This window comes from Nocardia sp. NPDC102475 (assembly GCF_055584605.1).
Map to the genome: position 1 here is coordinate 55,910 of NZ_JBVJLS010000029.1, position 56,365 is coordinate 112,274.

A 56,365-nucleotide genomic window follows, 5' to 3' on the forward strand; every position below is an offset into this window, starting at 1 on the left:
CTGTCATAGCGCCGCATTGCTGAGCGGGCAGCCGTAGACCTACGCGGCTGTTTCGCTCACAATATTGTCGATGTCGGGAAGCGGCTCGCGGCAGATGTCCTTGGCCTCTTCGGGGGAGATGCCGAACATCCGCAGTAGATCTTCGGTGACCTGATCACTGGCTGCGGCATCGTCTCGATCGGGTTGATTGTGCAGCAACTGCCCAAGGGACAACGCGGCACCCGCGACGATGGCGAGGGTGAGCGCCGGATCGCGGATGGCGGTGAAACGCCCTGCGCGCATGCCGTTCTCGATATCGCGCAGTGCTCGCGGCGCGAGCCCACGATCCGAACTGGCCAGGGTGAGCCCATTGTTCAACAACACTTTGCTCAGCTCGGGGTTGAGCCGATGCAGTCGACCGGTGAGCCGGAAGCTCTGCGCGAAAATGTGTGCGGGATCCTCGAGCCCGTCCGTCAGCCGATCGAGAGCGGCGCCGTGTAGATCCAATGCCTCCGCGACGGCGGTGGCGAAAAGATCGTCTCGGCTCTGGAAATGGTTGTAGAACGAGCCCATGCCGACATCGGCGGCTTGGGTGATCTCCAGAATCGGCGCGTGCAGCTTGCCCTCGGCGATGAATGATTGGGCGGCCCGCACCAGCGCTGACCGCGTCTTCGCTTTGCGTCGCTCCAAGCGACTCGGCTTCGGCGCTGCGTCAGCCTCGTCCACCACGTGTTCCCACACCTTCCGATCTGGTCAGCCGAGCATAGTCGCTCGAATATTCACTACTGACGAATGTATCAAAGATGTGCTGAATGGGGTGACTGTCGACTCGCAGTCGGACGGTGCGCAATGTCGGTCCACTCCTGCGGCTCGATACACCTCGCGCGCCCGGAGGAACGAAGCCCTCCGGGCGGCCCCAGTCCGGGCGATGCCGGATCGATTATCGCGAGATGGTGCCGGATGCTTCGGTTCGTCGCAGCGGCGCGCCGATCGTCAGACTTGCCGGCGCCGTCCGGTGGGCGCCTTGCTGTTCGCCTTATGCGCCGGGACGACGCGATCGGCGGCCGGAATCAATCCGGCGGCCTGCGATTGTACGGATGTCCGATCCGTGGTCGCAATGGCCCCGATATAGCCGTCGGGTCGGATGAGCAGCAGCGTCGGGCCGGTCAGACCGTAGGTAGCCGCGAATGATCCGGCCCCGTCCGCGAGCGCTAGGTCGGCAGCGACCTGTTCGCCGCTGTCTACGACGATGCGCTTCAGCCTGGCGCCGAACGGTGGCCACGACAGTGCGGCCAGATCGGCGGCGGCCTCGCGTCGGTACGCGATCGCGGTGAAATGTGGTCCCGCGAGCGCGTCGAAAAGTCGCTGCGGTCCCCCCGCCGCGTTCAGCAATTTCGCGTCCGGCGCACGATCGCCGACCACGAGCGTGGCTGTTTTTCCCGTCGCGCCCGGTGTCAGCGGTCCGTCGCGGTAGTTCAGCCCCAGTTGCCGTTCGTCATCGCCGCGTTTGATCGATGAGGGATCGAGTTTGGCCAGGCCGTCATACTTCTTGGTGGAAAGCCCCAATACCCGAGCGGCGATCGGTCGTCGCTCGGCCTCGTAGCTGTCGAGCAGGGTGTCGGGAGCACCGGCGAGGACCTGCCCGAGCTTCCAGCCTAGGTTGTACGCGTCCTGTAGACCGGTGTTGAGCCCCTGCGCACCCGCGGGGGTGTGCACGTGCGCGGCGTCGCCCGCCAGGAATACCCGCCCGGAGCGGTAGCGCTCGGCCAAGCGAATGTTGGGCCGGAACACCGTCTTCCACCCGATCCGGGACAGTCGGATGCGCTTATCGCCGGTGTGGGCGCGAATACGCGCGTTCAGGCTGTCCTCGTCGAGTGCGGGCTCCTCGTCCGGTCCGAGCCGGATCATCCACTGGAACATCTCCGAATGCGGCAGCGGGCAGGCGCCGATGAAGCGGCCACTTGGCCGCGGCCACAGATGCCAACGATTACCGGTCAGCCCCTCCGTGTAGGCGTCGACGATGATCATCCGGTCCGACTCGTCGGTATTGCCCGCGAATCCGATGCCGAGCACCTTGCGGACCGTACTCGCGCCGCCGTCCGCCCCGACGAGGTATCTGGCACTGATCTTGCTGACACCATCGGGGCCGGATACCGTCGCCGTCACCGCATCCGGATGCTGCTCGAATCCGACCAGTTCGGTAGTTGTTTCGACGGATACGCCCAACCGGTGCAGCCGGGCGCGCAAGGCCGCGTCGGTTCGGAACTGCGGTATCAGCCAGGGATTGGGATAGGGCACATCGGCTGTTACCTCGTGACGGGATTGCATGTGCCACTTGACGTTCACGGGTCCCAGGTGAATGCCGAGCGGGGGATAGGTCGAGCCGCCTCGCAGAATATCGTCGAGCACGCCCAAATCCTCGAGCACCTCCAAGCTGCGCGGCTGAACTCCTTTCGCCCGGGAGCCCTCGAAGGAGTGTGGTGCCTTGTCGACGATCCGCACGGCAAGTCCACGCCGGGTCAGATCGATGGCAAGCGTGGTGCCGGTCGGCCCACCGCCGATGACGAGGGCGTCGATCGAATCAGTGTTCGTGTTCACTGCGGCAGTCCCTTCTTGGCACGCTCGACGAATGCGACGAAACGCTCGCCCATCTGAGCAGGCTCCTCGTAAGGGACCATGTGGCCGCACTGTGCGAAGACGTGGGTCTCGTCCGGCGCCAACAGGGCGCAGACCTCGTCGAAGTTGGTGATCGGCGTTACCTGATCCTCGTCGCCCCACAGCAGCATTTTCGGCACCGGCAGTTGTCCGGTGCGCTGGTAAAGGTCCTGGCGAGCTGCCAACGGGAAGTCGGCGACGGTGGCGGACAAGGCGTAGATGGAGCCCTCGAATTCGAAGCACTCGCGCACCATCGCGGTGAGCTTCGCCGACTGCTGTGGATCGCGGACGTTATGGGATAGGTGCCGGTCGAGCATTCGGCCGCCGAAACGTTTGGCCAGCACACTTCCGATCACATCGTTGCGCAGCACTTTCGCGGCGGCGGGCGCGGACTGGAGTCCGGCCGGTCCTGCCATCGTGAGCGTCAGGACGCGGTCGGTGTGCTGTGCGGCGAAGGCCATCATCACCAGTGCGCCCATCGAGGTTCCGACGAGGTGGTAGGGCTCGGACTGACCGAGCAAATCGATGAGATCGGCGATCTGCCGCAGGAACAGCGGCTCGCCGTAGGTGGTCTGCACTCGATCCGAATAGCCGCGCCCATAGCTGCTGTAGGTGAGGGTGCGGAATCCGGCACGGTGCAGTTCGGGGACGAATCCGTCCCAGTAGGATAGAGGGATCGTGAGACCGCCCGCGAGTACGACGAGTTCACCGTCGGCGGGGCCGGTCAACTCGTAATGGGTGATGCCGTCGCGGCATTGCAGGAATTCACCCCGTAACTGGGTGCGGGTCGCCTGGTTCAAGCGGCGGGACTCGTCGCGAGTGATGAAATATTTCACCGTTGGTCCTCTGTGGGTGATGCCGTCTGGTCGGTCAGGAATTTCGCGATGGCGGCCGCGACCCAGTCCGGGTCTTCGTCGGGCAGTAGATGGCCGCCCTCGGCGTGCGTGCGTACGCTGCTGCCGGGGATGTCGCGAGCGAAGTACTGACCATCGATGGCGGCGCTGCGCAGGACCAGCGTCGGGGCGGTGATCTTCGCCAGTTCGGCGGTGCGGTCGAGTTGATCGATATTGGCGAAGTCGATGAACGCGTCCCGGTTACCTGGGCGTGCCACCATCGCGTGCACCCGGTCGACCATCGCCTCGTCGACGACCGCTGATCGGCCGACCAGCCCGCGCAGGTTGCGCTCGGTTGCCGAACGGGAATTCAAGCGCCGCAGCAACTGTCGTCCGATCGGGTTGCGGGCCAGGCGCAGTGCCAGTGGTAATGACTTGCCGGGGTAGCCGGTCGCGTTGATCAATATCAATCGGTCTACCCGTTCTGGGAAGTCGAGTGCGAAGTTCCATGCGACATTGCCGCCGAGCGAGTTGCCGACCACGGCGGTCGATGCGACTCCGAGTGAATCCAGGAAGGCCGCGACTGTCTTGGCGAAGGTCTGCACCCGGTAGTCGCGGTCGCCACGCGGGCCGGTCAGGCCGAAGCCGGGCAGATCCGGCCGGATCACGTCGAAGGACGACGATAAGGATGCCGCTACCCGATCGAAGCTGTGCAGCGACGATCCGCTGCCGTGTAGCAGTAGCACCGTCGCGCCGGCGCCTGCTCGCTTGTAGTGAATGCTCAGGTCATCGACGGTGGTGAAGAGCGAATCCGGGTCGATGTAGTCGTCGGCTATTACTCGTCGTCCAGTCATAATGGTTACAGTGTGTCCGTTATTAGTATGGGCCGTCAAGCGGTATCGGCCCCGGTGTTGCCGAAATCATCAATGGAGCCGATGGGTGGCGTTATGGTGGGCGTTCGCGCTCCGGTGAAGTGACGTTGCCTGACTGTTGCATCGTAGTTGATTATTTCGTCACTCTTGCTGTTGCTGTGGCTCTGCTGGTCCACACGCTTCGTTGTCGTGTCGGTTTGACCCCAATCTGGAATCGAGGGTTCGATGTCTCGTTACCTCTTCGCGCTCGGCAGGCTGGTGGTGCGTCGCCGCTGGTGGGTACTGATTTTGTGGGTGCTTCTGCTGGTCTGCGGCATCGGATTCGCTGTCGGAACCGGCGGTAAGACCACCGACGACTTCACCGTTCCCGGCACGGAATCGCAGGATGCTGTGGCATTGCTGCAGGAGCGGATGCCGACCTTCAGCGGCGCGCAGATGCAGGTCACCTTCGCGACGCCGGGCATGGCGAAGGTGACCGATGCGCAGCCGAGCGCCGAGATCACGCGCACCATGGCCGCTTTCAAGGAGCTGCCCCAAGTCGCTGCGGTTGTGGACCCGTTGGAGACCAAAACGGTCTCGCCGGATCAGCGGGTCGCACTGGGCAGCGTGCAGTTCTCCGAGGCGGCGGGCAAGGTCGATGAGGAGACACTCGACGCGGCGGAAACGATCGCGGAGTCGGCTCGGGATGCGGGGTTGCAGGTCGAGTTCTCCGGCGGGGTGTATCCGGGATTCACGACAGAAATGCCCGAGACTCCGGAGATCATCGGCATCATCGTGGCCTTCCTGATCCTGATGATCACCTTCGGCGCCGTCGTCGCGGCGGGCCTGCCGGTCGTGACCGCGCTGATCGGTGTCGGAATCGGTGTCACCGGCATCCTCGGTACCGCCGCCTTCGTCGATGTCCCGGCCGCGGCGATGTCGCTGGCCCTGATGCTGGGGCTGTCCTGCGGAATCGACTACGCGCTGTTCATCCTGTCGCGGCACCGGCACAATATCGTGCTGGGAATGCCTGTGGCGGAGTCGATTCCATTGGCAGTCGGCACGGCGGGCAGCTCGGTCGTGTTCGCCGCGGTAACGGTGATCATCGCCTTGTGCGGGTTGTCGGTCGCGGGGATATCCTTCCTGACCGTCATGGGATTGACCGCGGCGGGTGCGGTACTAGCCGCCATGCTCGTCGCGCTCACCTTGCTGCCCGCGCTGCTGAGCCTGGCCGGTGGATCGGTCGCCAAGTTCATCTCGCCGCCGTTGCATCCCGACCGGCCCGAAGAGGTCGCACGCATCGCCGCCTATGAGCCCGAGCGCACCATGGGCCATGCGTGGGGCAGGTTCGTCACCCGCTTCCGCGTGCCGCTGGTGATCGTGGGAGTCGCGGTACTCGTCGCCTTGGCGGTTCCCGTCACGCGGATCCATCTCGGACTGCCCGGCGGTGCGTCCCAGCCCGCGTCCAGTACCGCGCACAAGGCCTACAACATCATCGACCATTCGTTCGGACCCGGTTTCAACGGTCCACTGGTGGTGGCGGCCGATATGTCGCGGGCGACGAGTCCCGATGCGGGCCAAGCGTTGATGGCGCGGTTCCAGCAGGAGCCGAATGTCGCTGCCGTCCAGCCCGCGGGTACCGGAGACGGTCTGCTGCTGCTCCAGGTGGTGCCCAAGACCGGTCCCGACGACACCGCCACCGCGGATCTGGTGACCCGACTGCGTGACGATCGAGCGGATATCGAGGCGGGCACGGGGGTGAGTTTCCTGGTCGGCGGGACCACCGCGGCCAATATCGATACCTCCAGTCGACTGGCCGACGCACTGCCGATCTTCCTCGCGGTCGTCGTCGGCCTGGCATTGATATTGCTGACGATCGCGTTCCGCACCGTGCTGGTACCCCTGTCCTCGATCGTCGGCTTCATCCTGTCGGTCTTCGCCGCACTCGGCATCCAGGTCGCGGTCTTCCAATGGGGCTGGGGCGCAAGTCTGCTCGGTGTGACCAAGGGGCAGACGCTGAGCTTTCTGCCGATCATCATCCTGGCGATCATCTTCGGGCTCTCCAGCGACTACCAGATCTTCGTGGTGTCGCGGATCAAAGAGGAGTACAGCCGCACGTCGGAGGCTATCGCGTCGGTGCAGAGCGGTGTCGCGCATTCGGCACGGGTGGTGACCGCGGCGGCGCTGATCATGTTCGGTGTGTTCGTCGCGTTCATCACGGTGGACAACCCGGTCACCAAACCGCTCGCGTTCACCCTGGCAGTCGGCGTGCTGCTCGACGCGTTCGTCGTGCGCCTGACCCTGGTGCCCGCCGTGATGGCCTTGATCGGCGACCGGATGTGGTACCACCCGCGTTGGTTCGGCCGGATCGTCCCCGACCTCGATATCGAAGGCACCGAACTCGAGCGTCGGTTGCATGCGGAAGAGGAGGCCCGCACTGTGAACGCCGAAGTGTCGCAAGCTGCTGCGGACTGAATCCGGAGCCCGAGCGTTCACCGGGGCCGCCAGGGTTGGGCGTGGATGAGCGAATCGGGAGGTGCTGCGAATGCCAGCGGACTTCTCACATCTCCCGGTATCCGGCGACATCGTTGCCGCCGGTGCCGACATCTTTTGCTGCGGCAGTTTTGGATCAGGCCGGGCGGTCGGCCTCCACCCGAATGAAGGCGAACCTCATGCCCAGGACCGGAACGGAGATCGCGAAATATGCCACGAAATAGGCGGAGGCAATCTCGCACGTCGGGATGGTGAAGCTGCCTCCACGACCGCGCCCAGTTCCCTGCTGAAACTCGTGTCCTGCCCGAGACCGGCGATCACCGCAGCGGCGATGAGGCTGAGCGCCGATTGGATGCTCAGCGCCATGGCGATCAATGCGGCGCCGAGTATTAGGCTCGCGCAACCGAAAATTATGACGTTGACGAAAGACATTGTCCTGGCATGTATTTGGGCCCGTCAGCCGACGGGAGACGCGGCGGAAGCTGTTCGCGGCAGTGTCACCGAGAAGGTGGCTCCGGCGCCTGGTTCGCTGTGCACCTGTACCCGGCCGCCGTGCGCGGCCACCAATGCCTGCACGATCGAAAGTCCAAGGCCCGCACCACCACTCGCGCGGGTTCTGGAGGCATCGGTGCGGTAGAATCGCTCGAACACTCGCATTGCGTCCTGTTTCGACATTCCGGGGCCCTGGTCGATGACGTCGATGCGGACACTGTCGGAGAGCGGAGCAAGCCGGACGGTGATCGGCGTCCCGGGCGGGGTGTGTGTCAGCGCATTGCCGAGCAGGTTGCTCAACACCTGTCGGAGCCGGGCGGCATCGCCGACGATCTCGACCCCACCGACGCCGCGTTCGATCTCGAGATTGATGCGCCGAGGCGGCCCTTCTCGACGTGCCGCGCGGGCTTGTGCCGCGTGCACCGCCTCGCTGGTCAGCATGAGCAGGTCGACAGGTGCGCGGGTAAGCGGGCGTTGCGCGTCGAGCCGGGCCAGCAACAGCAGGTCCTCGACCAGCAGAGCCATCCGCTCGGCCTCGGATTCGATCAGGGCCAATAGCTCCGTCGATTGCGGATCCGCGTGCTGGCGGCAGAGTTCGGCGAAACCGCGGATGGTGGTGAGCGGTGTACGCAACTCGTGGCTGGCGTCGGCGATGAATTGGCGCATGCGCGTTTCCGAGCGCCGCGCCGCCTCCTCCGACGCCTCGGTCACCGCGACACCGCTTTGGATTTGGGTCAGCATCGCGTTGAGTGATTGGGCGAGGTGGTCGACCTCGGTGTCCACCTCGCGTACCGGCACCCGTCGGCTCAGGTCTCCCGCAGCGATGGCGGCGGCGGTCACCTCTACCTGGCGCAGTCGGCGCAGGCTGCGCCGCACCACCACATAGCCGCCGACGGCCAGCAGCAACAACGCCACCGTGCCGGTGCCGAGTTCGAAAGCGACCAGCCGCGAGACAGTTGCCTGGTTGTCGGTCAGCGGCAGTGCGATCGTGGTCGATCCGTACTGGTTGGTCACGGTCAGCACGCGCCATCGAGTCGCGGCGCCACCGGTGGAATCGACGGTGACTGGGTGGGCTGCATCGATGCCGGACAGATCCGGCGCTTCTCGTGCTTCGGCCGACCCCGTCCACGGTGAGTTCGGCACATTGTACACCGTGCCGTCGGTGCCGCGACGCAGCTCGAAGAACTGGCGCGGCTGCTCGGCAATCGAGACGAACGACGGCGGCGGTACGGGCAGATCCTCGGGCACCCAAATGGTTCGGCCGTCGGGCCCGGTGACCTGCTTCATCGGACGTGGGCTGGCCCAGCTGCCTGCTGCTTCGTACAGCTGTTCGTCGGTGCGTGCCGTCAGTGTCCGCGTCAGTGCCGAGGTCACGGCGAATCCGGATGCCACCAGCACGACCGTGGCCAGCGCCACCATGGCCAGCACCAGCCCGATCCGCAGCGGAATCGCGGCCAGCCGGCGAGTGATCGCCTGGCGCACGCTCACGGCCGGTTCGCATCGGGTGAGCGCAGTACGTATCCGACGCCGCGCAGTGTGTGCAGCATCTTGGGTTCGGTGGTATCGACCTTGCGGCGCAGATACGACACGTACGACTCCACCACGCCGCCATCGCCGCCGAAGTCGTACTGCCACACGTGGTCGAGGATCTTGGCCTTGCTCAACACCTTTCCCGGGTTGAGCATGAAATAGCGCAGCAGGGTGAACTCGGTCGGCGAGAGCTGTACGGGCTCAGCGGATTTCCACACTTGATGGCTCTCGTCGTCGAGTTCGATATCACCGACCCGCAAGCGCACCGCGTCGGTCTCGCCGGTGGCCGATCCGGCGCCGGTGCGGCGCAGGATGACTCGTAACCGCGCCAGTACCTCCTCGAGCGCGAATGGTTTCGTCACGTAGTCATCGGCGCCCAGCGTCAATCCCATGACCCGGTCTTCCACGTCGTCACGAGCAGTCAGGAACAGTACCGGTGCGTCGATACCGTCGGCGCGCAGCCGTCGCAACAGCCCGAAACCGTCCATACCCGGCATCATGACGTCGACGATCAAGGCGTCGGGCCGGAAACCGCGGGCCTTGTCGAGCCCCTCGCTACCGCTGGTGGCGGTGGCTACCTCGAAGCCCTGAAACCTCAGGCTGGTCGACAGCAGTTTGAGTATCAGCTGCTCATCGTCGACAACCAGGACGCGCGCCTCCGGGGGTGTGCGGTTCATGCCGCTCATCATCGCCTGGCTCGCCGTAGGAAGCCTGGCAGCAAGCTGGACGTTGGCTGGGAATATAGCGGATTTTCCGTTCCGCGCACCGGTCGAGGTTTCGAAACTGGCAAGAAGCTGGCAGTGGGCTGTGGTCTCGCCCGGAAGTGCTTGTGACAGCTGGCTTCAGCTCATCAGTGCGCCCTAGCGTGCGTCGTGGCGGTACGGCCCCGTTCCGTCGTGAGAAGACCAGAAAGAACTCCCTAATGTCTGGTAATGCCGTAGCAAATCGACTGTTCATCGGGACAATCCTCGTCGTCGCCGCTGTACTCACCGCCGCCTGCGGCAGTGACGACGATTCCTCTGGTACGTCCACGACCTCCACACCTGCCGCAGCCTCGACCAGTGTCGGTTCCAACGATCCGTCGGCGGCTTTCCGGGATTGTTTGCAGAAGCAGGGCGTGACACTGCCCCAGCCATCGGGTGACATGCCACCCATGGACGGAGCACCACCTTCGGGTGCGATGACGCCCCCGGCGGGGATGCCGCCGTTGTCGCAGGCTCAGCAGCAGGCCCTCCAGGCCTGCTCGTCATTGGCCCCGAAACCGGCGAAATAGGTGGCGCGGGTGGTAGCGGTGGTGACGAACCAGGCGTCCGGTCCTGGGATGCGGTCCGTGACAGCCGGACATCCTTACTCGCGAGGGGAGCGTGCAAGCCTCGCTCTGCTGCTGTTCGGCACCACGGCTACCTACCTGTGGAACCTGAGTGCGAACGGCTGGTCGAACACCTTCTACGCGGCGGCCGTGCAGTCCGGATCGAAGTCGTGGAAGGCGTTCTTCTTCGGCTCCTTGGACTGGAGCAACTCGATCACCGTCGACAAAACACCTGCCGCACTGTGGCCGATGGAGCTCTCGGCACGACTGTTCGGCTTCTCCGGCTGGAGCATGCTGTTCCCCCAGGTCCTGCTGGGAGTGGTTTCGGTCGCGCTGTTGTGTGCGATCGTCCGGCGCTACTGCGGTCATGCCGCCGGCCTGCTGGCGGGGCTCGTCTTCGCTTGTACTCCGGTCGCGGCGTTGATGTTCCGTTTCAACAACCCGGATGCGCTGCTGGTGTTTCTGATGCTCGCCGCCGTGTGGGCGTTGCTGCGCGCCGTCGAGGACGGCCGGTGGCGCTGGATGCTGCTGTGCGGACTATGCGTCGGCTTCGGGTTCCTGGCCAAACAACTTCAGGTGCTCCTGGTGCTGCCGGCGCTTTCGGTGACCTACCTGCTGGCCGGACCGCTCGGACTGGGCAAACGGATACTCCGGTTGTGTGCTGCCGGTGCCGGGATGGTTGCCGGTGCCGGCTGGTGGCTGCTGATCGCTCTGTGGTGGCCGGCGGCGAGCCGACCGTACTTCGGTGGATCGCAACACAATTCGATCATGGAATTGACGCTCGGCTACAACGGCCTGGACCGCCTCGGCTCCTTCGGATCATCGAATTCGGGTCCTGATGCGGGGATACCGGGCCTGCCTCCAGGGTTCAGCATTTGGGGCCACCCCGGAATAGGGCGGCTGTTCGCTGCCTCGGTGGGTGGTCAGATCGCCTGGCTGATCCCGGCCGCTCTGGTGCTGTCGGTTGCTTCGATGGTGTTGTGTGGCAAGGCGGCCCGGACCAATGTCCGTCGCGCGGCACTGGTGCTCTTCACGGTCTGGAGCATCGTCACCGGCTTGGTGTTCAGCTTCATGCACGGCATCTTCCATGAGTACTACACGGTGTCATTGGCCCCGGCGGTTGCCGGAATGATCGGTGCTGGTGGTGCGACGGCGTGGCCGGCTCGTGATCGGGTGTGGGTACGGGTGGCGTTGGTATCGAGTGTGCTGCTGACTTGCGTTACCGCGTGGTTATTGCTCTCGCGCACAGAAGGTTTCGTGCCGTGGTTGCGTTGGGTCCTGGCGGTTGCGGCGGTAGTCGCGAGCCTGGGGCTGCTTGCCGGTGCGCGGCGCAGGCTGGCGTTGGTGACGATCACTGCCACCGGCTTCGTCGCACTGGCCGGCCCGGCCGCCTACACCATCGAAACCTTGCGAACTCCGCACGGCGGCTCTATGCCGAAGGCCGGCCCGGAGCTGCCGCAGCAATTTCCGGGCCCGCCACCGGGATTCAGTGGCCCGGCGTCCAGCGGCAGCACTGCGCCACCGGATGGACCGGGTGCCGGCCCACCGTATGGTTTGCCCCCCAGTGAGCTTTTCGGCGGCGGGCCGGGTTCGGCTCGGCCGACGGACCAGGTGATCGCATTGCTGCGACAGGACGCGACGGACCGCCGCTGGGCCGCCGCGACAGTCGGCTCCTCCAGCGCGGCCGACTACCAACTGGCTTCGGACGCGCCGGTCATGTGCATCGGCGGATTCGTCGGTGGTGACCCAGCGCCGACGCTGCGCCAATTCCAGGAGTACGTGTCCCACGGCAGCATCCACTACTTCATCAAGGGTGGCATGGGGCGCCCGGGGACCGGGGCAGATTCCGAGGGCTCGAAGATCGCGCGGTGGGTGGGAGACAACTACACCGCCGTCGACATCGCGGGCGTCACGCTGTACGACCTCACCACACCGCATCGGTCCGGCTCGTAGTACCTCGGCGCACATGTGTCGGCGCGGCGCAGGCGGGCCTGGTGCTGGGGCAGCGGTTCATCTGGGCCTGGTTCCTGCTCATGGCCCTGTCTGCCAGGGCCACTACACCGACGGCGAGAAGGTGCCGTCGGGGCCGAGGCTACCGGGGCGGTAGGTGTCGTTGAAGCTGCCGCCACTGCCGACGCGCATCTCTTCCGATCCGGAAGTCGCCGACGGCGAAGTACCAGATGTTCTGGCCGATCTCGGCGGACTGCGGATCCCGGGTATAGCGCCTCACGTTGTTTTCAGGGGGATACCACCCGCACGAAGGCGACCCCGTGTGGCGGTATGTCGTCGGCCGTGATGCGCCCTGTTGTCGTCGTGGTCGTGTGTGCCCACAGATCCTGGACCTGGTATCTCTCGGATGTGCCGAGTCCCGTTGCCTCGGTAGTGGTTTCGATGGTCGCGCGACGGTCGCTGTCGTTGAACAGCACCACCGCGACGGAGCCGTCGGCGAGTGGTTTCACGATGATGCGATGGTCATCGGGCAGAGCGGTGCCCGATGCGACCAAAGGGTCCTGGTGGATGGCGATGACCCCGCGGTTGGTGAGGATGTCACGGGTTTCGGCAGACATTGTCCGCACGTCGTTGCCCGCGAGCAGCGGTGCGCCGAGCATGGCCCACAGCGAGAAGTGTGCTCGTTGCTCGGCGACGGTCAGGCTGTCCTGCCTGCGGAGCATGTCGAGTACCTGCGGGGAGACGCGGAACGTGCTGGCTAGGCGTTCGGCGTCCTCGGCCGACAGCGTGCCCTGTTTCGCGGCCATGGCGGGCATGCCGTCGAGATGGGCGCCCAAGAATTCGGGCATGGTGATCCCGACGACGAGCATGTCCGGATCACGCCCGATCCGGCCGCCGACGGCAGTGGTCGTCACGGCGGCGAGTTGATCGATGATGCCGACGAATCCGCGGGTATCGAAGTCGCCGATCTTCGTCGGTGGTAAATCGTTGCGCCACAGTGGGATCAAGTCGCCGGCGCACCGGGTCAGATCGGCGATCTGTGTCCAGTCGTAGGTGGTGCCTGCGTCGGCGTCATCGGAGCTGTTGGGGTTGATGCTGTAGACGATCGTGCGGCCGGTGGCGCGCAAGGCGTCACGCATCGCGGTGAACACCCGCACCTGTTCGTCGTGGTCGGCGTCGGCGCGGCACCAGTCGTATTTGAGGTAGTCCACGCCCCATTCGGCGTATTGACGTGCGTCTTCGGCCTCGTGGCCGAGTCCCGCGGTGCCGACCGTCTGCCCGCACGTTTGGTTGTAGGGACTGGAGTACAAGCCGAGGAGCATGCCGCGCTCGTGGATGTAGTCGGCGAGCGCCGCCATGCCGTGCGGGAACTTGCTCGGATCAGCTTGCAGGTTGCCGCGCGAGTCACGCTCGGGCGCAGCCCATCCGGCGTCGAGGTTGACATACCGATAGCCCGCATCGCGCATGCCGGAGGTGACCATGGCATCGACGGTTTCCCGGATCGTATTCTCGTTCATCGGAATTCCGGAGTTCCACGAGTTCCAGCCCATCGGTGGTGGTGCCGGGGCAGCCGCGGCTGCGGTCGGCGAAGCGAGAGCCGGTGGTGTCGCCCCGACCAGGATCGCACCCGCGACGAGCATTGCGAAGCTGACTCGATGTCGTATGGTCACGCTCGCACTCCCGAAACTGTTGTGGTGCTTACCGGCGGAGGTGAATCCGCCGGTAAGGCTGCCATGAATATTCTGCTGCTCGTGCCGTGCATTACATATGGACGGTCGGAGTGTCCGAATCGCTGTGTTCGAGGACGCTGCCGCGGTGCATCAGACCGGTGACGACGATGCCGACGGACAGGATGGCGGCCGACCACCAGTACGCGGCCGCATAACTGGTGAGCTGAGATTCCACGATCACGCCGGGATCGACGGGGCCGTGCGTTGCCAGGTAATCGCTGGCAGCACTGGTCGACATGGTGGTGAGGAACGCGGTTCCAATCGAGCCGCCGATCTGTTGGGCTGCATTCACTGTCGCGGAGGCCGCGCCGGAGTCGGCGGCCGCCACGCCGAGGGTCGCGGCGCTCATCGACGGGGCGATTATCAAGCCCATGCCGAATCCTGCGGCGAACAGCGCGGGCAGAATATGGGTCAGGAAATCGGTACTCGTATCGAAGGTTGTCATCCATACGAGTGCGATAGCGCCGATCGCCATACCGGGTGGCACAACGAGCCTCGGGGTGACCCGCGGGATCAGAATGTTGTTCGCCACCATGGCGGAAATCATCAGGCCCACGACCATCGGCATGAACGCGAGCCCGGTCCGGATCGGCGTGTACCCGAGATTTATCTGCAAATAGAAGGTGAAGTACAGGAAGATGCCGAACATCGACGCACCGCTGATGAAGATCGCGGCCAGCGAGGCGGCGCGAGTGCGGTCGGTCAGGATCCGCACCGGCAATACCGGATGGTCGGTCCGGGTCTGCCACCAGACGAAAGCCGATAAGAGGACTGCGCTGGCCGCCAGCAAACCCCAGGTCGACACATCGCTCCAGCCGTTGGTCTCGGCGTTCGTGCAGCCGTAGACCAGGCTGAACAGACCTGCCGACACCAATACGGTGCCGGGGATGTCGAGCCGTGCGGTGCGGTCGCGGCGTCCCCGCGGCAGCAGCAGTATCCCGCCGATTACCGCCACGACCGCGAAGACCAGATTGACGTACAGCGTCCATCGCCAGGTCAGTACCTCGGTCAGCACCCCACCGAGCAGTAGCCCGATGGCGCTGCCCGCACCCGACACCGCGCCGTACACGGTGAATGCGGTCGCCCGTTCCTTTCCCTCGCTGAAGATCGTGGTCAGCAGCGACAATGCCGCCGGGGCGAGCAGCGCCGCGAACAGACCTTGTCCGGCCCTGGCCGCGACCAGCAAATCGAAACTCGGTGCCGCGCCGCCTACCGCGGAGGCAACGGCGAAGCCGACCAGACCGACGAGAAACGTCGATTTACGGCCGAAGAGGTCGGCAATACGGCCGCCGAGGAGTAGCAGGCTGCCGAAAGCGAGGGCGTACGCGGTGACCACCCACTGCCGCTGGCCATCGGAGAAACCGAGGTCCTGCTGCGCCGATGGCAGCGCGATGTTCACGATGGTCGCGTCGAGCACCACCATGAGCTGAGCGATGCCGATGACGATGAGGAGCCACCACTTGGAGACTCCAGGACTTCGGGATGGACCGTCGACGGGGCGAGGGCCGCCCTCCTTCGATAGTCCGATCGTCGTGTGCTCGGCCATGGACCACGCCTTTCATATAGTACGAAGTTGTTCTATATCGAGAGTGGCAGCCGTACGGGAGAAACGCAACCGTACTATATGCAGTGGGACGTGCGTCTCAACGAGGCTGCTCAGGAGTTGTTCGAGGGGAACGGGGTTCGGTCGATGATCAGTGGGGCGACGGGTAGCGCAGCGCAGGTAGCACGATGCCGTCGATGAACCGGATGAGGTATTCGGTATCGGCGAAGGAGCCGTCGAAAATCGGCCGCGTGACGAAGACGCCGAAGAAAAGGTGGGACAGCAATTCGGCGGCGGCGACGGGACGGGCGGCCAGTTCCCCTCGTTCGACTGCTCGGTCGATGAAGCGGTCGAGATCGGCGGTGTCGGGCTCGAGTACTGCCGACCGAAGCGTCGCGGCCAAGTCGGGATGGGTCAGTGCCGCGTGATTGAGGGCGGCCACCAGGGCAGTATCCTGCTGGGCCTGCGGTGCGAACCGTTCGGCCATCGCCACCAGATCGCCCCGCAGGCTTCCGGTATCGATGTCCTTCGCGTCCGTCGGTCCCATGGCGCGCAGGGCCGCGACGATCAGCTGTGGCTTGTTCGGCCACATCCGATACAGCGTCGCCTTGCTGCAATGTGCCCGCGCCGCAAGGGTATCCATCGACATTGTCCCGTACCCGACCTCACGCAGCAGATCCAGCGCCGCGTTCAGCAACTCGTACTCGCGAGCCGGGGACATGCGAGGCCGCCGAATGCGTGCGGTCTCGGGCATGACGGCTCCTCGCTCGAAAGTACGGTTCAGTACCAACGATAGCGGTTGCGTTATGCTCGGCTGTAATTCAACCGGGGTCAGCCCCCGGCTACGGACCGAACCCGCTGCTTCAACCGGATTCGGCCCATGCCGGTCATGGTGTCATTGCCGTTGTTCGTCAGGTGACGGGTTCGGGCCGGGAAGTTGTGGGCTGCGCCGACTCCTCAGTCGGTGCGGGTGCGATGGCGGCGACTGAAACCAATTCGGCGTCTTTTGCTAGTTCGCCCGCCGCGGTTTCAGTATCGGACAGTGGGACCTTCTTCGGCTTCTTGCGAGCCCACCGGGCCATGATCGGCTTGTCCACCCAGTGATAGAGCGCGGCGGCCAGTGGAAGCTGAATGACGAAGGTCAAGGCGGTGATGAGCAGGTAGCCGCGGAAGCCCCAGCTGTGCCCGGCGACGACATTGCGCTGTAAGAACAGCTGCACGGGGTACCCGACCATGTAGAACGCGAACGATACGTCGCCAAGCCATACTCCGAGCCTGCTGCTGTAGATTCCCTTGTGGCCGTTGAGGTCGCGGACCGCATAGGTCGCGATGAGCGCCGCGATGGGGAGCATCATGACCATGGATGTCTGGAACGCGGGCGGTACGTAATAGGTCAGCGCGTAAGCCCCGGCGCAGACGGCTACCGGCCAGGCCAGGTTGGTATTGCGCCACATGCCTGATTTCACCAGGCGGCAGAACAGGACGCCGATAAAGAATTCCAACAGCCTGGTTGCCGGGAATTGGTAGGAGAGCCACGAGCTGGTCGGCATGACCATTGCTCCTGAGGACGCGCCGGATTCGGGCATGCCGGGCATACCGGACGTAGCGGGCATTGCCGCCGAATAATCGTAACCCGACCATGTAATATCCGGAGATTTCTCCATAGGCGGATACATCGACAGCATGCCCGACATGTCGAAGGCCGGGAACGCGAGATGGATGACCAGATGTATTGCCATCAGGATTCCGGTAAGAATTCCGATGGCCCACCAGATCGCGCGTCCACGAATGCGGTTGACAAGTGGAACCAGGAACGGGAACAAGAAATAGAACAGAATCTCGGAGCAAAGGCTCCAAGACGGGCTGTTCAACTCCTTACTGGAGAGCCAGTCCGATGTCCAGGTCTGGATGAGCAGGAAGTTCGGGAACTGACCTGCCAGTTTAGCCAGCGGAAAGCCGAGCAGCACCGCGACAACGAGAGCGGTGATCAGGTGCGACGGAAAGATTTTGAATACTCGTCGCCTATGGAAGGCAAGGATTGTATCTCTGGCGCTGACATAGGACCAGTCGATAATAAATCCAGACAGAATGAAGAAGAATGCCACCCCGGTTGCCCCGAGTTGCATCGGGAAGACGTCGAACAACTTCAGCCAGCCGTCGGAGCCGGTAAACGGAGAAAGCTGTACGAACAATACCGAATGCATGAGAAACACGGCGAAGGCGGCAATGAATCTCAACCCGGTAAGGGATGGCAATGCGGGTAGACGGCCTTTTGTGGAAGCGATTTCCACAGTGGGTGCAGACATAGAAAGCGAACCACCTCTCAGCGGGGATGTGTCGATGAAATGCGGTGACACGTCGATCGCCGATGGCAGGGCATATCCGGCTCGTGTCCGGTTCCCAGGTTAAAGCAAACTTGCACGACTCGGCAAGTTTGCGGTACTTGGCAAGTTTCTAAGAATCTGCTCCGGGATGGTTGCGTGCGGGCCGCAGACGGTCGAACGCCTCGGTCAGTAGCTCCTCGAAGTCGCGACCGGATCCTTTGTCCGCCAACGCCACTGCGGCTTGGACTGCCGCCTCCGACGCCGTGACTACGAGTATCGGATAGAGATCGGTGTCCGCGTCGGTGTCGGTCCGGTGCGCGATGACTTCCGCCATCCGCTGCTTATCCGCCGTGCGGGCGAGGACGTACCTGGACATCAAAGATGGCGTCGATTCGAGGGTCCGCATCATGGCGAAGACTGCCTCGATGCCCCCGGGGATGGCGTGGAACATCTCGAGGGTGACGGCCAGCATCGCGTCCCACGTGTCCTCCTCGGCAGGTCGAATGGTGAGCGCGGCGACCAGGTCGTCGACGCTGCTGCTGACGGCATGTTCGACGGCGGCTTCCTTGCTGGGAAAGTAGTTGTGAAAGGTGCGCACCGAGACGCCTGCGGCGTCGGCGATAGCGTCGGTCGTCACCTTGTCCAGGCCGATCTCCTGGGTCAACGTCGCGGCGGCCTGCGCGATCGCGGCGCGGGTCGCCGCCTTCTTCCGTTCCCGTAACCCAGGTCGTGTACTCATTTCTCCCAGCTTAAGTCCGTCGGCAGGTGCTGGATGCACACCGCGCGATCCCCGTGGCTAGTCCTGCCCAGGACAGTTGTACTGCATATGCAGTAGTCCCAACAGCCTGCACCTGCACGATGACGACTACCGATCTGCCGGGCAACCATCGACCTCGTGGCTGAATTCCTCTACCGACTCGGTCGGTTCTGCTTCGAAAAGCGGCGTATCGTCGCGCTGATCTGGGTAGGTTTACTGGCCGCGCTGGTGTTCGGCGCGTTGCGGGCGCCCGAGGCGGCCGAGAGCGACCTGTCGATGCCGGGCACGGAGTCGCAGCAGGCATTCGATCTGCTCGATGAACGTTTTCCGGGCGGCAAATCCGATGGCGCCGACGCGCGCATCGTGTTCGCGGCGCCGCAGGGGCAACTGATCACCGCTGGCCCGAACCAGGCGGCGGTGGAGAAAGTGTTGGCCGAAGTCGTAGCCGGCCCCCAGGTTGCCAACGCGCTCAACCCCTTTCAGGTAGGTACGATCAGCAAAGACGCTACGACCGCCTATGCCACGGTCACCTACAACGCCGCGAGCACGAGTATCACCGAGGCGACCAAAACAGCCTTGGAGCATGCGGTCGAGCAGGGCCGGGCGAGTGGGCTGACCGTCGAGTTCAGCGGTACCGTCATGCAGACGCCGCCCGAGGCGGGTGTGACCGAGGTGATCGGCGTGGCCGTTGCCGCGGTCGTGCTGCTCGTCACCTTCGGATCTATTGCGGCGGCAGGACTTCCGCTGATCACCGCACTGATCGGAATTGGCATCGGGGTGGCCGCCATCGTGACGCTGGGAATGTCGTCCACGATCTCCACGCTGGCGATGATGCTCGGTCTCGCGGTCGGCATCGACTATGCCCTGTTCGTCGTCTCGCGGTACTCGGCCGAACGAAAAGCTGGACGAACCGCCCTGGAGGCTACCGGGCATGCGGTGGGTACGGCGGGTTCGGCGGTGATTTTCGCCGGGCTGACTGTCGTCATCGCACTGGCAGGACTTTCGCTGGTCGGCCTTCCCATCCTTACCAGCATGGGCTTGGCGGCGGCGGGTGCCGTGCTGATCGCGGTAGTGATCGCGTTGACATTGCTGCCCGCGCTGCTCGGGTTCTTCCAGAACGCAGTCCTGCCGCGCCGACTTCGCAATGCCGTTTCCGAGCCGGACGAGAATCGAAACGTCAAGGACAGTTTGGGAACTCGCTGGGGGCGGTTCGTCGTGCGCCGCCCGATCCCGGTGTTGTTGCTTGCGGTGATCGGCCTCGGGGTGCTGGCCATTCCGATCAAAGACCTGGCGCTCGGCATGCCGAGTGATGGTTCGCAGCCGACCTCGACCACCCAGCGCCGGGCCTATGACGCGCTCGCCGAGGGGTTCGGCCCGGGCGTCAACGGTACCCTCACCATCGTTGTGGACGCGTACGGCGCGGCTGACCCGAAAGCCGCTGTAGCACAGGCGGAAAAGTCCGTCACCGCGACCGAAGGCATCGTGTCGGTTTCCGCGCCGATGTTCAACCAGGCCGGTGACACCGCCATCCTGAGCGTGGTGCCGCAAACCGGGCCGACCGCCGCCGAGACCAAGGACCTGGTCCAAACTCTGCGGGTCGAGGCGGGTGAGCTACGCGCGACGACCGGGGCGAACATGCTGGTCACCGGAACAACCGCGCTGAATATCGACCTGTCACAAAAGCTTTCCGATAGTCTGCTGCCCTACCTGGCGGTGGTGGTCGGATTGGCGATTCTGCTGCTGATGCTCGTCTTCCGGTCGGTACTTGTTCCGCTCAAGGCGGCGTTGGGCTTCCTGTTGACGATAGGTGCGGCACTGGGGGTGGTTGTCGCCGTCTTCCAATGGGGCTGGCTCGCCGATCTGCTCGGCGTTCAGCAGATCGGGCCCCTGATGAGCATGGTGCCGATCTTCCTCATGGGCGTGGTGTTCGGCTTGGCGATGGACTATGAGGTCTTCCTTGTGACCCGGGTGCGTGAAGCGTATGTGCACGGCGAATCTGCGACCGACTCGATCGTTACCGGGTTTCGGCACAGCGCGAGAGTGGTGGCCGCCGCGGCGAGCATTATGATCGCCGTCTTCGCCGGCTTCGTCGGGATGACCGATTCGATGATCAAGATGCTCGGCGTCGGCCTCGCCGCTGCCGTCCTTTTCGACGCGTTCATCGTGCGAATGACCATCGTCCCGGCCGTGCTGGCCCTGCTCGGCGACAAAGCATGGTGGCTGCCACGTCGGCTGCAAAAGGTTATTCCCAACGTGGATATCGAGGGCGAGAAGCTGCGTAATCTCGAGGTGGCGGGCGACCAGGACGAATTGGTCACCACATGCGCTTGAACCGATCCGCGTATGCGGTAGGCCGGAACGGGGGTGGTCTACCGCCTACGCCTCGTCGCGCGGTCTAGTTTCAATAGGACAAGACAGAGAGCCGATCTCCAGAGACCGAGGGTCGATGCAACGCCATCCCCGGATCGTTGACGTGACGCTTGCCGGGGTGTTGTTCGGGATCACCCTCTTCGCGAGCACGCTGGACGTCGACAGCTCGCCTCCGGAAGCTGTTCGCCCGCTGTCCGCCGGCATTGTTCCGTTCGCGGCGCTCGCTGCCATAGCCATGCTCTGGCACCGCGGGTATTCGCGCAGTGTGCTGGCGGTGACCACGGTCTGCGGGGTAGTCATGGGCGCGATGGGATGCGGAGTTTCGGGGCTGTTGGTCGGTCCTGCTCTGGTCGCGGCCCATTCGGTTGGTTCGCGACCGGATCGCCGCTGTGCCAATCTTTATCCGCTGGTAGCCGGGATCGTCTTGCTGGTTGCGGCAATTCTGGTCAGTCCCTGGTCGCTTTTCACCCCGGGGAAGATCAGCCTCTTCGCTGGATTCATGTTGGCCGGCGCCTTCGCGGACGCGACCCGAAACAGGCAGAACTATCTGTCGGCCATGCGCGCGCGAGCAGAACTGGCCGAACGGACCCGTGAGGAGGAGGCACTTCACCGTGTCGCCGATGAACGGGTCCGCATCGCCAGGGAATTACACGACATCGTCGCGCACCACATGGCACTGGCCCACGCCCAGGCATCTACCGCCGCCTACCTGCTGCGCGTCAAACCCCAACAGGCACAACAGATGTTGGATCAGCTGGCCGACACCACCTCCTCGGCGCTGCGCGAGCTCAAAGCGACGGTTGGATTGCTGCGTCGTGCGGATGATCCGGAAGCATTACTGGAACCGACGCCGGGACTGTCCCGGCTCCCGGATCTGGTGTCCGCCTTCGAGTCGATGGGGCTTCGGGTTTCGACGTCGGTTACCGGGGAGTCGCGGCTACTTTCACCCGGAGTCGACTTGACGGCCTACCGAATCGTGCAGGAGGCGTTGACCAACGTCGCCAAACACGCCGGACCAGCCGTGGCGTCGGTCCGGCTGGTCTACTCGCGGACCTTATTGACGATCAGCATCTCGGACAATGGGCACGGATCTACGAAGGCTGGTGCGCCCGGCTACGGTCTGATCGGCATGAATGAACGGGCCATCTCCGTCGGCGGTGAGTTGTTCGCCGGGTTTCGGCCCGACGGTGGATTCGAAGTGTCCACGAGACTGCCCCTGGAGCCGCGCACCGTCGGCCACGATGAGAAGGACACCGAGCAGCGATGACCATCCGCGTCGTGATCGCCGACGATCAAGCACTTCTGGTCGGGACCTTCCGGCTGCTGCTCGAATCCACTGACGACATAGCGGTGGTCGGCGTCGCGGGAACCGGTAGGGAAGCCATCGCGGTTGTGCGGGCCACGAATCCCGATGTCGTACTGATGGACATCCGCATGCCTGAACTCGACGGACTCGCCGCGACCCAGGAGATATGCCGCGACGAGACCTTGGCCGCCCGCATCCTCATCCTCACCACCTTCGAGCACGACGAGTACGTAGCGCGCGCCCTGCGCGCGGGTGCGGGCGGCTTCCTCGGCAAAGATATGGGACCACAGGAACTGCTCGGCGCTATCCGTGCGATCGCCGCCGGAGACACCCTGCTCTCGCCGACTGCCACCAGGGCCCTCATCGGCCATTTCCTCGCGCACCCGGCACGGCAAATCGCCTCCGCCAAATCTCTCGCTGTCCTTACCGTCCGTGAACGCGAGGTCGTTGTGCAGGTAGCGGAGGGACTGTCCAACGAGGAGATCGCCGAACGAATGTACTTGAGCCCATTGACTATTCGCACTCATGTGCAACGCGCCATGACGAAACTCGGTGCTCGGCATCGCGCTCAGCTGGTGGTTATCGCCTTCCAGACGGGCCTGGTAAGGGTCGAACCGCGAGATTGAGTTCAGCAGTCGATCGGGCAAATGGGCGGTGTCAGGTCTTGACTCCATCGTTAATAACGGAGACGCTGTAGCCGATATAATCGGATCTCAAACAAGGAAGGCGGGCACATGTTCTTGCCGCTGGCACCGGAGCCCTTCACCGCTCCCACGGATCGTGACCTGTTCCCTTCGGAGCGCCGCGAATTCGTGCGCACGCACCGTAGTTGTGTGTTCGGATATCGCCGCAAGCATGATGGCCCCGGTATGTCGGTCGTCTACTACATCCCGACCGATGACGACGAGCTGCTGGTTTCCACCATGGCGGGTCGTGGTAAGGCCCGGGTCATCGCACGAGACGGCAAAGTCGCACTGTGCGTGCTGGATGAGCGATGGCCGTTCACCTACATGCAGGTCTATGCCGACGCGGTGATCGAGCGGGATCGCGATCTCGTGGTCGACGTGATGATGGCGGTAGCGGGCCGGATGTCGGGTCAGGAACTCGGCAGCGATGCGCGTCCGTACATCGAGGCCATGGCCGAGAAGGAAGAGCGGGTCGTCATCCGCTGCCGCCCCTATTCGACGTTCGCGCAGCCGCCCCGCCATTTGCACGCCAATGATCAGAAGGAAGAAGTAACGCATTGGCTGTCGGGCCTCGTCCCGTGGGATGCTCCCGATCCGGTCTGACGAAGACGAAATGCTATGCGGGGCTGGGTTTCGTCCAACGCAGGGTCTGTAGCGCGGCGGCTACCTGAACCGGATTCTCCGAAAGGGGCCGGGGCAGCAGTGTTTCCGCACGCGCTATCCGGCGTAGGACGGTGTTGCGATGCGCGTAGAGCCGCGCGGCGACTCGTCCCACACTGCCGTTTTCCTCGACGAATGCCAGGACGGTTTCCCGGATTTCGGGCGCGGCGTCCGCCAGGTCGCCGAGGATTTGCCGCAGAAACCGCTCCGCGCCGTCCGCGTCGCTGGTCAGCAACGCCACGAGTTGAACTTCGTCGAAGAAGACGACGCGTTGCGGTGAATCCAAGCGCGCCACCATGCGTTGTGCCGCAACGGCATCGAGATGGCTGCGCCGGAATCCCGCCACGCCCGCGGCGCGGCCGCCGACAGCGACTCGGACGGGTCCGGCCGGGTCCACGGCGCCACGTAGTTGCTCGCGATTTATGGTGTCGGTCCCTGGAAGCCACAACCATTTCGTGGTCGCGCCTTGCATGACGGTGAGGGCCCGAGTGCTGCGCTGTTTTCCGAGCATCTCGACGACCTCGTCGACTCGACGCAGCGCGACGTCGGGGGCCGCACTCCACACGATGACGGCGGTGTGAGCCTGGTCGAGCCGGTAACCGAGTTTCGATTCCGCGCGTTGAATGGTGATCGGCGCGCCATCCAGGACGAGGGCAACCGTCTCACGGAGTTCGGGCTGACTGCCGCGCAACACTTCGGCCCGTTCTTTGCGCATCAAATCCATAGCGCTGGCCACCGTGCTCTCGACGAAGTCACTGATCGACCAGGTAACGACGTCCAGCAGATTCTTGAGCTCATCCGGGTCGCGGGTGAATTCGAAGGCCGTATTCAGCATGAGCCGAAAGGCCAGGGCCTGGCCTCCTCGGTAGGCCGCCAGGGCAACCTCTTCCAGTCCTTGTCTGATCAGATCCCGTGCGATGTGGACTACTTCCTCGCCGAGGTCGGGAGGAACGCGTGCGGCTGGATTGCGCAGGTTGTGGGTGAACCATTGCATGAGGCTGGCCCGAAACGCGCGTTCCGCGGCGGCGCGCAGCACCGGGTCCACGGCCGCGGCTTCCATGCCTGCCGCGTTCAGCGAGTCGGCGGCCAGCTCGGGCGCCCAGGATTCCTGAGTGCGGACCAGTGCTCCGACCATGGTGCGAATCAGCTCTCGGGTGCGGTCCGACGGGTGCGGCGAGGTCACCCGCGCCAGACTATCGGCGTGGTGCATACCGCACCATCCGGTTGCGAAATTGGTGTTAATTGCCTCTCTCTGCACGGTCGATCCAGGGTGAGGATTGTCGGGTGATCTCCTCTCCTCCACCACCTTCCGGTCCGGAACACCTGCGGTCGGCGTTCGGGTGCTTTCCCAGTGGCGTCATCGCGGTCTGCGCGATGGCGTTGGCACAGCCTGTCGGCATGGTGGTCAGCTCCTTCGCCTCGGTGTCGCTGGACCCGGCATTGGTGTCGATCTGCATCATGAACGGCTCGCGGACCTGGTCGTCGCTGCGCGATGCGCCGAGGCTGGGGCTCAGCGTCCTCGGTGCCGAGCAGGAGCCGATGTGCCGACAACTTGCGTCGCGCTCGGAGGATCGATTCGTCGGGGTGGAGTACGAGCACACCGCCGAGGGGGCGGTACTGCTGCCCGGCGCGACCGCATGGCTCGACTGCTCCGTACGCGAGGAGTTCCGTGCGGGCGATCACACGATTGTCGTACTCGCCATCCGCGGTGTGCGAGCACGTCCCACCGCGCGGCCGTTGGTTTTCCACGGCTCGCGGTATCACCGGCTCGTCGCCTGAGCGGCGAAGTCCCTATGTCCCACCACCACAACACTTTTGGAGTCCGCATGACCACCGTGGAGAACGACCGGACCGAGACCGTCGAGGATGTGCTGTCGCGCATTCGCGAGCTGGCGCCGCTGATCCGGAAGAATGCCGCCGACGCCGAGCGCGCCCGGCGCGTCCCCGACGAGACCATCGAGGCATTGAAAGATGCCGGCGCGTTTCGCATCGCGGTTCCCCGCCGTTACGGCGGGCTGGAAACCAACCTGCGAGCCATGGTGGATGTCTCGGCGGCCATCGCCGAGGCCGATGGCGGCGCCGCATGGGTGGTCACGCTGTCGAACATCAACGCATGGGCCGCGAGCGTGCACCCCGGGCAGGGCCTGGACGAGACCTACGCCGACGGGCCGGACGTGATTTTGTCCGGTGTGCTCGCGGCGTCGGCCAAGGCTCGCAAGGTGCCCGGCGGTTACCGAGTGACCGGTAGCTGGCCCTATGCCTCCGCCAGCTTGCACGCGGACTGGACGACCGGCGGCGCAGTGGTCGTCGACGACAACGATCAGGTCATCGACCAAGTCATGGTCGCGATACCGCGGGAGCATTTCCACATCGAGGACACCTGGTACGTCGCCGGCATGCGGTCATCAGGCAGCAACACCATCGTCGTCGACGACGTGTTCGTCCCCGAGCATCGAGTGAGCGGACTCGGCCCGCTGCTGTCGGGCGGGTATTTGTCCCAGCATCCCGAGGCACCGCTCTACCGGTCGGCCATCGGGCCGATGCTGGTCATGGTCGTGATAGGTCCGCAACTCGGCCTCGGCCGGGCCGCACTGGAGTTGGTGCGCACCAAGGCATCCCAGAAGTCGCTGGCGTATACGACCATCGTTCGGCAGGCCGATTCCGTCGCCTTCCAATTGCTGATCGCGGAAGCCGCGTTGCAGATCGACACCGCCCATTTGCATGTCTATCGGGCGGCCGAGGATGTTCAGCGGTACGCCGACGCCGGGGAGTACCCGGATCTGGTCGCCCGCGCTCGCATTCGAGGCGATGCGGCCGTCGCGGTACGCAGCATCAATCAGGCGCTCAACACCTTGCTCGACGCACACGGCTCGGGCGCATTCGCCGAGGTCAACACCATGCAGCGAATATGGCGCGACTCCAACGTCGCCGCCAGGCACGCGGTGATCCTGCCGCAGGTGTCGCTGGAAACCTACGGCAAAGCCTTGCTCGGCATCACTGAGCAGATCACACCGATCATCTGACGCCGGACCGAAAATCACGTCATGGAGTCATCGGTGACGAATTCTTCAGAAACACTTGACTGAAGGCCTGTTCGTGAGTGACGATATCGTCAGAAGTCTGAAGGGAGTGGTCGATGACCGACCTCCGTCACTCACACGCAGGGCTGCACAGCGAACGGGGCGCGCTCGCGGGTGAGCACCCGGGGAGGGCGCGTAATCCGGTAGCCAAAGTGGTTGATCTGGCCTGGTTGGAGTTCGTGAAACCGGACTTGGAGCGAGCCGAAATGTTCGCTGGCGCGTTCGGTTTCACCACGGTGTCACGGACGGCCGACGAATTGCAGTTGCGCGGCACCGATGCCGGTGCGCCGTGCGTGGTCATCCGCCGTGGGGGGCGCTCGCGCTTCCTCGGCCCGGTGTTCCGCGCCGGGGAAACCGGCGATGTACTGCGGCTGGCCGCGGCGGCGGGGCGTGAGGCGAGTCCGCTGCCGGAAAGCCTGGGTGGTGTCGGTGTCGAGCTGGTCGATCCGAGCCGATTACGGGTGCGGGTCGTCGCCGGTCTGCACGAATTGCCGGCACTGCCCGCCCAGCAGCCGCAAACCTTCAACTACGGGCACGACGAGCTTCGGGTCAATCGACCGCAACGCCCGCTGCGCGAACCCGCGCGGGTCCAGCGGCTCGGCCACGTCGTACTCCAGACCACCACTTATCGCCGAACTCTGGACTGGTATTTGGAGAATCTGGGCCTGATCGTCAGCGACTTCCACTACTACGCGGGTCAGCGCGAACGCGGCCCCGTCATGAGTTTCATCCGCTGCGATCGCGGCGCGACGGCGACCGATCACCATACCCTCGCGCTGACGCTCGGGCCGTCCGACAAGTACCTGCATTCGGCCTACCAGGTCGCCGATATCGACGCGCTGGCCGCGGGCGGGGAATTCCTGCGCGAGCACGGTTATCACCGGTCATGGGGGATCGGCAGGCACATTCAGGGCAGTCAGATCTTCGACTACTGGCGTGATCCGGATGGGTTCCTGGTCGAGCACTTCAGTGACGGGGACCTGTTCGACAACACCCTCGAGCCGGGCTGGGCGCCGATGACCGCCTCCGGGTTGGCGCAATGGGGCCCACCGGTCACCAAGGATTTCCTCGGTATCGCTCCCGGCCGGGAGTCGGTGCGTGAACTGGGTGCGCTCGTCGCGGCCCTGCGTGAAGACAACGAATTCGACCTCCGCCGCCTGCGCGGCTTGCTGAAAGTAGCCAATACATGAGCCTGTCCGTTCTACGTACCGCCGACGCTTGGTGGGTGCAGACACCCAGTGGTGCGGTCAAGGTCGACACCCGCGCGGAAACCACCTCTGAGCTGCTGGCCGATCGTCCGGCCGTCGAAGCGGCGGCCGCGGGAACCGACTCGGTCGCGATCGATGAACTCGCTCTGGTCGCACCGGTGACCGCTCCGTGCCGCGTGGTCGCGCAAATGACTAACTTCGTATCCCACGTGAAGGATTCGGGCGGTGATCCGGACACGGTTCCGCTGACGTTCTTCCGCAAAACATCCGGGTCGATCAGCGGTCCCTACGACGAGGTGATCCGTCCGGCGCATGTGCGACTGCTGGATTACGAGGTGGAGATCGGACTGGTTTTCGGTCGCGAGATGCCGGTCGGCTCCGAGATCACCGCGGACAACCTCGGCGACTACATCGCCGGGCTGGTGATCACCAACGATGTCTCGGCTCGCGACGTGCAACTGCCCAAAACCCAGTTCTATGAAGGCAAGTCGTATCCAACGTTCACTCCGGTCGGACCCGCGCTGGTCCTGTTGGACGCCGCCGAGCTCGCGCGACTCAACGAGCTGCGCCTGCGCCTGTGGGTCAATGGCGAGGAGCGCCAGAATATGACGGCCGCCGATATGATCTATCGCCCGGTCGAGACGCTGCAAGCGCTGACCCGGTTCCAGCGGATGGGTGTCGGGGATCTGCTCCTGACCGGCACACCGATCGGCACCGCGATCAGTGCCCCGCCCAAGGTCGTCGAGGTCATCGGCGCACTGCTGCCGGCCGCGCTGAAGTGGAAGCTGTTCTTCGACCGGCAGGCGAAGAACCCGAAATATTTGCAGGATGGGGACATCATGGAGCTTGCGATCGGCACCGACGACGCGCGCATCGATCTCGGCCGCCAGCGCACGATCGTGCGGTACGCGCGATGACCATGCCGCTGACTACCGCCGACCAGAACCTTTGGCCGCGCTACGAATTCCCGACGGATCTGGCCGACATCGAATCGGTGCCGCTGGCCGAACGCGGATTGCCCGAATCGACCTACGCGCTGCTCGCCCGGGCGGCCGAGTTGCGGCCCGACAGCACCGGGCTCACGGTGCTCCCGGACGCGGCGCGCTGGCGCGAAGCCACCACCAGTGGTTACGCAAAACTGCTCGCCGATGTGCACCGTTACGCGAATCTGCTGCACGCCATCGGGATCAGGCGCACCGACGCCGTGGCGCTGATCGCGCCCAACTGCGCGGAGCTGATACCCGCGACGCTGGCCGCGCAATTGGCGGGCATCGCGGCCCCGATCAACGGTGGATTGTCCAGAGAACATATCGCGCAATTGCTCGGGCGGTCCGGTGCTCGCGTACTGATCGCTGCCGGATCCGAATTAGCCGCTGACACATGGGATGCCGTAGGCGCACTCGCCGCCGATGGATTGCTGGACGCGGTGCTGGTACTGCGACCGACCGGAGCGGTCGACACGCCGCCACCGCTTGCGGAGATCGACGGCGTACGTGTCGGCTACCTCGATAAGCTTGCGGCCGAGCACGACTCGGAGCGATTCGCGGGAGATCTGCCCGCCGCCGGTGATTTGGCCGCACTGTTCCACACCGGCGGGACAACAGGTGTGCCGAAGCTCGCCGCGCACACGCATGCGGCCGAGGTCGCCAATGCGTGGATGATCGCGGCCAACTCGCTGCTCGACGCCGACGCCGTGATATTCGCGGCGCTGCCGCTGTTCCACGTCAACGCGCTGGTGGTTACGCTGCTCGCACCACTGTTCAAGGGACAGTCGGTGGTGTGGGCCGGGCCGCTCGGGTACCGGGATTTCGCGCTGTACGGCGAGTTCTGGAACATCGTGGAACACCATCGGATCGCCGCCATGAGCGCGGTTCCCACCGTGTACGCGGTGCTGGCCCAGGTGCCGGTCACCGCGGATATCTCGAGTCTGCGCTACGCGATGGTCGGCGCGTCACCGCTGCCGCCCGCGGTCCGGGCGAATTTCGAGACGCATACCGGCGTGACCCTGATCGAGGGTTACGGACTCACCGAGGCCACCTGTGCCAGCGCGCGCAGCTTTCCGGACCGGCCGCGGGCAGGAGCGGTCGGCCAGCGCATGCCCTACCAGCAGGCCAAGGTCGTCCGCATCGGTTCTGACGGTTCCTGGACCGACCTGACCGACGGCGAGACCGGCGTGCTCGCGATCAGCGGTCCCACGGTCTTTCCCGGTTACGTCGTCGGCCGCGGTGCCCACGGCTACGTGCTGGACGGGCTCGGAAAGCTGGTCGACGGCTGGCTGGACACCGGCGATCTCGCCCATCTCGACGCCGATGGATTCATCCATTTGCACGGTCGGGCAAAGGATCTCATCATCCGCGGTGGTCACAACATCGACCCAGCGGTCATCGAGGACGCGCTGCTGTCGCACCCGGAAGTAAGCGCCGCCGGTGCGGTGGGGCGCCCCGATGTGCACGCGGGCGAGGTGCCGGTCGCCTACGTCACGCTGGTGCCGGGCGCCACCGTCACCGCCGCGGAGTTGCAGACGTGGGCGGGGGAGCGGGTCGCCGAGCGCGCCGCCGCACCCAAGTTGGTGACGGTGCGCGACGCGCTGCCGGTCACCGATGTCGGCAAGCCCTACAAATTGGGATTGCGCGCGGACGCGACCCGTGACGAGTTGACCGTCGCGCTCGCCGACGTCGCCGGAGTGCGCGGTGTTGCCACCGCGATCGAGGACGGCGCCGTCGTCGCGTCCGTCGAGGTGGACGATGCCGCCGACGAAGCGGCGGTGGCCGAGGTGCTCGGCCGCTACGCCGTCGAATGGAAGGTAGGCGTGCGCCGATGACAGTCGCATCCATCGTGTTGGCTGTCCTGTTGGCGATCGGGTTCCTTCCGCTCGGCGTCCTCAAGGTGCTTGCCGTGGCGGATATGCGGCAGCGGGCCGAACACACCGGCTTCTCGGTGACCGCGTATCGCGCGATCGGGGTGCTGGAGATCGCCGGAGCGCTTGGCGTGCTGGTCGGTATCGTGTGGTGGCCGTTGGGGGCGGCCGCCGGAATCGGGCTGGTGCTGTTGATGATCGGTGCTCTCATCACGCATCTGAAGATCGGCGACGGGGTGCGCGAGTACCTGCCGTCGATCGTCATCGGTGCGCTGGCGCTCGCCTACGTCGTCACCGTCATCGGTGCGCACCGATGACCGCCGCGCATCTTCCCGTGGTGATCGTCGGCGCCGGCCCCACCGGGCTCACCGCGGCAACCCTGCTGGCGCAGTACGGCATTTCGTCGCTGGTACTCGAACGCTGGGATGAGGTGTATCCGCAGCCGCGCGCGGTCCACTTGGACGGTGAGGTGCGTCGCATCCTGACCCGGTTGGGTGTCGATGAGCAGTTCGCCGCCGTGTCGCGCCCGGCCCGTGGGCTACGCCTGATCGATCGGAACCAGCGGGTGCTCGCCCAATTCGACCGGGTCGCGGCAGGCAGTCGCAACGGCTATCCCGAGGCGAATCTGTTCGATCAGCCGGAGCTCGAAGCGATTCTGCGCGCCAATCTGGCCCGATACCCGTTGGCCGAACTGCGCGGCGGCGTCGAGGTCTCCGCGGTGATCGACGAAACCGACAGCGTGCGTGTCGAATACCGCGACCGTGCGACCGGGTCGGAGAGTTCGGTGAGCGCCGGTTATGTGCTCGGCTGCGATGGCGCCAACAGTCTGGTGCGGGCGGCCATCGGTGCGCGCATGCGGAACCTGCGGTTCGAGCAGCGATGGCTGGTCGTGGATGTGGCCACCACCGCCGACCTCGGCCAATGGGACGGTGTGCATCAGGTGTGCGATCCGGTCCGCGCGGCCACCTACATGCGGATCGGAAAGACCCGCTATCGCTGGGAATTCCGACTCGCACCTGGCGAGACCGCCACCGACTACGCGGATATGACGCGGCTGCGGCCACTGATCGCGCCATGGACGGTGGATGTCGACACCGACCGTCTCGAGCTGGTGCGAGTGGCCGAGTACACCTTCCGTGCCCAGCTCGCCGACCACTGGCGGCGCGGGCGAATGTTGATCCTCGGTGACGCCGCACACCTCACCCCACCGTTCATCGGCCAAGGGATGGGGACGGGGCTGCGCGATGCCACCAACCTGACCTGGAAGCTGGCCGCAGTGCTTCGCGACCAGCTCCCGAACAGCGTCCTTGATACCTACGAGCTGGAGCGAAAACCGCACGCGCGGAGTCTGATCCGGTTAGCGAAGCTCACCGGAGTCACCATGACCGAAGGTGGCGAAGTGGGTGATCTGATCCGCAGGCTGGTCGCGCCGCGGTTGCACCGGATCCCCGGCTTCGACACGATGGCGACCAGTGACGAAACTCCGCCGTTGCGAGCTACGGCCCTGAACAGCCGTGGCAGGCTGGGGCGCGGTCTTGCAGGCAGGCTGGTGCCCAACGTGCCGCTCGATGCAGACCGTCGCGTGGACGATGTTCTCGCGGGCCGGTACGCCATCCTCACCACCGCCGCGCCCACTCCCGCCGACCGTGTCGCGGTGGAGCACCGCGGCGGTGTCCTGGAAGTGGTGCCGACCGGCACCGATCTGTATCGCTGGTTACGTAGGGGCCGCACCACCGCGGCGCTGATCCGACCCGACGGCACCGTGCAGCGAACCGCACGCGATCTGCCAACGCTCTGTGCCGCGATACCCCGCCTCCATTCTCCTATTCCGCCCGCCGTTCGATCCGCACCCACCGGCGCAACGGCCTTTTCGACGAGGGGACCCGATGCGTAATCGAGCCGATGCCCCGGTCTATCGCCCGGACATCTATTCCCGACAAGGCATTCTCGACCCGTATCCGCACTACGCGCGATTGCGCGAGCTCGGCCCGGTGGTCTGGCTGGCCAAGCAGCGCACCTACGCGGTGCCGCGCTACGCCGAATGCAAGGCCGTCCTGCTCGATGATTCGACGTTCGTCTCCGGACCAGGCGTCGCCCTGAACCCGGTGGCCAACCGGCTTTCCAAGGGCACCACCCTCAACAGCGATGGCGAGGAGCACAACCGCCGCCGCGCGCTGCTCGCCCGTCGTCTGGCCCCGAGGGGGCTGCGAGCGATGCGTGATTCGATCGACGAACAGGCGGTTGCCGCCGTCGAGAAGGCGCTGGCGCAGGGGCAGATCGACGGCGCCGAACTGGCGGCCGCGCTGCCCATGTCGGTCGTCCCGGATCTCATCGGCTGGCCCGAGCACGGCCGGGAACATTTGCTGCGTTGGGCCGGAGCGACATTCGACGCGCTCGGACCGGTTAACCGCCAATCGGCGTCCACAACGCCGTCCGCCATAGGGATGATGCGCTTCACCCGAAAGCTTGCCCGCGAGCGGGACCTGTTGCCGGGAAGTGTGGGGGAGGAGGTGCTCCAGGCCGCCGACGAAGGCAAACTCTCCGCAGCGGAATGCCCCGCCCTCCTCATCGATTTTCTGGCTCCGTCGCTGGACACCACGATCAGCGCGATCGCCAGCGCCATGTACCTTTTCGCGCGCCACCCCGAACAGTGGCAGCTGCTCAGAGACGATCCCGCCCGCGTCCCGAACGCGGTGAACGAGGTTGTCCGATTCGAATCGCCACTACGCGCGTTCTCCCGCAAGGTGATTCGAGATGCCGACATCGGCGCGACGAGGATCCCGGCGGGCGCACGAGTGGTGGTGATCTACTCCTCGGCCAATCGTGACCCGCTGGAATGGGACGACCCCGACACCTTCGACATCCGCCGCAACGCGACCCGGCAACTCGGCTTCGGCCACGGCATGCACGGTTGCGCGGGACAAGGTCTCGCACGGCTCGAGACCCAGGCGATGCTCACCGCACTCGCCGAGCGTGTCGAGCGCATCGAGATCACCGCCGAACCCGAATGGGCGATGAACAACATCATCCATCGCTTCGAACACCTTCCGCTGCAACTCATTCCGTCCCGATAGGGGAAACAGCATGAAAATCTCCGTCGACTACCCCCGCTGTGAGGGGCACGGGCTGTGCACCGAACAGGCGCCCGGGGTGTTCAGCCTCGATGACGACGCCGCGCTCGTCTACCGATTCGAAGGTGACGAGGTGCCCGCTGATCTTGTTCCCGCCGCACGTGCCGCGGTGGACTCATGCCCGGTCGCGGCGCTGCGGGATATCTCCTGACCTCGTCTGCCCTGGCCGATTCAGCGGCGCTCGCGCGGTGCGGCATCGCGCCAGAGCGCGAGCCCGTCGACGAGCAGGTCCAGCCCGAAACGGAACTCGTCCTCCAGCTTCTGGCCGGGCAGGCAGTTGGCGACCGCGATGGTGGCCGGGAAATCAGCGGGATCGAGCTGGTGGAAAAGCGCGGTGAGGCGGGCGGGCTCGAGGTCAGGGACGGTGGGGTCGTGCAGTTGAGCGGCGAACCCGACGACATACCGTGCCAGCGTGGCGTAGGCGCGGGCCGCCGCCTCGGGAGCGAAACCCGCGGCGAGCAGCATGGCGAGGAAGCGCTCACGAAGGGCGAGCACATTGGGGCCGGTAGGGACCTGTTCGATCAGCAACGTTGCGATGCCGCGGTGTCGGCTCAGCGTGTCGAACATGGCTTGTGCGGCCACTCGACACGCCTCCTGCCAGTTGCCCTCGGGCGTGTCCACCTCGAAATCGACCTCGCCGAAGACCCAATCGACCACGAAACCGACAAGTTCGGCCCGGCCGCTGACGGCCCGATAGAGCACCGCCGTGCCGGTGTCGAGCCGCTGGGCGAGGGTACGCATCGACAGCGCCGCAGCGCCCTCGTCATCGACGAGTTGCACAGCGGTAGTGATGATTTTGTCGAACGGTACCCGGGGTCGCCCGGGCGAGCGACGAGCCGGAGGTCCGTCACTCGCGGGTTCGGTGCTGCGTGCCATACCCACATTGTCGCTGATCGACGAATTGGTCACGTGATCAGTATACGGTGACAGTGTTGCCGATTTCGCCGTCGTCGACATGTAAAGGTTACGATGTTGCCGATACCGCGTAGTTCTCGAGTCGCGAGGAGTGGGCATGGGTACGAGTGAAGTTGAATCGGCGATCGCGGTTATGCCGCGTGGCGGGCCGGATGCGTCGTGGCTGGATCGACGAATGCAGACCGACGCGTTGGAATACACCGACCGCTATGACGTCCCGGACGAACTCAAACAAAAGGTCATCGCGAGTCTGGATCGACTCGGAACGCTGGCCAAGATGCACGAGAAGAATGCGCGCACGGCGCTGCGGGTGCTCGCCGACATACCCGCGCCCCGCATTCTCGAGCTCGGCGCCGGGCACGGGAAGCTTTCCGCCAAGATCCTGGAGTACCACCCTGCGGCCACCGTCACCGTCAGCGACCTGGACCCCACCTCGGTCGCCAACATCGCCGCCGGGGAATTGGGCGCTGATCCGCGGGTGACGACACAGGTTGTGGACGCGACCGCGATAGCTGCCCCCGATGACAGCTACGACCTCGTCGTCTTCGCCATGTCATTTCATCACCTGCCACCGGCGGTCGCCTACCAGGCGATCGCCGAAGCGACCAGGGTCGGGAAGCGGTTCCTGGTCATCGACCTGCGAAGGGGCCGCCCCATCGGACTCGCGCTCGCGCCGATTCTGACATTCCCGCTGCTGTTGGCGGGCGTGCTGTTCTCGTCGGTGCGTCCGTTCGTGCACGATGGCTTCATCAGCGGATTGCGGGCCTACAGTCACTCGGCGTTCACGGCGCTCGGCCGCGCCGCCGACCCGCGGATGCGCATCGAATTCTTGCCGTCGCCGGGGCGGTTCGGTCCTAGGTCGACCACCGTCCTATTCTCTCGGCCAGCGGTCGCACCGAGTCCGCCCAGCGACCCTCGCTGAGGACCGGTGTCCAGCTTCGTATCTCGATGGGTGCGTGAACTCGCCCCGAAAGACGCTGCGGCGCTGCGTCACTCGGTGTTGTCGCCGACCAAGACCGCGGCGTTCGCCGATCGGATGGGAGCAGGTGCCGCGGGGTGGGCGGTGGAGCTGGGGCAGGCCATGGCGACCCGTATCACCGCCGAAATCCCCGAGCTCGGTGTGGACGGCATTGTCCAGATGGTGCGCGGCGGTTGCGAGGCGGTGGCCTTGGAAGCCGTCGCGGCGCTGACGGGTGACCAGGATTTCGCGATCGCGGCAGCGCCGGAGGTCTTGCTCGGTGCCACCGAGGTGGTGAGCCGAGGGGTCGGCGTCGAACTTATGCTGCGCAGCGTTCAGGTCGGCCATGCGGTCGCCGTCGATTATGTGCTGGACGCGGCCGAACGATTCGTCCCCGCAGCGCAACGGTTCACCCAGATGCGGCGTGTTACCGCGCTGCTGTTCGGCATCACCGATCGACTATCGACCGAGATGGCACGGGAGTACGGCAAGGTCCACGACGCGTGGTTGGCGAGTTCGGCCGCGGCGCGAATGGAAATGATCCAGGAGATTCTGCGCGGCGACCCGGTCCCGGTCGACCGGGCGGCGCGCCTGCTGGGCTACGACCTGACCAGGCAGCATCTCGCCGTGATCGGCTGGTCCGACGGGCCGGTGCCGATAGGCGCTACTACACAGCTCGAAGGCGCCGCCGCCACCCTGCTGGAAGCCGCCGGATGCTCGTCGACACTGGTGATACCTGTCGGTGGTCGCCGGGTGTGGGCCTGGGGCGCGAGCGTTCGCCGCCCGCCGGACTTGTCCGACGCTGAGCAGTTGCGGCCGACAGCCGGTATCCGCATGGCCGTCGGCGTCGCCGCTCCCGGCATTCGGGGCTTCATCACCAGTCATCACCAGGCCTCGGAGGCCGCGCAGCTTGGGATGCTCGGCACCGGCGTGCGCTGGTTGTACGACTACGGCGAGCTCGATCTGGTGGCAATGATCGGCAGTCGCCCGGAGCGGGCCCGCGAATTCGTAATCCGTGAGCTCGGTGCGCTGGCAGGGGCGGGGGAAGCGACGGCCGTTCTCCGCGCGACGCTCAAGTGCTACCTCGATGACGAACGCAGCCTCAGCGCGGCGGCGGAAAAGCTGCATGTCGCACGCAACACGGTCGCCTACCGCGTACAGCGTGCCGAGGAATTGCGCGGCCGCAAGATCGGCGTCCGGCGCATGCAGTTACAGGCGGCACTCGCGCTGGCGGAGGAGTTGGGTGGGGTGGTTCTCGACGGAGTGTGATCGGTGCTCGGCAGTTCGACCGCGCGGTATGGGTTCGGGTCCAAAGCGCCGAAATGTGTTTGCACCGTAGCCCAAGCGTCACAGCGGTGCCCCGGAGTTGGCTTGATGGGCAAGTCGATATCCATATCCGGTACCGCACGGGCGGTTCGCCGGGAAACTGCCGGGAGACATCGTTGTCCGCGAATCCGCCTGTCCTGTCGGCCGAGGCACTCCGACGCGTCGAACAACGCGTGCTCTGGCTCACCGTCGCGATGATCGACCACGCCAACACGAGACCGAATACGTCCGGGATGAAGGTCGGCGGGCACCAGGCCTCCAGTGCGTCGATGGTGTCGATCATGACCGAACTCTGGTTCCGCCAGTTGCGGCCGGGCGACCGGGTCTCGGTCAAACCGCATGCCTCCCCGGTGCTGCATGCGATCAACTACCTCCTCGGTGAACTCGACGCCGACTACCTCACCACGCTGCGTGCTTTCCGGGGGCTGCAGAGCTATCCCAGCCGGAGCAAGGACCCCGACCCCGTCGACTACTCGACAGGTTCGGTCGGCATCGGCGCCACCGCACCGGTTTGGGGTGCGCTGGCTCGCCGCTATGTCGACACCAAATTCGGCGGCGCGGGCGACGGGCGGCAGTACTCGTTGGTCGGTGATGCCGAGTTGGACGAGGGGGCGTGCTGGGAGACCGTACTGGATCCGATGGTCCGGGAACTGGGCGAGGTCGTGTGGATAGTCGACGTGAATCGCCAGTCATTGGACCGGGTCGTGCCCCAGGTCGCCGCGGCCTATGTGGCGAATATGTTCGCGGCGGCCGGCTGGCAGGTCATCACGGTGAAATACGGCAGACTGCTGGAATCGCTGTTCGCGCGGCCCGACGGGGATGCGCTCCGGGAACGCATCGATGCGATGGCCAATCCGGAATACCAACGGCTGCTGCGGTTGTCGCCGTCCGAACTGCGCGACCGGCTGCCCGGCTCGGGGTATGCCGCAGATCGGATACGACGCATACTCGACGATCTCGATGACGACGAATTGCTGCGGACCTTCCGCAATCTCGGTGGACACGATCAGCAAGCATTGGCGGACGCATTCGCCGCGATCGACGACACCCGGCCGACGGTGATCTTCGCGTACACCATCAAAGGTCACGGACTGCCGACCGAAGGACATCCCCAGAACCACTCGTCGTTGCTGACCCCCGCACAGGTCGCCGAGTTGGCCGACCGGCTCGGCATCGACCGGGCCGATCCATGGGCGGTATTTCCGGCCGGTAGCGGCGAAGCCGATATCTGCGCGAGCACTGCGGCGCGCCTTGCCCGCCCGCCGATACCGCAGACCACCGCGCCGCCGGTGCCGCTCGATCTCGAACGGACCCCGGCGGGAAAACGCTCGACCCAGGAGGGCCTGGGGCGCACCCTGCTCGACCTGCTCCGAACCGCGCCCGAAGTCGGCGAACGAGTGGTGACCGTCAGCCCGGACGTCAGCTCGACCACGAACCTGGGTGGGTGGGTGAACAAGGTCGGCACCTGGTCGGCAGCCGAGCGAACCAACTGGTTCGCCGACGATCCCGACACCATCCTGCACTGGCGGGAAAGCCCCGATGGGCAACACATCGAACTGGGCATCGCGGAAACCAATCTCGTTTGCGCACTTGGTGAGCTGGGTGCCACCTGGAGCCGGTGGGGACAGCCGCTGCTGCCCATCGGTGTGCTGTACGACCCGTTCGTCGAACGCGCACTCGAACCGTGGTCGTTCGGCATCTACGGCGGCGGGCAGTCGATCATTGTCGGCACGCCCTCCGGAGTGACGCTGGCTGCCGAGGGCGGTGCCCACCAATCCATCAAAACCCCGTCGATCGGCCTCGAACAGCCCGGATGCACCGCCTATGAGCCCGCATTCGTCATCGACACCGAATGGGTGCTGCTCGCTTCGCTGGCGCGGCTCGGCAGACCGGACGGGCAGTCCGCCTATCTTCGGTTGTCCACGCGACCGATCGACCAGGCGCTCGCGCAGGTGCCCGCCGATCCCGCGGCCCGGGCACGGCGGCGCAAGCAGGTGGTCGCCGGTGGGTACGTACTGCGCCGGGTTGTTGGCGCGACCGTGACCATCGCCGCGATGGGCGCCGTGCTACCGGAAGCACTCGCGGCCGCCGACCGTCTCGCTACTCTCGGATTTCCCGCAGAGGTGCTGTGTATCACCAGCCCAGGGCTTCTTTTCCAGGCGGTGCAGGCACGCCGCGGTCTCGACGACGGACCAGACTGGATTCTGGACAGTCTGTTACTGGGGACCGCGGCTCGGCCCCTGGTCACCGTGCTGGACGGGCATCCGCACACGCTGGCGTTCCTGGCGACTGTTCATGGAACTCCGTCAACTCATCTGGGTGTAAGCCGATTCGGCCAATCCGGCGATTTGGCCGATGTCTACCGATACCACGGGATCGACGCCGACGCGATCGTCGGCGCTGCCCTCGATCTTGTCGAATGAAGGGCACCACAGCATGACTCACCACGTGACACCGAATCCCGCCGCACCCGACCTGATCGCCCACTGGGTCGTCAAGACCACCCGCAGCAAAGAGATGATCGCCTGGTACGGAACGGTTTTCGGAGCTAGCATCGCGCACGAGGACACGCAGATCGCCTTCCTCGTCTGGGATCACGAAAGCCACCGTCTCGCACTGATCAAAGTGCCCAGGCTGCTGCGCTACCTATTCCCGCTGGCGCGTTTTCGTCGCAAGATCTACGGAATGGACCATCTGGCACTGACTTTCGGCTCGCTGGAACGTCTACTGACGAACTACGAACGCTTACGGAAACTCGGGATCCACCCGGTGTGGTCGATCAATCATGGACCGACCACCTCCCTGTATTACGAAGACCCCGACGGCTTCCGGCTGGAATTCCAGACCGAGAACTTCGCTACCGCCGCCGCCACCGCCGAATTTCTGGCCGGTCCTGCCTTCGCCGCCAATCCCATCGGTGTCGACTTCGACCCCGACTACCTCCTGGAGCGACTGCGCTCCGGCGACGCCCCCTCGACTCTGCTCGAACAGGGGGCAGGCACCCGCCCCGGCACGATATCGCGCGCCAACAAGCGCACTATTACCTGGAAGACGTTGTAGGCATATTGCCGGAGCGATGCGGCGCGGCCATCGAAGGAAACAAGGGGAGCGGTTTCCAATCGGGGTGCGGGAACGTCACGATGAATCGGTGGGCGCGCCGTGAATCGCATGCGAGAGATCACTGCGCGCAGGTGAGAGCCAGTGCGGAAACGGCCGCACTGGCTCGGCTGTCGTGTCGGACGGTGGTACGGATGACACTATCGAGGTCGGCGCCCGCCAGGTCGAGGAAGCTGATGATGCCTGTGTCGCGGTGAAACGGCTCCGCCATACGCTGGCGGAGCCGTTGCTTTGCACCTTGATTGGGCCATCGCCCGAAAGTGGCGCGTCGGAACCGCTTACCGTACGGCGTCTTTTCTCGCGGTCGAGATCGCAAGGGCGGCAAGTATTTGCTCGAGTTCGGCCGCGGCCGAGTCGGCTGTGGCGGTGGTGCGCCAGGTGACGTGCCCGTCCGGCCGGACCAAGACAGCGCCGTGCTCACCGACCTCGAACAGATCGTGCGCCCGCTGCCGGATCCCGGCATCGAGACCGACGACAACCACGGGGGTGTTACCGGCGACGGCCGCACGCCAGCCGTGGGTGTCTGGCGTAAACAAGGTGTAGTCGCGCAGGTCGAGCAGGTCGTGGGTGGACAGGTCGTCGGCACCGGCGAGCCACACGTGCGGAATCCGGCAGCCGGGCCACGTCGTCGCGCGGTATTCCACCACGCCATCGCCGTTCAGCGGTTGCGGCGTCGGCTCGGTCCGAATCAGATCGCCCGAGTACGCGTAGCCGAATTCGAGTCCGGTGGAGGCGAAGTGCTGCAATTGGCCCGGTATCCGACGTCCGATCGTGGCGCGTCGGTCACCCGCTGGCGCATCGCCTCCGCTCAGCTTCGCGGTCTGGCGCATCGCCAGGTTCATCAGGCCGTCAGCGGCGCGCCGCACAATCGCCGACGGAAGGCGATCGACGACTGGGTGCGAGAAAGCACGGGTCATCCGGGCCAGCGCCCGGTTACCAGGGGCCAACCCCGCCATGACATCGTCGAGCCGGAAGTGATTGTCGACGCTCTGGGTGGCGAAGCGTTCCACCACCGGCCGTCGTTCCGGCTCGTAGCTGTCCAGTAGCGACGTCGGCGCGCGGCCTTCGAGAATCGCGGCCAGTTTCCAGGCGAGGTTGTGGGCGTCCTGCACCCCGCTGTTGAGGCCGAAACCGCCGGTGTGCGGAAACCGGTGTGCCGCATCCCCGGCCAGGATGACGTTGCCGGTGGCGAACGACTCGGCGGTTTGGCTGGTCATCGTCCAGGTGCCGGTGGAATGGATGTCGAACGGCACGTGCCGTCCGATCACCTTCGGTAGCGTTGCGGCCCAGAACTTTTCGCTGTCATTGGCAATGTCCTGCCGATCGCTGAGGAACGGCGTCATGAGGACGTAGTCGTCGTCGGCGTGCGCGATCAGCACGCCGCAGAACTGTGGGGCGTAGATCCAGCTCAGCAGCGGGCGGACGCCGTCGGTGAACAGTTCGGCGTGGAAGAAGGCGCTGCCCATATTGGCCAGCACCGGCCCACGCATCGTGATGCCAAGCGCTCGGCGCACCGCACTGTTCGCACCATCGGCGCCGACCACGAACCGCGAGCGGACTTCCGAGGTGCGGGCGTTGGAGTCGACAGTGCGCACGGTGGCGCCTGTCGGCATCGTAGTCACCTCGCGCACACCGGCGCCGCGACGGAAATCGATGTGCGGGTCGGCCTCGATGGCATCCCAGAGGACCGGCATGAGTCGGTGCTGGCCGATGTGCGAGATGAGGAAGCGGCTGTGGGTCCGCACGTGTCGCACCTGCTCGGCATCGGCCAACAGGTCGATGTCACCGAGCGTGCCATCGCGCAGGTCCGTGCACCAGCGGATCACACTGATCTCCTCGGCCGGTGGTGCCAAAGCGGCTATTCGCCTGGCCAGCGTCGGGGAAGCGTGATGCCAGATTTCCTGCGACCGCGCATTGATGACGTGCGCGGCGGGATGGTTCAACGGATCGGTCCGGCGTTCGAGGACAGTGCTGGCGATACCGTAGCGGGCCAGCAGTAGCGCCAGAGTGCATCCGGTCGCTCCGGCGCCGACGATGGTCACGTCGGGTTCCGAGTCGTGGCGCACCGCTTGGTTCGTCTCAACCATCTCGTCTGTCTCTGGTCTCTCGGTCAACGGACGGTGTTGCGCTGCGTGCCGAGGTCGAGCACGCCGTCGTCGGTGCGGATGGACGCCGTGACGACATCGCCCGGCGCGAGGTATCGGGAGTTGCGGGATTGCGTCCGCAGGAAAAGCTCCCACTTCCTTGCTTCGGATAGCAGACCGGCGAGGCGTTGCACGATCGGCTTGGGCGGGTGGATGGCGACTCCCCCCGGGGTGCCGGTGAGCAACAGGTCACCCACCGCGAAATTCTCCAACAGCGAGAACTCCGTCAGGGTTTCAGCTGGTGCGAAGACCATGTCGGCCGCCAGAGCCCGCTGCCGGGTTTCACCGTTGACGGCGAGCTCGAGGCGAAGGTCCTTCCATCTATCGACCTCGCCGCGATCGGGCACGCAGAGGTACGGACCGACCGGACAGAATGTGCGGTAGCTCTTGCCCTTGTAGTACTGCCCTTGGGACAGCTGAACGTCGCGCGCGCTGACATCATTCGCGACGACGAAGGCGCCGACGTAGTCCGCCAGGTTCTCCGGGGTCACGGTCACCGGACCGGTGATCGCCTTGCCCAGCACGATGCCCAGTTCGATCTCGTAGTCCAGCAGCCGCACGTGTGGGGGAGTGACGATGTCATCGTCGGCCCCGGTCAGTGATCCCGTCGACTTGGTGAAGAACAAATTGAAAGGCGGATTATCGGGATCCATCCCGACCTCGGCCATATGCGCCCGGTAATTCGTACCCTGGCAGTTGACCTTCGCACCTGGCAGCGGGTTCAGCGCCGTAACCCCAGCCAACTCGATGCCGGGATCCCCTGGCTCGGTCAGCAGGGCTCTGGCCGCCGCAACCCCTTCCCGAAGCACCTCGGTGGCCGTCGGGTACTCGCCGGGCAGCGGCAGCACCCGCTCGCCGCGGGCCACGCCCCACCCCGAGGTGCCCGATTCGGTGGAGTAGCGGAGAAGGTTGATGCTCACGTCGGCCAGTCAAGCCGTGCCTGCCCGGCCCGCGCTTGGACCACGAGCCAAATCCGAGCCATCGGTTTGGACTCCGATGCAATACCGGTAGCCCTGGCCTGGCGGTACTGTGCTGCAGGGAGATTCAGTGAGTGTTCGACACACCGGAACACGATCCCGAAGCCGCCCCGCCCGATTTCCTCGGCCTCGCCGAACCCGGCCGCAGCCAACTCCGCCGCGAGACCACGTGGAGATCGCGTTAGGTCCTAATCTTCGGAGCCGGACAATCGGGCTCGCGCGGGAAGAGTGGACCCCCCGACAGCTCAATGATAGGCGTAAAAATCCGCCGAATATCTGGGCATGCGACCAGATTTCTCATCGATTACCGGTCGGTAATAGGGCCTTGACCTCTGCCGTAATAACGGTCACACTGTTGCCGTTACGGATTGCGCGAATGAAGGGTTTCTGATGGCCGGAGTTGCTGCATGAACCCGGCGGCCTCGGGGTCGAAGATTTCGGATCGAGATGGTGCGCGCGTGCGTGGCGCCCTGCGCACGCGGTCGGCACTGCTACGTTCCGGTTGGCAGGCCTTGGCCAAGGGTAAGGCCGCGGCGATCAGTATCGCCGACTTGACGCGAAACGCCGGAGTCGCGACCGGGTCCTTCTATAACCATTTCAGCAGCAAGGAGGAGTTGTTCGCCGCGGCCGTCGCGGAAGTGGTGAACCAACTGGCGCGGATGCTCGACGATCCCGCGACCGGCCTCGACGATCCCGCCGGTGTCGTTCGCGCGCATATGCGCGCGTTCGGCGAGGTGGGGGTGTCTCGTCCCGATGTGGCCGCGGTTGTGCTCTCGGAGAAATATCGAATCCTCGAGCATCCCGAGATCCGCGCTCGACTCTGCGCTCCGGTACGGGCCGGGCTTGCTGCGGGGCGTTTTCATATCCACGACCCGGTTGTCGCGCTCGACCTCATGGGCGGCATCGCGCTGGCGATCTTGCGAACGTCGCAGCGCAATGCCGGGGCGGCGACTATCGCGTGGGTGGATGCCCTGGCGCAGCAGGTCGTGGCCCTGCTCGAGCAGCCCGCCTGCGTGGCCGTTTACACGGATTCGCGCACTGCGGTGCCCGGCGGATGAACGGATATTCATTCCTGTTCCGGTTTGCGGGCCATGAGCTACCGTCTGCTGACCACGGGCTCATTGCTGAATATTTCGTCACTAATAGCTTGGTGGATCAAAGTCGATACCGCGCACTGGTGTCGGCGCACGTAAAAAGGCGGTTGTTTTGACTCTGGCACCCCAGGTGTCCACACCATCGAAGCAGAAAGATTCGACATCGCGGATTTTGTGGGCAAACTTCTCCGACACCGTCGTCTCGGGTGTACGCACCGGCGGGCGGACGGTTGATATGGCGTCGGAGACCATCGGCGGAGCACTGTCCGATATGGTTCGGCGCCGGTTCCAAATGCGCGAGATGCTGCATCAGGCCTGGTATCTGATCACGGTCACCGCCTTTCCCGCGATCCTGATGGCGGTGCCCTTCGGCGTGATCGTTTCCTTGCAGATCGGCAATATGATCAAGGAACTGGGCGGTGACTCGCTGCTGGGAGCGGCGAGCGGGCTCGGAGTCATCAAGCAGGGCGCGCCGATCGCCACCGGGCTGCTGCTGGGCGGTGCGGGCGCCGCGGCGATCGCCGCCGACCTCGGCGCGCGCACTATTCGCGAGGAAGTGGACGCACTGCGGGTGATGGGCGTCAGCCCGATTCACCGACTGGTCATTCCCCGTGCCGTCGCCATGGTGCTGGTAGCGCCCCTGCTCAACATTTTGATCATCTTCACCGGTGTGGTCGCGGGGTACGCCGTCGCGATCGGCGGACAAGGAGTGACCTCGGGAAGTTACTGGGCCACTTTCGGCTCCTTCACCACGGTTACCGACGTCGGCATCTCGCTGCTGAAGGCGGTGGTGTTCGGGTTCATCGTGGTGATCATCAGTTGTCAGCGCGGGCTGGAGGCCAAGGGCGGTCCGCGCGGGGTGGCGGACGGTGTCAATGCCTCGGTCGTGCTCTCGGTGGTGTCCATCATGGTCGTCAATCTCGTTGCCACCCAATTGGTTCAGATGTTCGCCCCGACCAGGATGGCCTGATGACAGCGACCGCGTATTCGCCGAAGGGCCTGCGCTGGGCGTATCGGTTGTTTCGCAACCGCAACGCGTTGCTGCCGGTGGACGGCATCGGTTTCGCCCTGGCTTTCAGCTGGCAGGTGCTCTCGGCAATTCCCTTGACGCTCCGCCATTATCGGGCGCAAACCCTGCGCGCTATCAGTGACACCACCTGGGGGAGAGGCTCGCTGATCGTCGGCGGCGGTACCGTGCCGATGCTCATTCTGCTCGGCGTGGTGCTCGGCGCCGGCGTGGGCATCGAGTCCTACGGCACTTTGAACATGATCGGGCTCGGCCCGTTGACCGGTGTCGTTTCGTCGTTCGCGAATACCAGGGAGCTGGCGCCGATCATCGCCGCGGTCGGGTTCGCGGCCCAGGCCGGTTGCCGAATGACCGCGGAGATCGGATCCATGCGCATCTCCGAGGAAATCGACGCGATCGAATGCCTTGGGCTGCGGTCGATTCCGTTCGTGGTCACCACCAGGGTCATCGCCGGTGTCGTCGCGATCGTGCCGACCTTCCTGATCACCCTGATCCTCAGCTACCTGTCCTGTGCCGCAATCGTTGTCGGCGTCCACGGTCAGGCATCGGGCGTGTATCAGCACTATTTCGACCAATTCGTCAGCCTTCCCGATATTGCTGCCGCCTTACTGAAGGTGCTCGTGTTCGGCGTCGCGGTGATCCTGATCCATTGCTATCAAGGATTCTTCGCCGTGGGCGGGCCGGAGGGCGTTGGAATCGCCTCCGGCCGGGCGGTGCGGGCCAGTTTCGTCGCAATAATCATTTTGGACATGCTGTTAACCCTCGCAATTTGGGGATTCAGCTCGACGGTCACATTTACGGGGTAGTGCGAAATGCCGACGTACGGGTTGCCTGGAGCAGCCATTACCGCGAAATCCGCACGGCGCACCGGTGCGGTCGCGCTCACCGTGGCGGTGCTCGTGACCGCAGTGTGGGGCGGATATCGAGCGGTACAAGAAGATGATCGAATGTCGGTGACGCTGCGCACCGAGCAGGTCGGCGACGGCGTTATCGCCGGCACCCGGGTCCGGCTGGACGGGGTCAATGTCGGCGAGGTCACCGGTATCAGCAGTGTCGGCGCCGGCCGGCAGCAGATAGCGCTGCGGCTGGACGGTTCCCAGCTCACCGGACTGACCGACGCTCTTGTCGTCGACTACGCGCCGTCGAATCTGTTCGGCATCAGCGAGCTCGAATTGCGCCGCGGCCAAGGTGGTGTCCCATTGCGGGACGGGACCGAGGTCGACCTCGCCGGTGCGGCGGCGTCGCGCGTCACCGATGTCACCATGGGCACCCTGATCCGGTCACTCGGGCAGACCACCAACCAGGTGCTGACGCCAGAACTGACCGGCGTGCTGACCGCTCTCGCTACCGACGCCAAGGCGTTCGCGCCGATCCTGGAGGCCATCGTGATGCTCGGCCGGGAAGTGGCCGATACCCAGCGATACGATCCGTCCTACCTGATCGGGCAGTATGCCTCGACATTGCACGGTGCTGCCGAATTCGCCGGTGCCACAGTAGATCTGCTCTACCACATCAACAATATCGAAGTGCTGCGCACCGATCGGCCGCTCTTCGATACCGGTGTCAATCTGCTTACCGACCAATTGTTTCCAGGTCTCGCCAACGTGGGCTGGGTTGGGCAGCGGCACTACACCGGTTACAGCGACATGCTGACGCCATTGCTGAGCATGACCGCCCGGATGGTGCCGACACCGGAGAAGTCGAGTGCCGAACTGCGCACCATCTTGGCGCGCATCGACAATTCGTTCGTCGACACACCCGACGGGCCGGTCCTGCAACTCGAGCTGACCCTGCGCGGATTCCCCGTCCTCGCCGGGCCGCTGCTCGGTGTCACCGGGGCATCGGCGGCGCCCGCACCGGTTGATCCAGCCGCGATGCCGGGAGGTACCCGATGAAATCGACTGTCAATGTAGTTCTGCGACTGTTGATATTCGTGGTCGTAATGGCGGCGCTGTTGAGCATGGTGGTAATGGCGATCCAGCGGCCGGTAGCCGGGAGTACCGGCACGTTTCGGGTGATCTTCACCGATGCCAATGGCCTGAAATCCGGTGATGACGTCCGCATGTACGGCGTGCAGGTGGGCAAGGTTCAGGCGATCGACCTCGATCAGGCGCGAGCCTCCGTGCGGCTGAGTGTGCAACGCGGCCACCCGGTGTACGAGGCCAGCACGTTCGCGATCCGATATCAGACGCTGACCGGACAGCGGTATGTCGACGTGCGGCAACCGGACGCACCCGGTCACGAACTGGCGAGCGGCGCGACAGTGCCACCCGAGCACACGATTCCATCGTTCGACATCACCACGCTGTTCAACGGTCTACAGCCGGTGCTCCGGGACTTTTCGCCGAGCGCCCTCAACCAATTGGCCGAAAGCGTCCTCGCCGTGATCGAGGGCAACGGCACCGGCATCGGGCCCGCGCTCGACGCGGTGGAGCAGCTCAGCCGCTACGTCGTCGACCGGCAGGCGGTGATCTCCACGCTGGTCCGCAATCTGCGCGATATCGATGATCGGGTCGGGGGCAAGTCACGCTATCTGGAGACCCTGATCCAGAACCTGACCGACCTGTTCGGCGTACTCGAGGTCAAGCTGGACGCGCTGGTCGACTACGCCCTCGCCGCACCGCCGGTGCTGGGTCCGATCGACGATCTGCTCGCGACCCTCGGCTTCACCCCGGATACCAATCCCGATCTCGACAATGCGCTGCGAACGGCGTTTCCCGACACCAGGGCCGCGGTCGAGGTACTCGGCAAACTACCGGGCCTGCTGCAGTCGTTGGACGCACTACTGCCGAAGGCGGCGCCCGAAATGAACACCACCTGCTCGAACGGAAACGCGTCGGTGCCACCGCAACTGCGGGTATTCATCGGCGGCCAGAGGATCTCGCTATGCAACCGATGACTATTGTGCCGCGCAAGCGGTTTCGCTTCCGCGATGATCGGCCGGTGCCGGACGCTCGCACGATGCGCCGGCGCGAGCTGCGGCTCGGACTGATCGGCGCGGCCACCGTGGTGCTCGTGCTCGCCGCCTGCGGCGTCCTGTACGCACTGCCGTTGGGCAAGGTCGAATACGGAGCCGACCTGAGCGGGGCCGGGTCGATCCGACCCGGTGAGGACATCCGGGTGGCGGGCATCAATGTCGGCACCGTCGAATCGTTGGAGCTGCACGATGATCGCGTACACATGGTCTTCACGGTGGCCTCCGATATGTTCGTCGGCGATCAGTCGACCCTCGACATTCGGATGCTGACGATTGCGGGCGGCCACTTCGTCGCACTGACGCCCGCCGGTTCGAAACCGTTGGGCAAGAAGGTCATCGCGAAAGACAAGGTGCGACTGCCCTACACCCTGGGGCAGGCGTTCCAAGATGCGGTGACTCCGGTGCGTGAGGTCGACGGCGCGGTGCTGCGGCACAATATCGGCGAGCTGAGCACGGCCTTGGTCGAGAGCCCGGACGGCCTACGGCAGCTGGGGCGAGCGGTCGACTCCATCGTCGATATTCTCGACACCCAGAATGCGGATGTGTCACGGGCACTGGCGGTTTCGCAAGAGTACCTGAGCAGGATCAGCGGGAATACCGCGCTGTACGGTCAGCTCAATCGCAAGCTCATCATGACCACAGACATCCTCGTCGACAAGCGATCCGAATTGCGCGTCTCGCTGAATCTGCTGGCACGGCTGCTCGCCCGCATCGCGGCGGCCGAACCCGCCTACGAGCACACGATGAAGCCGATGGTGGACGAACTCGCGAAGGCGGTCCCCGAGATGGAGCGGCTCACCGGTCGGCTCGACCAGGTCATTTCCTCCGTCCAGAGCATCGGGGGGCAGTTGCGGCAGATCGCGGGTGCGCCGGACGGTTCCACCGTGGATCAATCGCAGGCCACTGTGTCCGCGCCCGCACTGTGCATCCCGGTGCCGGGGAGGTCGTGCTGATGCGACGACTTCTCGCTTCCCGCGGGTTCATGTCGGTCTCCACCGCCCTGGTCCTGATCGTGGCCTCTGCCGTGGGCTACGCCGTGCTCACCGGCGCCACCAAGTCGATGCGCTCCTACTGCGCGATGATGCCGGACGCGGTGGGGCTCTACCAGGGCAGCCATGTCACACTGCTCGGCATCGCGGTCGGCTCGGTGACCGGAATCGAGCCGTCCGGCAATGGTGTTCGGGTCGACTTCAACGTCGAATCCGATCATCCGCTGCGCGGCGACGTTTCGGCGGTGACCCTGTCCGACACCCTGGTGGCCGATCGCAACCTCGCGATTCTGTCGGAGCCGAAACCGGCGCCGCAGTGGGCGACCGACCAGTGCATCACCAGATCTCTCACACCCAAGAGCATGACCGAAACATTGGACGCACTGTCGAAACTCGCCACCGAGCTGAGCGCGCCGGACGACCCGGGCAACCGGAACACGGTCGGTTCAGGCCTCTCGGCGCTCGACTCCGCCGTATCCGGCACCGGCCCCGCGCTCAACAAACTGATTTTCGAACTCGGCGACGCGCTGAAATCGCCGGATGCCGCCATCGGACGCATCGGTGAATTGATAGACGCACTCAGCAAACTCGGCGCGACTCTGAAAAACAATTGGGGCGATCTCGAACATATGTTGACTCGACTCGGCGGGATGCTGGATCAGGCCAATAGCGAGGTGATCGCGCCGTTGATCGACATCGTCGAACGGCTGCGGGTGATCCTGCCCTGGTTCAACGACCTCACCAGCACATTCGGGCAACCGATGCTGGATGTCCTACATGCGACGGTGCCGTTGGTTCGGTGGGCCGGTGCCAACGTCGGCGCTCTCGAACAGTTGGTGAATATGGTTCCTTCGTTGACGGCGGCTTTTCAGCGATCCGTCGATCCGAGCACCGGTCAGGCCGCGATTTCCTACGCGCCGCCCAAGGTCGCGCTTGCTCGATCCGATGCCGAACAGGTGTGCTCGGCGATCAACGCGACGTTGCCCGGACGCTGCCGCAGCGCTGAAAAGGGCTTGGCGACCATCGATTTGGTCCCGCTGATCCTCGATATGGCGGGTGCCCGATGAGGGATCGGTGCGCAATGCGATTCACTACGAGACTGGCCGCGCTCGCTGTCGCGGGCGCCACGCTCGGCGGTTGTGCCTTCGATCCGTCGGCCATCACGGTCCCTGGCACCGGCCGCGGCGCCGCGTACCGGGTACATGTCGAGTTCACCAATGCCCTCAACCTGCCCGCACGGGCGAAGGTGATGGCCGACGGTGTACAGGTGGGCGATCTGGGGAAAGTGACAGTGGTCGACCCCACGGCAACGGTCCCCGGACATGTGGTCGCCGATCTCGATATCGATCGAGGGGTGGAACTCCCCACTCGAACCACCGCACAGTTGCGGCAGAACACCCTCTTGGGGGACGTTTTCATCGAATTATCCACCCCCGCTGCCGGATTCGACGAAACACTGTCCGACGGCGGAAGTATTCCGATCGCCCAGACGAAGCCCGCGGTACAGGTCGAAGACGTGATGGCCGGGCTCGCGACGTTCTTCCAGGGCGGCGCGGTGAACCAATTCCAGGACCTGGTGAATCGCATGAACGCGATACTGCCGCAACAGCCTTCCGACACCGCTCGGATGGCCCAAGTCGTCGGCGCCGACCTCGAAGACGTGGCAGGCCATCTCGATGAGGTGGACCGTTTCCTCGACGGTATCGAGGCCAACACGGCCATGGTGCTGCACCGTGATCAGGCGTTGGACGCGCTGTTGAGCGAAGAAGGTACGGCGCACGTCGCCTCGGCGATGGAGTCGTTGATCCTCGTACTGGGGGTCGCGGGGGTTATGGGTGAGGTCGTCCACTCGCTGAGCTGGGTGGCCCCGATGGCAACCGCGGGCGATGCCGCCGCGAAAGCCTTGGTGCCATTGCTGTTCACCAATCGGCCGCTGGACCTGAACGCACCGTCGAATCTGAACCGGATTGTCTCGCTGCTTCGAGACCGGATCATCCCGTTCACCGAGCACGGGGCGAAGGTGAACATCACCCGTATCGACGCCGGGATCGGCGTTCCCGCGGAGGAACAGACAACCCGGATTATCGACACCCTGCGCATGATCGGAGCCGTGCGGTGACATCACGAATTCTCGGGCCGGTGGCCTCACTCGGCGGCCTGGCCGCCGTCATGATTCTCGGCCTTTCCTACCTCACTTTCGACGTGGTCGGTGTCGACTGGTTTACCAGGTATTCCACCCTGAATATGACATTGTCCAATTCGGGCAGCCTCGGTCCGCACTCGCCGGTTCTGCTGTCCGGTATGCGGGTCGGCGAGATCGTTTCGGTGCGCAACGGTGACGGCGGTGTCAAGGTCGGGATGCGGGTGCGCGATGAATACGGCATACCGGTCGCCAGCACGGTAACCATCGAAAACCTTTCCGCGCTGGGTGAACCCGAGGTCAGATTCACTCCCGTCAATGGCGGCGGCGGTCCGTATCTGCGCGACGGACAGAACATCGACACCGCCACCGTCCGCACACCGACCTCGATTCCGGAGGCCTCCCGTCAAGTGACGCACCTGATGGAGCAACTGGACCCCAAGGCGCTCGAAGGTATCGTCGCGACCTTTTCCCAGGGGCTTGCGGGTACCGATGTCGTCGTCCCGCAGCTGGCCCGGTCGACGAGCCTGCTTGCCGCGACCCTGCTGGCCCGCACCGATGCGATCCGGGGCATGCTCACCGATCTTCAGGTGATCGGCGCGGATATGGACTGGGCTGGTCCGGCGATGAGTGCGGCGGCGCCGGGCTGGACCGGGGTCGGCGCCTCGATGAACAACCTCGCGACCGCCATCGAAGGGTTGGTTCGGACCGGGAAAGTGCCGGATATGTATGTCGAGGGCAACGGCCTCGTCCCGTTCTTCGGCAAGCTCGCCGATTACCTCGAGGAAATCGGTCCCGACATGGCCGCGTTGGTGCCGATGCTCACCCCGTTGTCCCAGCAGGCCACCGGCCAGTTGAGCCGCATCGACCTCAGCGCGCTGATCGAGCAAGCCCTCGCCGAAACCGGCGACGGCGTTGTCCGACTGCACATCAACGTCAAATAGTCGGCCGCGCAACCGATTACCTATTCAACAGGAGTACACATGACAATCGACACCACCGAGCGAGTGGAAAAGGAAACGAACGGCAACGAGGCACCGCCGGTGCAGCGGACGGCCTGGACTGTGTCGCTACGGCCGTCCGCGATCGCCGTGGGGGCCGCGATACTCGCGCTGGTTGCGGCGACGGGAGTATTCGCCACCCTTTGGCTGTCGGCCAGCGGCGAACTCAGCGATCGCGATGCCGAGATCGCCGCGAACCACCATGCCGTGCAGGCGGCAACGGATTACGCGGTCGGAGCCTCGACCATCAACTTCCAGGACTACAACGCCTGGGTGGGGAAGCTAAAGGCCAACACCAGCACCCAGCTTGCGAACAAGTTCGATGCCACCGCACCGAAATTGCAGGAAATCCTGGTGCCGTTGAAGTGGACCTCGACCGCGACGCCGATCAGTGCGGTTGTCACGTCGCAGACGGGCGGCGTCTATAAGGTGAATGTCTTTCTGAACGTGAATTCGACCAACGCGCAGACCCCGGACGGGGGACAGACCACCGTGACCTACAGCGTCAGCGTCGATTCCGGTGCGGATTGGAAGATCACCGACGTCGGCGGTATGGACGGTGCCCTGCTGCCGCTGAAATGAGCTGGGCGGCCGTGGAACTGAGTCAGATTCCGAGGGAGCGCGAACGCCGGTGACGGACAACGTCACCGGCGTTCGAGTATGCGGCGATCAACTCTGGCTGTGGTGCCTCATAGTGGAGCGGAATCCTGCTGGGTCTGGAAGAGACTGTCGAGATGCTCTTCCAGGGGCGTCATACGGAATGACGGCGCGAAGGCTCGGGCCGTATTCTCCGATGCTTCGGAGCCGTGGCGGTCCCAGTAGCGAACCAGGGGGATCAGCGACGCGAAGCGGTGTTCGCGCCAGCTGAAAAAGGGGCGTGCGGCCAGGAACAGATAATAGGTGGGAAACCGCGGCGACGCTTTCACCGTGCGGCCCGCCGCTTTCGTCAGCAACCGCTCGACCTCATCGACGGAATAACTGCGTGGGTCGACGAGTTCGATGGCGCCGTTCACGACACGATCCTTGCCCAGCAGTTCCTGAACGACAAAGGGCGCGACGTCTTTCTGACTCACATAGCTGATCCGACGCGACTTATGGATGGGGAACAAGAAGGTGCCCTTGTTCAGCAAACTCAGCCGCACGTCGAAAATATCTTGCATATACGATCCGCAGCGCAGAATGCTGTGCGGGATGCCGCTGGCCATCAGTAGGCGTTCGACCTCGAACTTGGCGTCGAGCACGCCGACACCGGTGTTCCGATCCGCGCCGAGCGCGGAGGTGTAGATCAGGTGTTTCACCCTGGCCGTCTCGGCACCGGCGATAACAGCTCTGGCGGCCTCGAACTCGGTCGACGGATCGTTGCGCCGCGCCATGGGCGTCAAGAAGAACGCCGCGTCCGCGCCCGCGACGGCACGGGCGACATCGTCGGGGTTCATCATGGAGCCGCTGACGGTGGTCGCTTCCGGATAGCGTCGCCCGACCGACTCGGCATCGCGGGCCAGGATACGAACCGTGACGCCCTCGGCCAGCAGACCACGGACGAAGACTTCGGCCACCTGACCCGAACATCCGATCGCGGCAACGGTTTTCCTCGGTTCGTCCACTCGGATCACTGTCCCGGAACTTCACCGAGCGCGACTAGGCCCTGAACCTTCTTCAGTGACTTGTCGAGTGCGCCGACGAGTGAATTCTTGAATACTCCGCCCATGGGGCCGTCGATCATGCCGCCGTCGATACTTGCGGTGAGGTCGACCTTCGTGGTCCCGGCTTCGTCGACCAAAGTGATGGTGAGCGCCAGTTTGACATCGGCCCTGGTGGTTCCGCCCATGGTGACCGCGTGTGGCGCGTCCACCTTCTCGAAGGTCCAGTCGATGGTGACCGGCATATTCATGATGCTCGCCCCTGCGGTGGCGGTATCACCAGTCGAGATCTCTGCTGGGACAGGGCTTTTCCACGATTTGTGAATTACCAGCCACTCGCTCCAGCGCGCCGGGTCGCCGATCACCTTCCAGACCTCGTCGGGACTTGCCTGGTAGCGGGCGCTGGTTTGAACGGTACGCATGCGTTCTCCTGTGGTCGAAATGTTCGCCGGTCTCAGGCGGCCGCCGTCGGTGGGTGGCTGGCACGCAGATCGCACGGCTAATTCGGCAACAGCGTATCCGAATTGGATGGCAGCGCCAAGAGTGCGTGAAGTGCGGGTCTGCGGGTCAGGTGGAGTCCGCCGCATCGGTCGGGTCCCGCCTCGGCGGTGCGAGCCCCGCAATGAGCAGGCACAGGCCGAACTGGAACTCGCTTTCCAGAGTTTGGGTGGGCAGGCAGTCGGAGACGGCGACCGTGGCGGGAAATCGGGCCGGATCGAGTCCGCGATACAGGGCGGCGATCGGCGCCGGATCTATGTTGGCCTCGGTGTTGTGGCCGTTGAGCTGCGCGGCGAAGCCGATGGCGTAGCGGGCCAGAGTGGCATATACGAGCGCCGCGGACTGTGCCGGGAACCCGTTGGCGAGCAATGTGGCCAGGACTCGCTCACGCAAGGCGAGCGCATTGGGCCCGGTGGGTATTTGTTCGATGAGCAGTGGCGCAAGTCTGCGATGACGTCGCAGGATCGTGAAAATAGCTTCGGCGGTGGTAGTGCATGCCCGTTGCCAATCTGCTTCGGGTATGTCGATGTCGACGATCTCGCCGAGCACCCAATCGACCACGCGGCCGATCAACTCGGCACGATTCGCGATGGCGCGGTAGAGCACCGCGGTGCCGGTATCCAGACGCTGGGCCAGCGCACGCATCGACAGCGCATCGGCTCCTTCCTCGTCGACAATGCGCAGCGCGGTCATTACGATCCGGTCGACGGGGATCCGAGGGCGGCCGGGGGAACGGCGAGCGGGGGTCTCGGCGGCGTCTGGGTCGGCTGTGGTCACGCTCGGATCCTTGTCATCGACTGGCTCGGGGGTCTGATCAAAACATAAAGGTAACGATGTTGCCATTATTGCTTGACTGCCCCGTCGTATCGGCAACGCTGTAGCCATTATGAACCGACGTGAAGCCGATGATTACATCGACCCAGATTCGTGCTTCGCGATCGTCGATGGCCGCAACATTCACTACAAGCGGGCCGGGACCGGAGCGCCGGTGCTGCTGCTGCACGGCAGCGGCTCCTCGCTGCACTGCTTCGATCATGTGGTCTCGGCATTATCGTCATTCGACGCAATCCGCCCTGACCTGCCGGGATTCGGCCTCACAGGTCCACGTCCCGACCGGGACTACCGGGTGTCGACATTCGTACGGACCGTCGCCGACTTCTTGGACTCGATCGGGGTTTCGAAGGTTTCGCTGGTCGGCAATTCGCTCGGTGGCAATATCGCCTGGAACTTCGCGCTGGACTATCCCGAGCGGGTGGACCGGCTGGTATTGATCAACGCGACCGGCTATCCCGGCAAGTCGTTGCCGTTGGCACTGCGCGTGGCCCGCAATCCGATCGGGCGCGTGCTGTTGCGTCGGGTGGCGTCTCGTTCGACCACCGAAAGCAACTTGCGTTCGGCGGTCGGATCGCGCCCAGGGGTAGTCGATGACGCACTGGTCGACCGGGTGCACGCGATGTTGACCCGGCCCGGCAATCAACAAGCGTTCATTGACTTCGCCAACACCGAACAACTCGACCGGACAGCTGAAATACCGGCCATCACGGCGCCGACCCTGGTGCTGCGCAGCGCGTCCGTCGACGCCCAGCATTTCTCTCGCGATATCCCCGTCAGCCATGAACGGGTGCATCCCAGCGCCGGTCACCTACTGCCCGATGAAGATCCGGAATGGGTTGCCAGCGCGGTACTGAACTTCCTGAGCCCGCGCCTGTCCGCACCTATGAAGGGACTCTCAATGATCGTGTCAAGCCGCGACTGCCGTCGGGACGGGTGTGTCGAGGGTGAATTCTCTCCCGTCGCGCAGCAGTGCCCACAGGACGT

48 protein-coding genes are annotated in these 56,365 nt (G+C 64.8%); 30 read left to right on the top strand and 18 right to left on the bottom strand.

What is annotated here, in order from left to right; all coding sequences use genetic code 11:
• Positions 1-39 precede the first annotated feature (39 nt).
• The 4 genes from ACZ60G_RS37010 to ACZ60G_RS37025 all read right to left on the bottom strand — a co-directional run bounded on the left by ACZ60G_RS37010 (position 40) and on the right by ACZ60G_RS37025 (position 4,321).
• Positions 40-708: a TetR/AcrR family transcriptional regulator gene (locus ACZ60G_RS37010; RefSeq protein ID WP_465816312.1), complete on the bottom strand. Its 669-nt coding sequence runs from the start codon at positions 706-708 to the stop codon at positions 40-42.
• Positions 709-972: 264 nt separating this feature from the next.
• Positions 973-2,577: an FAD-dependent oxidoreductase gene (locus ACZ60G_RS37015; protein WP_465816314.1), complete on the bottom strand. Its 1,605-nt coding sequence runs from the start codon at positions 2,575-2,577 to the stop codon at positions 973-975.
• Positions 2,574-3,470 (bottom strand): alpha/beta fold hydrolase, encoded by an 897-nt coding sequence (locus ACZ60G_RS37020; RefSeq protein WP_465816315.1) that lies wholly within the window; start codon positions 3,468-3,470, stop codon positions 2,574-2,576. Before ACZ60G_RS37020 ends, ACZ60G_RS37015 begins: the two co-directional genes overlap by 4 nt.
• Positions 3,467-4,321: an alpha/beta fold hydrolase gene (locus ACZ60G_RS37025; protein ID WP_465816317.1), complete on the bottom strand. Its 855-nt coding sequence runs from the start codon at positions 4,319-4,321 to the stop codon at positions 3,467-3,469. The genes ACZ60G_RS37020 and ACZ60G_RS37025 overlap by 4 nt, the downstream gene beginning before the upstream one ends.
• 243 nt (positions 4,322-4,564) lie before the next feature.
• Here ACZ60G_RS37025 and ACZ60G_RS37030 point away from each other — a divergent pair, with 243 nt between their 5' ends.
• Complete coding sequence (locus tag ACZ60G_RS37030) at positions 4,565-6,793, top strand: MMPL family transporter (protein ID WP_465816319.1); 2,229 nt, start codon at positions 4,565-4,567, stop codon at positions 6,791-6,793.
• Between the two features lie 474 nt (positions 6,794-7,267).
• Here ACZ60G_RS37030 and ACZ60G_RS37035 read toward each other — a convergent pair whose 3' ends face one another.
• Complete coding sequence (locus tag ACZ60G_RS37035) at positions 7,268-8,722, bottom strand: sensor histidine kinase (RefSeq protein WP_465816401.1); 1,455 nt, start codon at positions 8,720-8,722, stop codon at positions 7,268-7,270.
• Positions 8,723-8,787: 65 nt separating this feature from the next.
• Positions 8,788-9,510 (bottom strand): response regulator transcription factor, encoded by a 723-nt coding sequence (locus tag ACZ60G_RS37040; protein WP_465816320.1) that lies wholly within the window; start codon positions 9,508-9,510, stop codon positions 8,788-8,790.
• Positions 9,511-10,154: 644 nt separating this feature from the next.
• Between ACZ60G_RS37040 and ACZ60G_RS37045 the strand changes: the two genes are divergently transcribed.
• Positions 10,155-12,095, top strand: coding sequence for a glycosyltransferase family 39 protein (locus ACZ60G_RS37045; RefSeq protein ID WP_465816322.1), 1,941 nt, complete (start codon positions 10,155-10,157; stop codon positions 12,093-12,095).
• A gap of 284 nt (positions 12,096-12,379) precedes the next feature.
• On the opposite strand, the gene ACZ60G_RS37050 is transcribed toward ACZ60G_RS37045, so the two are convergent.
• From ACZ60G_RS37050 to ACZ60G_RS37070, 5 genes are all read right to left on the bottom strand, one after another.
• On the bottom strand, positions 12,380-13,762 hold the full coding sequence (locus ACZ60G_RS37050; protein ID WP_465816324.1) for a glycoside hydrolase family 27 protein: 1,383 nt from the start codon (positions 13,760-13,762) through the stop codon (positions 12,380-12,382).
• 91 nt (positions 13,763-13,853) lie between these two features.
• Positions 13,854-15,368 carry an MFS transporter gene (locus tag ACZ60G_RS37055; protein WP_465816326.1) on the bottom strand — a complete coding sequence of 505 codons (1,515 nt, stop codon included), beginning with the start codon at positions 15,366-15,368 and terminating at the stop codon, positions 13,854-13,856.
• Between the two features lie 148 nt (positions 15,369-15,516).
• On the bottom strand, positions 15,517-16,119 hold the full coding sequence (locus ACZ60G_RS37060) for a TetR/AcrR family transcriptional regulator (protein WP_465816328.1): 603 nt from the start codon (positions 16,117-16,119) through the stop codon (positions 15,517-15,519).
• A 157-nt stretch (positions 16,120-16,276) separates the two neighbouring features.
• A complete protein-coding gene (locus ACZ60G_RS37065; RefSeq protein ID WP_465816330.1) occupies positions 16,277-17,671 on the bottom strand; it encodes an acyltransferase family protein in 1,395 nt (464 codons plus the stop codon).
• 148 nt (positions 17,672-17,819) lie between these two features.
• Positions 17,820-18,428, bottom strand: a complete 609-nt coding sequence (locus tag ACZ60G_RS37070; protein WP_465816332.1) for a TetR family transcriptional regulator — start codon at positions 18,426-18,428, stop codon at positions 17,820-17,822.
• 156 nt (positions 18,429-18,584) lie between these two features.
• On the opposite strand from ACZ60G_RS37070, the gene ACZ60G_RS37075 reads away from it, so the two are divergent.
• From ACZ60G_RS37075 to ACZ60G_RS37090, 4 genes are all read left to right on the top strand, one after another.
• On the top strand, positions 18,585-20,777 hold the full coding sequence (locus ACZ60G_RS37075; RefSeq protein ID WP_465816334.1) for an MMPL family transporter: 2,193 nt from the start codon (positions 18,585-18,587) through the stop codon (positions 20,775-20,777).
• A 115-nt stretch (positions 20,778-20,892) separates the two neighbouring features.
• Complete coding sequence (locus tag ACZ60G_RS37080; RefSeq protein ID WP_465816336.1) at positions 20,893-22,083, top strand: sensor histidine kinase; 1,191 nt, start codon at positions 20,893-20,895, stop codon at positions 22,081-22,083.
• On the top strand, positions 22,080-22,748 hold the full coding sequence (locus ACZ60G_RS37085) for a response regulator transcription factor (protein WP_465816337.1): 669 nt from the start codon (positions 22,080-22,082) through the stop codon (positions 22,746-22,748). The genes ACZ60G_RS37080 and ACZ60G_RS37085 overlap by 4 nt, the downstream gene beginning before the upstream one ends.
• Positions 22,749-22,856: 108 nt before the next feature.
• Positions 22,857-23,411 carry a pyridoxamine 5'-phosphate oxidase family protein gene (locus ACZ60G_RS37090; protein ID WP_465816339.1) on the top strand — a complete coding sequence of 185 codons (555 nt, stop codon included), beginning with the start codon at positions 22,857-22,859 and terminating at the stop codon, positions 23,409-23,411.
• A gap of 13 nt (positions 23,412-23,424) precedes the next feature.
• Here ACZ60G_RS37090 and ACZ60G_RS37095 read toward each other — a convergent pair whose 3' ends face one another.
• The gene (locus ACZ60G_RS37095) at positions 23,425-24,651 is read right to left on the bottom strand and encodes a PucR family transcriptional regulator (RefSeq protein ID WP_465816341.1); all 1,227 of its coding nucleotides are present in this window, start codon (positions 24,649-24,651) and stop codon (positions 23,425-23,427) included.
• A 101-nt stretch (positions 24,652-24,752) separates the two neighbouring features.
• Between ACZ60G_RS37095 and ACZ60G_RS37100 the strand changes: the two genes are divergently transcribed.
• The 9 genes from ACZ60G_RS37100 to ACZ60G_RS37140 all read left to right on the top strand — a co-directional run bounded on the left by ACZ60G_RS37100 (position 24,753) and on the right by ACZ60G_RS37140 (position 33,895).
• Complete coding sequence (locus tag ACZ60G_RS37100; RefSeq protein WP_465816343.1) at positions 24,753-25,247, top strand: flavin reductase family protein; 495 nt, start codon at positions 24,753-24,755, stop codon at positions 25,245-25,247.
• 47 nt (positions 25,248-25,294) lie between these two features.
• Complete coding sequence (locus ACZ60G_RS37105; protein ID WP_465816345.1) at positions 25,295-26,491, top strand: acyl-CoA dehydrogenase family protein; 1,197 nt, start codon at positions 25,295-25,297, stop codon at positions 26,489-26,491.
• Positions 26,492-26,604: 113 nt separating this feature from the next.
• Complete coding sequence (locus ACZ60G_RS37110) at positions 26,605-27,738, top strand: VOC family protein (protein ID WP_465816347.1); 1,134 nt, start codon at positions 26,605-26,607, stop codon at positions 27,736-27,738.
• The gene (locus ACZ60G_RS37115; protein ID WP_465816349.1) at positions 27,735-28,673 is read left to right on the top strand and encodes a fumarylacetoacetate hydrolase family protein; all 939 of its coding nucleotides are present in this window, start codon (positions 27,735-27,737) and stop codon (positions 28,671-28,673) included. The genes ACZ60G_RS37110 and ACZ60G_RS37115 overlap by 4 nt, the downstream gene beginning before the upstream one ends.
• Positions 28,670-30,577, top strand: coding sequence for an acyl-CoA synthetase (locus ACZ60G_RS37120; RefSeq protein WP_465816351.1), 1,908 nt, complete (start codon positions 28,670-28,672; stop codon positions 30,575-30,577). The genes ACZ60G_RS37115 and ACZ60G_RS37120 overlap by 4 nt, the downstream gene beginning before the upstream one ends.
• On the top strand, positions 30,574-30,930 hold the full coding sequence (locus tag ACZ60G_RS37125) for a DoxX family protein (protein ID WP_465816353.1): 357 nt from the start codon (positions 30,574-30,576) through the stop codon (positions 30,928-30,930). The genes ACZ60G_RS37120 and ACZ60G_RS37125 overlap by 4 nt, the downstream gene beginning before the upstream one ends.
• Positions 30,927-32,507, top strand: coding sequence for a bifunctional 3-(3-hydroxy-phenyl)propionate/3-hydroxycinnamic acid hydroxylase MhpA (gene mhpA, locus ACZ60G_RS37130; protein ID WP_465816355.1), 1,581 nt, complete (start codon positions 30,927-30,929; stop codon positions 32,505-32,507). The genes ACZ60G_RS37125 and mhpA overlap by 4 nt, the downstream gene beginning before the upstream one ends.
• Positions 32,500-33,687 (top strand): cytochrome P450, encoded by a 1,188-nt coding sequence (locus ACZ60G_RS37135; protein ID WP_465816356.1) that lies wholly within the window; start codon positions 32,500-32,502, stop codon positions 33,685-33,687. The genes mhpA and ACZ60G_RS37135 overlap by 8 nt, the downstream gene beginning before the upstream one ends.
• A 10-nt stretch (positions 33,688-33,697) precedes the next feature.
• Positions 33,698-33,895: a ferredoxin gene (locus ACZ60G_RS37140; protein WP_465816358.1), complete on the top strand. Its 198-nt coding sequence runs from the start codon at positions 33,698-33,700 to the stop codon at positions 33,893-33,895.
• Positions 33,896-33,915: 20 nt separating this feature from the next.
• Here ACZ60G_RS37140 and ACZ60G_RS37145 read toward each other — a convergent pair whose 3' ends face one another.
• Positions 33,916-34,653 carry a TetR/AcrR family transcriptional regulator gene (locus tag ACZ60G_RS37145; RefSeq protein WP_465816360.1) on the bottom strand — a complete coding sequence of 246 codons (738 nt, stop codon included), beginning with the start codon at positions 34,651-34,653 and terminating at the stop codon, positions 33,916-33,918.
• A gap of 103 nt (positions 34,654-34,756) precedes the next feature.
• On the opposite strand from ACZ60G_RS37145, the gene ACZ60G_RS37150 reads away from it, so the two are divergent.
• The 4 genes from ACZ60G_RS37150 (at position 34,757) to ACZ60G_RS37165 (ending at position 40,003) form a co-directional block, all read left to right on the top strand.
• Positions 34,757-35,581, top strand: coding sequence for a class I SAM-dependent methyltransferase (locus ACZ60G_RS37150; RefSeq protein ID WP_465816362.1), 825 nt, complete (start codon positions 34,757-34,759; stop codon positions 35,579-35,581).
• Between the two features lie 6 nt (positions 35,582-35,587).
• Positions 35,588-36,886 carry a PucR family transcriptional regulator gene (locus ACZ60G_RS37155; protein WP_465816364.1) on the top strand — a complete coding sequence of 433 codons (1,299 nt, stop codon included), beginning with the start codon at positions 35,588-35,590 and terminating at the stop codon, positions 36,884-36,886.
• 173 nt (positions 36,887-37,059) lie between these two features.
• A complete protein-coding gene (locus ACZ60G_RS37160) occupies positions 37,060-39,366 on the top strand; it encodes a transketolase-like TK C-terminal-containing protein (RefSeq protein WP_465816366.1) in 2,307 nt (768 codons plus the stop codon).
• Between the two features lie 13 nt (positions 39,367-39,379).
• A complete protein-coding gene (locus ACZ60G_RS37165) occupies positions 39,380-40,003 on the top strand; it encodes a VOC family protein (protein ID WP_465816368.1) in 624 nt (207 codons plus the stop codon).
• A 335-nt stretch (positions 40,004-40,338) separates the two neighbouring features.
• Here ACZ60G_RS37165 and ACZ60G_RS37170 read toward each other — a convergent pair whose 3' ends face one another.
• Positions 40,339-42,147 (bottom strand): FAD-dependent monooxygenase, encoded by a 1,809-nt coding sequence (locus ACZ60G_RS37170; protein ID WP_465816370.1) that lies wholly within the window; start codon positions 42,145-42,147, stop codon positions 40,339-40,341.
• 23 nt (positions 42,148-42,170) lie between these two features.
• The gene (locus ACZ60G_RS37175) at positions 42,171-43,124 is read right to left on the bottom strand and encodes a fumarylacetoacetate hydrolase family protein (RefSeq protein WP_465816371.1); all 954 of its coding nucleotides are present in this window, start codon (positions 43,122-43,124) and stop codon (positions 42,171-42,173) included.
• Between the two features lie 464 nt (positions 43,125-43,588).
• On the opposite strand from ACZ60G_RS37175, the gene ACZ60G_RS37180 reads away from it, so the two are divergent.
• The 10 genes from ACZ60G_RS37180 (at position 43,589) to ACZ60G_RS37225 (ending at position 52,991) form a co-directional block, all read left to right on the top strand.
• The gene (locus ACZ60G_RS37180) at positions 43,589-44,239 is read left to right on the top strand and encodes a TetR/AcrR family transcriptional regulator (protein WP_465816373.1); all 651 of its coding nucleotides are present in this window, start codon (positions 43,589-43,591) and stop codon (positions 44,237-44,239) included.
• A gap of 271 nt (positions 44,240-44,510) precedes the next feature.
• Complete coding sequence (locus ACZ60G_RS37185; RefSeq protein ID WP_465816375.1) at positions 44,511-45,245, top strand: MlaE family ABC transporter permease; 735 nt, start codon at positions 44,511-44,513, stop codon at positions 45,243-45,245.
• Positions 45,245-46,108 carry an ABC transporter permease gene (locus tag ACZ60G_RS37190; protein ID WP_465816376.1) on the top strand — a complete coding sequence of 288 codons (864 nt, stop codon included), beginning with the start codon at positions 45,245-45,247 and terminating at the stop codon, positions 46,106-46,108. Before ACZ60G_RS37185 ends, ACZ60G_RS37190 begins: the two co-directional genes overlap by 1 nt.
• Before the next feature lie 6 nt (positions 46,109-46,114).
• Positions 46,115-47,197, top strand: coding sequence for an MlaD family protein (locus tag ACZ60G_RS37195; protein ID WP_465816378.1), 1,083 nt, complete (start codon positions 46,115-46,117; stop codon positions 47,195-47,197).
• Positions 47,194-48,201 (top strand): MlaD family protein, encoded by a 1,008-nt coding sequence (locus ACZ60G_RS37200; RefSeq protein ID WP_465816379.1) that lies wholly within the window; start codon positions 47,194-47,196, stop codon positions 48,199-48,201. The genes ACZ60G_RS37195 and ACZ60G_RS37200 overlap by 4 nt, the downstream gene beginning before the upstream one ends.
• Positions 48,189-49,232: an MlaD family protein gene (locus ACZ60G_RS37205; RefSeq protein WP_465816381.1), complete on the top strand. Its 1,044-nt coding sequence runs from the start codon at positions 48,189-48,191 to the stop codon at positions 49,230-49,232. The genes ACZ60G_RS37200 and ACZ60G_RS37205 overlap by 13 nt, the downstream gene beginning before the upstream one ends.
• Positions 49,232-50,335, top strand: a complete 1,104-nt coding sequence (locus ACZ60G_RS37210; protein WP_465816383.1) for an MlaD family protein — start codon at positions 49,232-49,234, stop codon at positions 50,333-50,335. The genes ACZ60G_RS37205 and ACZ60G_RS37210 overlap by 1 nt, the downstream gene beginning before the upstream one ends.
• 14 nt (positions 50,336-50,349) lie before the next feature.
• Entirely contained in the window at positions 50,350-51,387 is a 1,038-nt protein-coding gene (locus tag ACZ60G_RS37215) for an MlaD family protein (RefSeq protein ID WP_465816385.1), read from the top strand.
• Positions 51,384-52,352, top strand: coding sequence for an MlaD family protein (locus ACZ60G_RS37220; RefSeq protein WP_465816387.1), 969 nt, complete (start codon positions 51,384-51,386; stop codon positions 52,350-52,352). Before ACZ60G_RS37215 ends, ACZ60G_RS37220 begins: the two co-directional genes overlap by 4 nt.
• A 39-nt stretch (positions 52,353-52,391) precedes the next feature.
• The gene (locus ACZ60G_RS37225; protein ID WP_465816389.1) at positions 52,392-52,991 is read left to right on the top strand and encodes a hypothetical protein; all 600 of its coding nucleotides are present in this window, start codon (positions 52,392-52,394) and stop codon (positions 52,989-52,991) included.
• Positions 52,992-53,098: 107 nt separating this feature from the next.
• Here ACZ60G_RS37225 and ACZ60G_RS37230 read toward each other — a convergent pair whose 3' ends face one another.
• From ACZ60G_RS37230 to ACZ60G_RS37240, 3 genes are all read right to left on the bottom strand, one after another.
• The gene (locus ACZ60G_RS37230) at positions 53,099-54,013 is read right to left on the bottom strand and encodes an SDR family oxidoreductase (RefSeq protein WP_465816390.1); all 915 of its coding nucleotides are present in this window, start codon (positions 54,011-54,013) and stop codon (positions 53,099-53,101) included.
• A 5-nt stretch (positions 54,014-54,018) separates the two neighbouring features.
• Positions 54,019-54,471 carry a type II toxin-antitoxin system Rv0910 family toxin gene (locus tag ACZ60G_RS37235; RefSeq protein WP_465816392.1) on the bottom strand — a complete coding sequence of 151 codons (453 nt, stop codon included), beginning with the start codon at positions 54,469-54,471 and terminating at the stop codon, positions 54,019-54,021.
• Between the two features lie 145 nt (positions 54,472-54,616).
• Positions 54,617-55,324: a TetR/AcrR family transcriptional regulator gene (locus ACZ60G_RS37240; protein ID WP_465816394.1), complete on the bottom strand. Its 708-nt coding sequence runs from the start codon at positions 55,322-55,324 to the stop codon at positions 54,617-54,619.
• A 109-nt stretch (positions 55,325-55,433) separates the two neighbouring features.
• On the opposite strand from ACZ60G_RS37240, the gene ACZ60G_RS37245 reads away from it, so the two are divergent.
• On the top strand, positions 55,434-56,365 hold a 932-nt coding region (locus tag ACZ60G_RS37245), incomplete at its 3' end, for an alpha/beta fold hydrolase (protein ID WP_465816396.1).

Bases quoted from the DNA above. Each gene is read 5' to 3' on its own strand.
- ACZ60G_RS37025 (WP_465816317.1), bottom strand. From the start codon at position 4,321: ATGACTGGACGACGAGTAATAGCCGACGACTACATCGACCCGGATTCG.
- ACZ60G_RS37030 (WP_465816319.1), top strand. From the start codon at position 4,565: ATGTCTCGTTACCTCTTCGCGCTCGGCAGGCTGGTGGTGCGTCGCCGC.
- ACZ60G_RS37035 (WP_465816401.1), bottom strand. From the start codon at position 8,722: ATGGTGGCGCTGGCCACGGTCGTGCTGGTGGCATCCGGATTCGCCGTG.
- ACZ60G_RS37040 (WP_465816320.1), bottom strand. From the start codon at position 9,510: ATGAACCGCACACCCCCGGAGGCGCGCGTCCTGGTTGTCGACGATGAG.
- ACZ60G_RS37045 (WP_465816322.1), top strand. From the start codon at position 10,155: ATGCGGTCCGTGACAGCCGGACATCCTTACTCGCGAGGGGAGCGTGCA.
- ACZ60G_RS37055 (WP_465816326.1), bottom strand. From the start codon at position 15,368: ATGGCCGAGCACACGACGATCGGACTATCGAAGGAGGGCGGCCCTCGC.
- ACZ60G_RS37060 (WP_465816328.1), bottom strand. From the start codon at position 16,119: ATGCCCGAGACCGCACGCATTCGGCGGCCTCGCATGTCCCCGGCTCGC.
- ACZ60G_RS37065 (WP_465816330.1), bottom strand. From the start codon at position 17,671: ATGTCTGCACCCACTGTGGAAATCGCTTCCACAAAAGGCCGTCTACCC.
- ACZ60G_RS37070 (WP_465816332.1), bottom strand. From the start codon at position 18,428: ATGAGTACACGACCTGGGTTACGGGAACGGAAGAAGGCGGCGACCCGC.
- ACZ60G_RS37080 (WP_465816336.1), top strand. From the start codon at position 20,893: ATGCAACGCCATCCCCGGATCGTTGACGTGACGCTTGCCGGGGTGTTG.
- ACZ60G_RS37085 (WP_465816337.1), top strand. From the start codon at position 22,080: ATGACCATCCGCGTCGTGATCGCCGACGATCAAGCACTTCTGGTCGGG.
- ACZ60G_RS37090 (WP_465816339.1), top strand. From the start codon at position 22,857: ATGTTCTTGCCGCTGGCACCGGAGCCCTTCACCGCTCCCACGGATCGT.
- ACZ60G_RS37105 (WP_465816345.1), top strand. From the start codon at position 25,295: ATGACCACCGTGGAGAACGACCGGACCGAGACCGTCGAGGATGTGCTG.
- ACZ60G_RS37110 (WP_465816347.1), top strand. From the start codon at position 26,605: ATGACCGACCTCCGTCACTCACACGCAGGGCTGCACAGCGAACGGGGC.
- ACZ60G_RS37115 (WP_465816349.1), top strand. From the start codon at position 27,735: ATGAGCCTGTCCGTTCTACGTACCGCCGACGCTTGGTGGGTGCAGACA.
- ACZ60G_RS37120 (WP_465816351.1), top strand. From the start codon at position 28,670: ATGACCATGCCGCTGACTACCGCCGACCAGAACCTTTGGCCGCGCTAC.
- ACZ60G_RS37125 (WP_465816353.1), top strand. From the start codon at position 30,574: ATGACAGTCGCATCCATCGTGTTGGCTGTCCTGTTGGCGATCGGGTTC.
- mhpA (WP_465816355.1), top strand. From the start codon at position 30,927: ATGACCGCCGCGCATCTTCCCGTGGTGATCGTCGGCGCCGGCCCCACC.
- ACZ60G_RS37135 (WP_465816356.1), top strand. From the start codon at position 32,500: ATGCGTAATCGAGCCGATGCCCCGGTCTATCGCCCGGACATCTATTCC.
- ACZ60G_RS37140 (WP_465816358.1), top strand. From the start codon at position 33,698: ATGAAAATCTCCGTCGACTACCCCCGCTGTGAGGGGCACGGGCTGTGC.
- ACZ60G_RS37150 (WP_465816362.1), top strand. From the start codon at position 34,757: ATGGGTACGAGTGAAGTTGAATCGGCGATCGCGGTTATGCCGCGTGGC.
- ACZ60G_RS37165 (WP_465816368.1), top strand. From the start codon at position 39,380: ATGACTCACCACGTGACACCGAATCCCGCCGCACCCGACCTGATCGCC.
- ACZ60G_RS37170 (WP_465816370.1), bottom strand. From the start codon at position 42,147: ATGGTTGAGACGAACCAAGCGGTGCGCCACGACTCGGAACCCGACGTG.
- ACZ60G_RS37180 (WP_465816373.1), top strand. From the start codon at position 43,589: ATGAACCCGGCGGCCTCGGGGTCGAAGATTTCGGATCGAGATGGTGCG.
- ACZ60G_RS37185 (WP_465816375.1), top strand. From the start codon at position 44,511: ATGGCGTCGGAGACCATCGGCGGAGCACTGTCCGATATGGTTCGGCGC.
- ACZ60G_RS37190 (WP_465816376.1), top strand. From the start codon at position 45,245: ATGACAGCGACCGCGTATTCGCCGAAGGGCCTGCGCTGGGCGTATCGG.
- ACZ60G_RS37195 (WP_465816378.1), top strand. From the start codon at position 46,115: ATGCCGACGTACGGGTTGCCTGGAGCAGCCATTACCGCGAAATCCGCA.
- ACZ60G_RS37200 (WP_465816379.1), top strand. From the start codon at position 47,194: ATGAAATCGACTGTCAATGTAGTTCTGCGACTGTTGATATTCGTGGTC.
- ACZ60G_RS37205 (WP_465816381.1), top strand. From the start codon at position 48,189: ATGCAACCGATGACTATTGTGCCGCGCAAGCGGTTTCGCTTCCGCGAT.
- ACZ60G_RS37210 (WP_465816383.1), top strand. From the start codon at position 49,232: ATGCGACGACTTCTCGCTTCCCGCGGGTTCATGTCGGTCTCCACCGCC.
- ACZ60G_RS37215 (WP_465816385.1), top strand. From the start codon at position 50,350: ATGCGATTCACTACGAGACTGGCCGCGCTCGCTGTCGCGGGCGCCACG.
- ACZ60G_RS37225 (WP_465816389.1), top strand. From the start codon at position 52,392: ATGACAATCGACACCACCGAGCGAGTGGAAAAGGAAACGAACGGCAAC.
- ACZ60G_RS37235 (WP_465816392.1), bottom strand. From the start codon at position 54,471: ATGCGTACCGTTCAAACCAGCGCCCGCTACCAGGCAAGTCCCGACGAG.